General features: G+C 65.2%; 51 protein-coding genes (2 of these 51 only partly in view). 31 read left to right on the top strand and 20 right to left on the bottom strand.

Annotated elements, in window-relative coordinates:
- Positions 1-2,267 carry the 5' portion of an insulinase family protein gene (locus ACRYLT_RS03480; RefSeq protein WP_482662717.1) on the bottom strand. 667 nt of this gene lie to the left of the window's left edge, so the window shows 2,267 of its 2,934 coding nt (coding positions 1-2,267); it begins with the start codon at positions 2,265-2,267; its stop codon lies off the left edge, out of view.
- A gap of 301 nt (positions 2,268-2,568) precedes the next feature.
- On the opposite strand from ACRYLT_RS03480, the gene clpB reads away from it, so the two are divergent.
- Positions 2,569-5,166, top strand: a complete 2,598-nt coding sequence (clpB, locus tag ACRYLT_RS03485) for an ATP-dependent chaperone ClpB (RefSeq protein ID WP_482662718.1) — start codon at positions 2,569-2,571, stop codon at positions 5,164-5,166.
- A 91-nt stretch (positions 5,167-5,257) separates the two neighbouring features.
- Here clpB and ACRYLT_RS03490 read toward each other — a convergent pair whose 3' ends face one another.
- The gene (locus tag ACRYLT_RS03490; protein WP_482662719.1) at positions 5,258-8,197 is read right to left on the bottom strand and encodes a TonB-dependent receptor plug domain-containing protein; all 2,940 of its coding nucleotides are present in this window, start codon (positions 8,195-8,197) and stop codon (positions 5,258-5,260) included.
- Positions 8,198-8,310: 113 nt separating this feature from the next.
- Between ACRYLT_RS03490 and ACRYLT_RS03495 the strand changes: the two genes are divergently transcribed.
- The gene (locus ACRYLT_RS03495) at positions 8,311-10,188 is read left to right on the top strand and encodes a tetratricopeptide repeat protein (RefSeq protein WP_482662720.1); all 1,878 of its coding nucleotides are present in this window, start codon (positions 8,311-8,313) and stop codon (positions 10,186-10,188) included.
- The gene (locus ACRYLT_RS03500; RefSeq protein ID WP_482662721.1) at positions 10,185-11,099 is read left to right on the top strand and encodes a class I SAM-dependent methyltransferase; all 915 of its coding nucleotides are present in this window, start codon (positions 10,185-10,187) and stop codon (positions 11,097-11,099) included. The genes ACRYLT_RS03495 and ACRYLT_RS03500 overlap by 4 nt, the downstream gene beginning before the upstream one ends.
- A 118-nt stretch (positions 11,100-11,217) precedes the next feature.
- On the opposite strand, the gene ACRYLT_RS03505 is transcribed toward ACRYLT_RS03500, so the two are convergent.
- Entirely contained in the window at positions 11,218-14,346 is a 3,129-nt protein-coding gene (locus ACRYLT_RS03505; protein ID WP_482662722.1) for a TonB-dependent receptor domain-containing protein, read from the bottom strand.
- Positions 14,347-14,660: 314 nt separating this feature from the next.
- On the opposite strand from ACRYLT_RS03505, the gene ACRYLT_RS03510 reads away from it, so the two are divergent.
- A complete protein-coding gene (locus ACRYLT_RS03510) occupies positions 14,661-15,185 on the top strand; it encodes a hypothetical protein (protein WP_482662723.1) in 525 nt (174 codons plus the stop codon).
- 280 nt (positions 15,186-15,465) lie between these two features.
- Here ACRYLT_RS03510 and ACRYLT_RS03515 read toward each other — a convergent pair whose 3' ends face one another.
- Together ACRYLT_RS03515 and xseA are read right to left on the bottom strand one after the other, a co-directional pair.
- Positions 15,466-15,690, bottom strand: a complete 225-nt coding sequence (locus tag ACRYLT_RS03515; RefSeq protein WP_482662724.1) for a DUF2093 domain-containing protein — start codon at positions 15,688-15,690, stop codon at positions 15,466-15,468.
- A 14-nt stretch (positions 15,691-15,704) separates the two neighbouring features.
- Entirely contained in the window at positions 15,705-17,084 is a 1,380-nt protein-coding gene (xseA, locus tag ACRYLT_RS03520) for an exodeoxyribonuclease VII large subunit (RefSeq protein ID WP_482662725.1), read from the bottom strand.
- Between xseA and purD the strand changes: the two genes are divergently transcribed.
- The 4 genes from purD to ACRYLT_RS03540 all read left to right on the top strand — a co-directional run bounded on the left by purD (position 17,083) and on the right by ACRYLT_RS03540 (position 19,501).
- A complete protein-coding gene (gene purD, locus ACRYLT_RS03525) occupies positions 17,083-18,360 on the top strand; it encodes a phosphoribosylamine--glycine ligase (protein WP_482662726.1) in 1,278 nt (425 codons plus the stop codon). The two genes, xseA and purD, sit on opposite strands and share 2 nt — an antisense overlap.
- Positions 18,361-18,414: 54 nt before the next feature.
- Positions 18,415-18,723, top strand: a complete 309-nt coding sequence (locus ACRYLT_RS03530) for a hypothetical protein (RefSeq protein WP_482662727.1) — start codon at positions 18,415-18,417, stop codon at positions 18,721-18,723.
- 119 nt (positions 18,724-18,842) lie between these two features.
- Positions 18,843-18,980, top strand: a complete 138-nt coding sequence (locus tag ACRYLT_RS03535) for a hypothetical protein (protein ID WP_482662728.1) — start codon at positions 18,843-18,845, stop codon at positions 18,978-18,980.
- Positions 18,977-19,501 carry a hypothetical protein gene (locus ACRYLT_RS03540; RefSeq protein WP_482662729.1) on the top strand — a complete coding sequence of 175 codons (525 nt, stop codon included), beginning with the start codon at positions 18,977-18,979 and terminating at the stop codon, positions 19,499-19,501. The genes ACRYLT_RS03535 and ACRYLT_RS03540 overlap by 4 nt, the downstream gene beginning before the upstream one ends.
- Positions 19,502-19,504: 3 nt before the next feature.
- On the opposite strand, the gene ACRYLT_RS03545 is transcribed toward ACRYLT_RS03540, so the two are convergent.
- Complete coding sequence (locus ACRYLT_RS03545; protein ID WP_482662730.1) at positions 19,505-20,833, bottom strand: hemolysin family protein; 1,329 nt, start codon at positions 20,831-20,833, stop codon at positions 19,505-19,507.
- Between the two features lie 146 nt (positions 20,834-20,979).
- Here ACRYLT_RS03545 and ACRYLT_RS03550 point away from each other — a divergent pair, with 146 nt between their 5' ends.
- Positions 20,980-21,657: a YiaD family glycine zipper/OmpA-like lipoprotein gene (locus tag ACRYLT_RS03550; protein WP_482662731.1), complete on the top strand. Its 678-nt coding sequence runs from the start codon at positions 20,980-20,982 to the stop codon at positions 21,655-21,657.
- 10 nt (positions 21,658-21,667) lie between these two features.
- Here ACRYLT_RS03550 and ACRYLT_RS03555 read toward each other — a convergent pair whose 3' ends face one another.
- Together ACRYLT_RS03555 and ACRYLT_RS03560 are read right to left on the bottom strand one after the other, a co-directional pair.
- Positions 21,668-22,123: a nucleoside deaminase gene (locus ACRYLT_RS03555; protein WP_482662732.1), complete on the bottom strand. Its 456-nt coding sequence runs from the start codon at positions 22,121-22,123 to the stop codon at positions 21,668-21,670.
- Positions 22,124-22,158: 35 nt separating this feature from the next.
- Entirely contained in the window at positions 22,159-22,395 is a 237-nt protein-coding gene (locus tag ACRYLT_RS03560; RefSeq protein WP_482662733.1) for a hypothetical protein, read from the bottom strand.
- Between the two features lie 170 nt (positions 22,396-22,565).
- On the opposite strand from ACRYLT_RS03560, the gene rpmB reads away from it, so the two are divergent.
- Complete coding sequence (gene rpmB, locus ACRYLT_RS03565) at positions 22,566-22,862, top strand: 50S ribosomal protein L28 (RefSeq protein WP_482665387.1); 297 nt, start codon at positions 22,566-22,568, stop codon at positions 22,860-22,862.
- Here rpmB and ACRYLT_RS03570 read toward each other — a convergent pair.
- The 4 genes from ACRYLT_RS03570 to ACRYLT_RS03585 all read right to left on the bottom strand — a co-directional run bounded on the left by ACRYLT_RS03570 (position 22,859) and on the right by ACRYLT_RS03585 (position 27,510).
- Positions 22,859-23,863 (bottom strand): esterase-like activity of phytase family protein, encoded by a 1,005-nt coding sequence (locus tag ACRYLT_RS03570; protein WP_482662734.1) that lies wholly within the window; start codon positions 23,861-23,863, stop codon positions 22,859-22,861. The genes rpmB and ACRYLT_RS03570 overlap by 4 nt on opposite strands.
- A 197-nt stretch (positions 23,864-24,060) precedes the next feature.
- Positions 24,061-25,887 carry a cobaltochelatase subunit CobT gene (gene cobT, locus ACRYLT_RS03575; RefSeq protein ID WP_482662735.1) on the bottom strand — a complete coding sequence of 609 codons (1,827 nt, stop codon included), beginning with the start codon at positions 25,885-25,887 and terminating at the stop codon, positions 24,061-24,063.
- A 13-nt stretch (positions 25,888-25,900) separates the two neighbouring features.
- The gene (gene cobS, locus ACRYLT_RS03580) at positions 25,901-26,908 is read right to left on the bottom strand and encodes a cobaltochelatase subunit CobS (protein ID WP_482662736.1); all 1,008 of its coding nucleotides are present in this window, start codon (positions 26,906-26,908) and stop codon (positions 25,901-25,903) included.
- Between the two features lie 11 nt (positions 26,909-26,919).
- Positions 26,920-27,510 carry a J domain-containing protein gene (locus ACRYLT_RS03585; RefSeq protein ID WP_482662737.1) on the bottom strand — a complete coding sequence of 197 codons (591 nt, stop codon included), beginning with the start codon at positions 27,508-27,510 and terminating at the stop codon, positions 26,920-26,922.
- A gap of 41 nt (positions 27,511-27,551) precedes the next feature.
- Here ACRYLT_RS03585 and ACRYLT_RS03590 point away from each other — a divergent pair, with 41 nt between their 5' ends.
- Complete coding sequence (locus ACRYLT_RS03590; protein ID WP_482662738.1) at positions 27,552-27,839, top strand: BolA family protein; 288 nt, start codon at positions 27,552-27,554, stop codon at positions 27,837-27,839.
- A gap of 29 nt (positions 27,840-27,868) precedes the next feature.
- Here the strand turns inward: ACRYLT_RS03590 and ACRYLT_RS03595 are convergent, their stop codons facing one another.
- On the bottom strand, positions 27,869-28,435 hold the full coding sequence (locus ACRYLT_RS03595; protein WP_482662739.1) for an SOS response-associated peptidase: 567 nt from the start codon (positions 28,433-28,435) through the stop codon (positions 27,869-27,871).
- A gap of 145 nt (positions 28,436-28,580) precedes the next feature.
- On the opposite strand from ACRYLT_RS03595, the gene ACRYLT_RS03600 reads away from it, so the two are divergent.
- Complete coding sequence (locus tag ACRYLT_RS03600) at positions 28,581-29,414, top strand: TIGR00266 family protein (protein WP_482662740.1); 834 nt, start codon at positions 28,581-28,583, stop codon at positions 29,412-29,414.
- A 66-nt stretch (positions 29,415-29,480) separates the two neighbouring features.
- Here ACRYLT_RS03600 and ACRYLT_RS03605 read toward each other — a convergent pair whose 3' ends face one another.
- Entirely contained in the window at positions 29,481-30,572 is a 1,092-nt protein-coding gene (locus tag ACRYLT_RS03605; protein ID WP_482662741.1) for a DUF3667 domain-containing protein, read from the bottom strand.
- A gap of 88 nt (positions 30,573-30,660) precedes the next feature.
- Here ACRYLT_RS03605 and ACRYLT_RS03610 point away from each other — a divergent pair, with 88 nt between their 5' ends.
- The 9 genes from ACRYLT_RS03610 (at position 30,661) to ACRYLT_RS03650 (ending at position 37,679) form a co-directional block, all read left to right on the top strand.
- A complete protein-coding gene (locus tag ACRYLT_RS03610; RefSeq protein ID WP_482662742.1) occupies positions 30,661-31,341 on the top strand; it encodes a nicotinate-nucleotide adenylyltransferase in 681 nt (226 codons plus the stop codon).
- Positions 31,313-31,717, top strand: coding sequence for a ribosome silencing factor (rsfS, locus tag ACRYLT_RS03615; RefSeq protein ID WP_482662743.1), 405 nt, complete (start codon positions 31,313-31,315; stop codon positions 31,715-31,717). The genes ACRYLT_RS03610 and rsfS overlap by 29 nt, the downstream gene beginning before the upstream one ends.
- A 15-nt stretch (positions 31,718-31,732) precedes the next feature.
- Positions 31,733-32,155 (top strand): 23S rRNA (pseudouridine(1915)-N(3))-methyltransferase RlmH, encoded by a 423-nt coding sequence (locus ACRYLT_RS03620; RefSeq protein ID WP_482662744.1) that lies wholly within the window; start codon positions 31,733-31,735, stop codon positions 32,153-32,155.
- 2 nt (positions 32,156-32,157) lie between these two features.
- The gene (locus ACRYLT_RS03625) at positions 32,158-33,312 is read left to right on the top strand and encodes a murein hydrolase activator EnvC family protein (protein WP_482662745.1); all 1,155 of its coding nucleotides are present in this window, start codon (positions 32,158-32,160) and stop codon (positions 33,310-33,312) included.
- A 78-nt stretch (positions 33,313-33,390) separates the two neighbouring features.
- Positions 33,391-34,725, top strand: a complete 1,335-nt coding sequence (locus ACRYLT_RS03630; protein WP_482662746.1) for a S41 family peptidase — start codon at positions 33,391-33,393, stop codon at positions 34,723-34,725.
- Between the two features lie 5 nt (positions 34,726-34,730).
- On the top strand, positions 34,731-35,252 hold the full coding sequence (locus ACRYLT_RS03635) for a disulfide bond formation protein B (protein ID WP_482662747.1): 522 nt from the start codon (positions 34,731-34,733) through the stop codon (positions 35,250-35,252).
- Complete coding sequence (locus ACRYLT_RS03640; protein ID WP_482662748.1) at positions 35,216-35,797, top strand: demethoxyubiquinone hydroxylase family protein; 582 nt, start codon at positions 35,216-35,218, stop codon at positions 35,795-35,797. The genes ACRYLT_RS03635 and ACRYLT_RS03640 overlap by 37 nt, the downstream gene beginning before the upstream one ends.
- Positions 35,798-35,800: 3 nt before the next feature.
- Positions 35,801-36,307: a hypothetical protein gene (locus tag ACRYLT_RS03645; protein WP_482662749.1), complete on the top strand. Its 507-nt coding sequence runs from the start codon at positions 35,801-35,803 to the stop codon at positions 36,305-36,307.
- A 55-nt stretch (positions 36,308-36,362) separates the two neighbouring features.
- On the top strand, positions 36,363-37,679 hold the full coding sequence (locus tag ACRYLT_RS03650; RefSeq protein ID WP_482662750.1) for an APC family permease: 1,317 nt from the start codon (positions 36,363-36,365) through the stop codon (positions 37,677-37,679).
- Here ACRYLT_RS03650 and mnmA read toward each other — a convergent pair.
- Positions 37,607-38,716: a tRNA 2-thiouridine(34) synthase MnmA gene (mnmA, locus tag ACRYLT_RS03655; RefSeq protein ID WP_482662751.1), complete on the bottom strand. Its 1,110-nt coding sequence runs from the start codon at positions 38,714-38,716 to the stop codon at positions 37,607-37,609. The genes ACRYLT_RS03650 and mnmA overlap by 73 nt on opposite strands.
- A gap of 89 nt (positions 38,717-38,805) precedes the next feature.
- On the opposite strand from mnmA, the gene ACRYLT_RS03660 reads away from it, so the two are divergent.
- Positions 38,806-39,078 carry a hypothetical protein gene (locus ACRYLT_RS03660; RefSeq protein WP_482662752.1) on the top strand — a complete coding sequence of 91 codons (273 nt, stop codon included), beginning with the start codon at positions 38,806-38,808 and terminating at the stop codon, positions 39,076-39,078.
- Positions 39,079-39,216: 138 nt separating this feature from the next.
- Entirely contained in the window at positions 39,217-39,516 is a 300-nt protein-coding gene (gene sciP, locus ACRYLT_RS03665; protein WP_482662753.1) for a CtrA inhibitor SciP, read from the top strand.
- Between the two features lie 38 nt (positions 39,517-39,554).
- Here the strand turns inward: sciP and ACRYLT_RS03670 are convergent, their stop codons facing one another.
- Together ACRYLT_RS03670 and ACRYLT_RS03675 are read right to left on the bottom strand one after the other, a co-directional pair.
- The gene (locus tag ACRYLT_RS03670) at positions 39,555-40,265 is read right to left on the bottom strand and encodes an SIMPL domain-containing protein (protein WP_482662754.1); all 711 of its coding nucleotides are present in this window, start codon (positions 40,263-40,265) and stop codon (positions 39,555-39,557) included.
- Between the two features lie 92 nt (positions 40,266-40,357).
- Positions 40,358-40,630 carry a GlsB/YeaQ/YmgE family stress response membrane protein gene (locus tag ACRYLT_RS03675; RefSeq protein WP_482662755.1) on the bottom strand — a complete coding sequence of 91 codons (273 nt, stop codon included), beginning with the start codon at positions 40,628-40,630 and terminating at the stop codon, positions 40,358-40,360.
- Between the two features lie 204 nt (positions 40,631-40,834).
- Here ACRYLT_RS03675 and ACRYLT_RS03680 point away from each other — a divergent pair, with 204 nt between their 5' ends.
- The 7 genes from ACRYLT_RS03680 (at position 40,835) to ACRYLT_RS03710 (ending at position 49,663) form a co-directional block, all read left to right on the top strand.
- Positions 40,835-42,028: an efflux RND transporter periplasmic adaptor subunit gene (locus ACRYLT_RS03680; RefSeq protein WP_482665388.1), complete on the top strand. Its 1,194-nt coding sequence runs from the start codon at positions 40,835-40,837 to the stop codon at positions 42,026-42,028.
- Positions 42,029-42,059: 31 nt separating this feature from the next.
- Positions 42,060-45,137: an efflux RND transporter permease subunit gene (locus tag ACRYLT_RS03685; RefSeq protein WP_482662756.1), complete on the top strand. Its 3,078-nt coding sequence runs from the start codon at positions 42,060-42,062 to the stop codon at positions 45,135-45,137.
- 108 nt (positions 45,138-45,245) lie between these two features.
- The gene (locus ACRYLT_RS03690) at positions 45,246-46,448 is read left to right on the top strand and encodes a DUF445 domain-containing protein (RefSeq protein ID WP_482662757.1); all 1,203 of its coding nucleotides are present in this window, start codon (positions 45,246-45,248) and stop codon (positions 46,446-46,448) included.
- 109 nt (positions 46,449-46,557) lie between these two features.
- A complete protein-coding gene (locus tag ACRYLT_RS03695; RefSeq protein ID WP_482662758.1) occupies positions 46,558-47,478 on the top strand; it encodes an ATP-grasp domain-containing protein in 921 nt (306 codons plus the stop codon).
- Position 47,479: 1 nt separating this feature from the next.
- Positions 47,480-48,502 (top strand): LLM class flavin-dependent oxidoreductase, encoded by a 1,023-nt coding sequence (locus tag ACRYLT_RS03700; protein ID WP_482662759.1) that lies wholly within the window; start codon positions 47,480-47,482, stop codon positions 48,500-48,502.
- A 148-nt stretch (positions 48,503-48,650) separates the two neighbouring features.
- On the top strand, positions 48,651-48,995 hold the full coding sequence (locus ACRYLT_RS03705; RefSeq protein WP_482662760.1) for a DUF6481 family protein: 345 nt from the start codon (positions 48,651-48,653) through the stop codon (positions 48,993-48,995).
- Complete coding sequence (locus tag ACRYLT_RS03710) at positions 48,992-49,663, top strand: spermine/spermidine synthase domain-containing protein (protein WP_482662761.1); 672 nt, start codon at positions 48,992-48,994, stop codon at positions 49,661-49,663. The genes ACRYLT_RS03705 and ACRYLT_RS03710 overlap by 4 nt, the downstream gene beginning before the upstream one ends.
- 12 nt (positions 49,664-49,675) lie before the next feature.
- Here ACRYLT_RS03710 and ACRYLT_RS03715 read toward each other — a convergent pair whose 3' ends face one another.
- From ACRYLT_RS03715 to ACRYLT_RS03725, 3 genes are all read right to left on the bottom strand, one after another.
- A complete protein-coding gene (locus ACRYLT_RS03715; protein WP_482662762.1) occupies positions 49,676-51,544 on the bottom strand; it encodes an ABC-F family ATP-binding cassette domain-containing protein in 1,869 nt (622 codons plus the stop codon).
- A 313-nt stretch (positions 51,545-51,857) separates the two neighbouring features.
- Positions 51,858-53,633: an ATP-binding protein gene (locus tag ACRYLT_RS03720; protein ID WP_482662763.1), complete on the bottom strand. Its 1,776-nt coding sequence runs from the start codon at positions 53,631-53,633 to the stop codon at positions 51,858-51,860.
- A 3-nt stretch (positions 53,634-53,636) separates the two neighbouring features.
- On the bottom strand, positions 53,637-54,698 hold the full coding sequence (locus ACRYLT_RS03725) for an FIST signal transduction protein (protein WP_482662764.1): 1,062 nt from the start codon (positions 54,696-54,698) through the stop codon (positions 53,637-53,639).
- Between the two features lie 697 nt (positions 54,699-55,395).
- Here ACRYLT_RS03725 and ACRYLT_RS03730 point away from each other — a divergent pair.
- Positions 55,396-55,655: the 5' portion of a DUF6152 family protein gene (locus tag ACRYLT_RS03730; protein ID WP_482662765.1), read on the top strand. The gene runs 91 nt beyond the window's last position; the window shows 260 of its 351 coding nt (coding positions 1-260); its start codon is at positions 55,396-55,398; the stop codon falls past the right edge of the window.

A 55,655-nucleotide genomic window follows, 5' to 3' on the forward strand; every position in this document is an offset into this window, starting at 1 on the left:
GAAGGCGGAGTCCAGTTGCCGAAGCGAGCCTCGAGTTGCGGAACGAGCTCATTCAGAGGCAGGTCGCCGACTGCGAAGATCGTGGCATTGTCCGGGCGGATCCAGCTTTGATGAAACCGGATCAGCTCGTCGCGGGTGACCGCCCGGACAGCGGCCGGATCGCCACTGCCGGTGCCCGGCTTCCCATATGGGTGCTGGGCCCCATAGAGCACCAGCGGCAGCGCCCGAGCGGCGATCGCACCGGGCTGAGTCAGTTCCTGAGCAATGCTGGCAAGCTGCTGCTGACGCAGCCGCTCCACTTCCGCGGGGGCGAAAGCCGGGTTGCGGATGACGTCGGCGAGCAGATCGAGCGAGGCTCCAAGGTTCGGAGTCAGGGCCGTCAGAGTGACGGCGGTCCGGTCCAGCGAAGCCTGGGTACCGATTGCGGCACCGAGTCGCTCCTGCGCTTCCGCAAGCTGGATCGAATTGAGGCTCGTCGTCCCCTCTTCGAGCAGATTCAGCATGAGCTGCTGAGTTCCGAGGCGGTCCGCCGGATCGGCGGCTATCCCGGCGTCGAACTCGACTGCGACCCGGGTGACCGGGACGACGTTGCGACGCGCATAAACGACCTGGATTCCGTTCGACAGGCGCGCCCGCTCGACCTCCGGAAAGTCGAGATTGGGGGTCTGGCCAAGCGGCGGCATCGGCCGCTGGCCGCCCGCTCCACCTTCCGACTGCTGCGTATAGGGGAGCGGCGCGAGCGGCTGCTCGCCCGCTTCCGGGGTGCGGTAATAACGCGGCCGCTGGCTTGGCGCCGCCATGGCCAGAGTGGCCGAGCGGCTGCCGGTCACTCCCGGCGCCTCCTCATAGGCCGGGCGCTCGCCCGGTTCGACCTTGAGTGCATAAACGGGGCGGGTCAGCCAGCGCTGCATGGCCGAGCGCACCTGTTCGGGCGTGGTCGCCGCGAGCTGCTCGAGGCGGCGCCGATAGAAAGCGGGATCGTCCGCGTAGAGCATGCCTTCGGCCAGCGCGACGGCCTTTCCGCCGAAGCCGCCGACCTGCTCGAGCCCCTGAATCCGGCTCGAAAGCGTGCGCATCACGGTTCGCCGAACCTCATCCTCGGTCGGGCCGCTGCGGACGAATTCGTCGATGATCTCGTCAAGTCGACGGGAAACCGCGTCGGCGTCTTCCCCGGGCTTCACGTCGACGGTAACCTCGAAGATGCCCACCCGCTGAAATGGCTGCAGGTTTGCCGTGACCCTGACGGCGGTCTGGGCGCCGCGGACCAGCTCATTGTCGAGCCGCGAACTCGCCAGCCCGCCGAGCACCGCCGCACCGACCGACAAGGGGACGACATCCTCGTGGGTCAGGCCGGGAACGGCCCAGCTGCGATAAAGTCGAACATTGGCGACGCGATCCTGCATCACCTGGTCGACTCGACGCTCGAGGGTGGGGACATCGGCCTGCGCGGGCACGTTCTGCGGGCCCCTCGGGATCGGGCCGAAGTAGCGCTCGACCAGTGGACGCGCTTCGGCGGCATCGATGTCGCCGGCGAGGACCAGCACCGCATTGTTGGGACCGTAATTGTCGCGGAACCACTCCCGGACCGTGTCGAGAGTCGCGGCGGAAAGATCGGCCATCGAGCCGATCGTCGAATGCCGATAAGGGTGGCCTTCCGGAAAAAGCGCCTCGAGCTGCGCATATTCGACGAGCCCGAACGGCTGGTTGTCGCCCTGCCTCTTCTCGTTCTGAACGACCCCGATCTGGTTGGTCAGGTTTTCCTGGGTGACGGCGCCGAGAAGGTGGCCCATCCGGTCGCTCTCGAGGAAGAGCGCCCGCTCGAGCGCCGAGCGCGGAACGGTCTGGAAATAATTGGTCCGGTCGAACCAGGTGGTACCGTTGAGATCGGTCGCCCCCATGGCGCGGGTATATTCGAAATATTCGCCCGGCGCGTTTTCCGAACCATTGAACATGATGTGCTCGAAGAGATGGGCGAAACCCGTCCGACCCGGCGGCTCATCCTTCGACCCGACATTGTACCAGATGGACACCGCCACGACCGGCGCCTTGCGATCCTCGTGAACGACGACCCTGAGGCCATTGTCGAGGGTAAAGGTTTCGAACGGAACGTTCACCCGATCGAGCAGCTGCTGAGTCGCAGGGTCCAGAGCGGCGGCCGAGCTCGACATAGGCGCTTCGGAGGCGGCTGGAACTTGCGCTGTCGTGGTTGCGCAGCCGGCCAGCGTGAAACCGGCGGCAATGGCCAAGGCAGTGAGAATCCGGCGCATATCACCTCCCCGTTTCTTGTCGTCAGGAGTCATAGCGCGTGGAAGGCGCAAGGCAAGGCGGGCCCGAGCATGACTCGAGCGGAGGACGGGCAAGGGTCCGTCGATCGACGCCGCATGAGCTCGGGCGGCAATGCCGCGGTGCCGGTGGCTTGCAGGGCTCCATTTCCCCGCTTCGGCGTTGCAAGGCTGGTCGCAGCCGCTCGACCGCCGAAGCGGCAACAAACCGGGAGCACGGGCCAACCTCTTGTGTTGCACATCGGCAACACTACATTTCCGACGCAAACGATAGGGGCAGGAGAGTATGAACCTCGAGAAATTTACCGATCGCGCGCGTGGCTTCCTCCAGGCGGCCCAGACCGTCGCCTTGCGTCTCAACCATCAACGCATTGCGCCCGTCCATCTGCTCAAGGCCCTGCTCGAGGACGATCAGGGCATGGCTTCGGGCCTGATCGCCCGCGCGGGCGGCAGCGCCGAGGCGGCCCGCCGAGGGACCGATCAGGCGCTGGCCAGGATTCCGGCCGTTTCCGGAAGCGGCGCGAACACCCCGCCATCGCTGGATGGCGAGACGATCCGGATCCTCGATCAGGCGGAGCAGATCGCGCAGAAGGCCGGCGATTCCTATGTCACGGTCGAACGGCTGCTTCTCGCTCTGGTGCTCGCCACGAGCAGCGACGCCGGCAAGGCGCTCGCCGATGCGGGAGTGAAGGCCGAGGCCCTCAATGCAGCAATCAACGAGCTTCGAGGTGGCCGGACCGCGGACACTCAGACCGCCGAAGACCGCTATGATGCGCTCAAGAAGTTCGCGCGCGACCTGACCCAGGCGGCGCGCGACGGCAAGCTCGACCCGGTGATCGGCCGTGACGAGGAAATCCGCCGAACCGTTCAGATCCTTGCCCGCCGCACCAAGAACAATCCGGTCCTCATCGGCGATCCCGGAGTGGGCAAGACGGCCATCGCCGAAGGCCTCGCGCTCCGGATCGCCAATGGCGACGTGCCGGACAGCCTCAAGGACCGCCGGCTGATGGCGCTCGACATGGGCGCTCTGATCGCCGGAGCCAAATATCGCGGCGAGTTCGAGGAGCGGCTGAAGGGGGTGCTCGACGAGGTGAAGCAGGCCGAAGGCGACATCGTCCTGTTCATCGACGAGATGCATACCCTGATCGGCGCCGGCAAGAGCGAGGGGGCGATGGATGCCTCCAACCTGCTCAAGCCGGCGCTCGCCCGGGGCGAGCTGCACTGCATCGGCGCCACCACGCTGGACGAATATCGCAAGCATGTTGAGAAGGATCCGGCACTTCAGCGGCGGTTCCAGCCGGTCTTCATCGGCGAGCCCACCGTCGAAGACACGATCTCGATCCTTCGCGGCCTGAAGGAGAAATACGAGCTTCACCATGGCGTGCGGATCACCGATTCCGCGCTTGTCTCGGCGGCGACCCTGTCCAACCGCTACATCACCGACCGATTCCTGCCCGACAAGGCGATCGATCTCATGGACGAGGCGGCCTCGCGGATCCGGATGGAGGTGGAGAGCAAGCCGGAGGAGATCGAAACGCTCGATCGGCGGATCATCCAGCTGAAGATCGAGCGGGAGGCTCTGAAGAAGGAAAGCGACGTGGCTTCGAGGGAGCGCCTCACCGCCCTTGAAGAGGAGCTCGCCAATCTCGAGCAGCAGTCGTCCGAGCTCACTCAGCGCTGGCAGGCGGAAAAGGAGAAGATCCACGCCGAGGCGAAGATCAAGGAGCAGCTCGACCAGGCCCGGCTCCAGCTCGAGCAGGCGCAGCGCAGCGGCGACCTCGCCAAGGCGGGCGAGCTCTCCTACGGAGTCATTCCGACGCTGGAAAGGCAGCTTTCCGAAGCTCAGGCCGCCAGCGAACATGCCATGCTGCGCGAGGAAGTCACGAGCGAGGACATCGCCGCGGTCGTCTCGCGCTGGACCGGAATCCCGGTCGACAGGATGCTCGAAGGAGAGCGCGAGAAGCTGCTGGCGATGGAGGCCCAGCTCGGCAAGCGGGTGATCGGTCAGGAGCAGGCGGTCGACGCGGTCAGTCGCGCCATCCGCCGAGCGCGCGCCGGGCTGCAGGATCCGAACCGGCCGATGGGATCGTTCCTGTTTCTCGGCCCGACCGGGGTCGGCAAGACGGAGCTGACCAAGGCGCTGGCCGAATTCCTGTTCGACGACGCGCACGCCATGGTCCGGATCGACATGTCCGAATTCATGGAAAAGCACAGCGTCGCCCGGCTGATCGGCGCGCCTCCGGGCTATGTCGGCTATGAAGAAGGCGGCGTACTGACGGAATCGGTTCGTCGGCGCCCCTATCAGGTCGTTCTCTTCGACGAGGTCGAGAAGGCGCATAACGACGTCTTCAACGTCCTTCTGCAGGTGCTCGACGACGGACGACTTACCGACGGCCAGGGGCGGACGGTCGACTTCACCAACACGATCATCATCCTGACGTCGAATCTCGGCAGCCATTTCCTGTCCAGCCTTTCGGACGGTCAGAAGGTCGAGGACGTCGAGCCTCAGGTGATGGAGGTCGTCCGGGCCCATTTCCGGCCCGAATTCCTCAACCGGCTGGACGAGATCATCCTGTTCCACCGGCTCGCCCAGGAACATATGGGGCCGATCGTCGACATTCAGGTGGGCCGGGTCCAGGCGCTGCTGAAGGACCGCAAGATCCGGCTGGAGCTCACCGACGGCGCTCGAGCCTGGCTCGGCCGAGTCGGCTACGATCCCGTCTATGGCGCTCGGCCGTTGAAGCGCTCAGTGCAGAAGCACCTTCAGGACCCGCTCGCCGAAGCCATCCTTCGTGGCGAGATCCGCGATGGCCAGACCGTGCGGATCGACGAAGGCGACGGCGCGCTCGTGCTTGACGTCGCCGAGCAGCGCGCCGCCGCCTGAAGGTTCGCGAAAGCCGGGCGCAAAGAGAGGGGCGGAGCCGAAGCTCCGCCCCACAGTAGCGCTGCTAGGGGTAAATGCAGCGAATGGGATTCTAGAAGCGCACCTGAACGCCGGCGTGGAATCGACGGCCGAACGGATCGTAAATGTCCGCTGCTGTTTCGGTGCCGGTCGGCGACAGAACGAACGGGGTGCCTGGCAGGAACGGCGGCTTCGAGTCGAACAGATTGTCCACGCCGACGTAGAAGCTGTAGCGCCGGTCCGGCCCGACATCCCAGCGGATTTGCGCGTCGTGATAGAAGCGCCCATCGACATTGTTCAGCGGTTCGGCATCCGGATCCCCGACGAGGTCGATGTCGGCAGTACCGCCGCTCAGATAGTTGACCTGCCAACTCAGGCTGAACGGACCATTCTGATAAGTCGCGCGGGCGCTCGCCTTATGCTCCGGATAGTAGATGCTGTCCGCAAACTCCTGGACCGGCGCCGAAGGATTGGCCTGGCTCTTATAGTCGATCAGATAGGTATAGTTGACGTTCAGGTCGATCCGATCATCGCCAGCCAATCCGAGGCGGCGTCCGTAACGCAGCCCGAAGTCGATTCCGCGGGTGCGAAGCTCTGCAACGTTGATCAGCTGGGCGTCGACACGCGTGACGAAGCCGGTGGCTCCGCTGCGGAAGACATTGTCGCAGAAGACGGGATCCGAGGTCAGCAGGCACTGCTGAATCGACAGATTGCGGCTGATCGTGCTGATCGCATCGTCCACCCGGATGTCGAAATAGTCGGCCGTGAGGCTGAGGCCCCGAACGAAACGTGGCGTGAAGACCGCACCGATGGTTATCGTCTCGGCCTGCTCTTCGCGAAGGTCCGGGTTGCCGCCGACGAAGCCGTTGATCCCCTGGATATCCGCCAGCGTGTATTCGAACGCACCATTGGCCGCGATAGCCGCTGCGATGGCGGGGATGGCACGGCACGCAGCATCATACTGCCCGGTGCTCGTTGCCGTCACTCCGTCGCAGGGATCGTTGACACCCGCGAAAGTCTCCGAGGGCGCCGAGGCGAATTCGGAGATGTTCGGAGCACGATTCGCTCGTGCATAAACACCGCGCAGTCGAAGGCCGTCGAACGGTTCGAGCTCGGCTCCGACGTTCCAGCTCAGCACGCCTCCCACCTGTGGCTGGCTGTAGTCGGAGTAGCGGACGGCTCCAGTCACCCCGAAATAGTTGACGAAGGTGTCGCGCAGGATCGGAACGTTGAGCTCGCCATAGACCTCCCACACGTCGAACTCGCCGACTGTGTCCGGAATCTGATTGCCTGAATTGCCACCGGTGTTGGTAAGGATGTCGAGATCGTCGACACTCCTTTCCTTGCGATATTCCGCACCGATCGCAATCCCGACGCCCCCGGCAGGAAGCTGGAACAGGTTCGAGTTGGCCAGGCTGACCGAAACAACCTGCTGTTCATTGACGATATCCTCCGACTTGGGGACGACAGCCTGGACGTAGGCCGAGGCCTCTGGCGAAGCCGTGCCGAAGCCGAAGATGTTGATCGGAACGCAGCCTTCGGCGCGAGCCGCTTCGCTGCGGCAGATAATGCTGCCGTCGGCGAGCTGGATCGCGTCGAGCGCGTTGCGATAGCGATTATTGTCGATGTCCTCGGACGAGGTGAAGTCGTGCAGTCGCCCGTAAACGTAGCTCGCTTCCCAGTTCCAATCCTCGGCAATGGTGCCCCGAAGGCCCGCCGCGACTCGCCAGGTGTCGCGCTGATTCACGTTTGAACGATCGAAAACTTCATTCTGCCGGCGCCGGAAACCGATATAGGCGACATCGTTCGCCGGATCGGCGTCGCTGTTCCGGGCAGCAATGGCCGCCCGAACCACTGCTGGGATGAACGGATTGTCGATGCTGATGCCGATGCCCTGCTGCGGCGAGCCGTCATAGATGTCGGTGTAATCAAGGGCGAGCGGCTCGATCTGCGAGCTTGAACGCACATTGCTGTAGGTGACCTCTGCGAATGCGCGAACGTTCTCGCTGATGTCGTAACCGAAGATACCGGCAGCAAGGTAACGCTCGAGCGGAGTGGAAATCCGACGCACTGCGTTCCGGTTGTAGCCCGCACCTCCGCCAGCAATCACGCTGTTGCTGGTGTCGAACGAGAAGAGACTTCCACCTTGGAAGGCATCCTGACCTGCGCCGTTCGCGTCGAGCAGCTGGAAGCGGCCCTGTGGCGAATAGCTCGAATAGGCGGCGGGGCCGCAAATGTCGTAGAAGCAGTCTTCCCGAGAAATTTCACGGGCCGCAGAAAGGAGTCCCTCATCGCGGTCGTATGAGAAGTGTCCGATGAAGGATCCGCGGTCGTCGGCACCAAAGCTGGTGCCGGCGGTGATCGCCGCCAGGTAGCGCGCATTGTCGCCGCGCTCCGTAATGCCATACTGGGCCCGTGCCTGGATGCCGTCGAACCGATCCTTCAGAATGAAGTTGACGACGCCGGCAATGGCCTCCGATCCGTAAACGGCGGAGGCGCCCCCAGTGACGATCTCGACCCGCTCGATGAAGTCGGTCGGGATGTTGTTCAAGTCGACTGCCGACGTGCCGGCCAGGCCGGCAACGAAGCGACGTCCATTGACCAGGACCAGCGTCCGATTGGACGACAGGTTGCGCAGGTTGACCGTTGCTACGCCGTTGCCCGATGTCAGAAAGTTCGTGTTGGTTCGGGTGAAGCCGGTCCCGACCTGCGGAAGCTCATTCAATGTGTCCTGAATGTTGATCGCCGCGTCGCGCTGCAGATCCTCACTGCCGAGGACGGCAACCGGCACGATCGAGTTCAGCTCCTGGCGAGAAATGCGCGAGCCGGTCACGACGATTGCTTCGCCTTCAGGCGCAAGCGGCGGCTCAGTAGCCGGGGCCCCGTCCTGCGACGAAGCGGCGCCTTGCGCAGGGGCCGACGACTCCGACTGGGCCATTGCGGGCGCGGCCATTCCGGCCAGCCCGATGAGCAGGGTGGATGAAAGCAGACGAGTGCGAACAGGATTGAACATCAGGATGGCCTTCTCCGCTGAGGGCTACGCACGAATGACGAGGTCTGCGTCAGGTGCGCGACGCGGCTTGAGTAGAAGCGGCAATAAAGCTGCAACAATCTGGGAAAGTTACGGTGGCGCAACGTGCGGGTTTCCGCAGATCGGCGACGCCTGCCTTCCTTCGGCTCAACGACTGGACAGTGGAACTACTGCAAGGCATCAACGGCAGCGTGCCGACGGACGTCAACAGCCTCTTTGCCCGCGCCGAACAGGCTTTCCTCGGCCAGCGATTCGACGCAGCCCGGACCGACCTTGCTCAGGTACGGAAACTTGCCGGCGACCATCCAGCGGTTCTCCATCTTCTTGCATTAGTCGAGAAGAAGCTGGGAAACCTCGCCGGCTCCCGCCAGGCCTTTCTGCGGGCCACGGCACTGGCTCCTGGTGACGCTCAGTTGCTCGGCAACTATGCGAACCTGCTTGGCGAGATCGGCGAATGGGACGAGGCGCTTGAGCTCTACGGTCGTGCGCTCGCCATCAAGCCTTCATTCCGTGACGCTCGCTACAACCGTGCCATCCTGTTGCAGAAACTCGGCCGCCTGGAGGAGGCACTGACCGACCTGGACCAGCTTGTCGCAACCGCTTCAAACGACGCGCGCGTCCATTCGGCGCGTGGCAGCGTCCTGAAGAAGCTCGGCCGCTTGGCCGAAGCGGCTGAGGCGTTCGAAGCGGCATTGAGGAATGACCCAAACCGGAGAGTGGCGCTCCACGGTCGGGCTCGGATTGCCGTAGAACGGGGAGAGGAAGGCGCATCGGCCTTCTATGCCCGCGCTCTGGAGCAAGCGCCCGGAGAGCCCGACCTGATCTTGGGACTGGCCGAGGCATTGGAAGCCGAGGGGGATCCGCGCGGCATAAGGCTGATGGAAGACGCCGTAGTCCGGGATCCCTCCTGGGTCTCCGGGCACGAAGTGCTTGCGCGAATGCGTTCCGAAGCGGGGCAAGGCGAGGATTTCGCCGACCATTATGTCCGTTCGCTGGAACAGCGTCCATACGATCGAGCCCTTCATTATTCCTACTGGCAAACGCTCGCCCGTGCCGAAAGGCATTCTGATGCCCTTGCCGCTTTGAAGGGGGCCCGCGCCCTGCTCGGCGAGGATCGGCACATGCTTTTGATGGAGGCGATCTTCACCAGCGAGTCCGGCAATCCCCGAAGCGCGCTGGCGATCCTCGACCGGTTGGGCAACGAAGCAACATCCGATTCGGCGTTTGCCCGAGCGCGTATCTTGCTCCGGCTGGGGGATGCATCGAGTGCGGCTGAACGATTCGAGCAGGTAACGCGGATCGACCCTTCCTCGATCAATGGCTGGGCCCATCTCGACCTTGCGTGGCGTCTCGTCGGGGACGATCGGCACGACTGGCTATCCGGGCAGCCGGGCCTTTTCGGGGTTCGCGACATCGGCCTTGCGCCCGACGAGCTGGAGGAGACTGCCGACCTGTTGCGTCGCCTTCACATCACCCGGGCCCATCCGATCGGCCAGTCGCTTCGGGGGGGAACGCAGACCCGGGGGCGCCTTTTCTCCCGCACCGAGCGCCCGATCGCTCGGTTGCACGAGGCGTTGCTGACAGCGGTTCGCGATCATATGGCCGCTCTTCCTCCAGTCGACCCCGCGCATCCCTTGTTGCGACATCGCGATGAGCCGATGGCGATCGAGGGATCCTGGTCGGTGCGACTGACAAGCCAGGGCTTCCATGTGAACCATGTCCATCCAGAGGGGATATTGAGTTCGGCCTGCTACATCAGCCTCCCTCCGACGATCGGCTCCAGGGAGACGCGAGACGGTTGGCTCGAGCTCGGTCGCCCGCCGATCGAACTCGGACTGCCGCTCGAAGCGCTGGCGACGATCGAGCCGAAACCGGGTCGGCTGGCCCTCTTCCCGAGCTATCTCTTCCACGGCACTCGCCCATTCGCCGAGGGGGAACGGCTGACCGTGGCCTTCGATGTTGTCGCACAATGAGCGGAACACGAAGCGAAGCCGCTTGGTCGGATTTCTGGAAGACCGGCGGCGTTGGGCCAGAAAGCGGCTGCCTGCCCGAAGGTCTGGCAAAGATCGACGCCGCTCAGGCGCGGGTCTGGCAGGATATTGTCCGTGGCCTCCGGCCCGGCGCACGCGTCCTGGACCTTGCCACCGGAGACGGCGCCGTACTTGGCAAGATGTTGCGAGCGCGCAAGGACCTGGTGCTCATTGGCGTCGACAGCTCGGCGGCACTTCCTCCCGGTCCCAAGGGCGCGACGCTGAAATGCGGCGTGCCGATGGAGGATCTTCCCTTCGACGAAGGATCCTTCCATCTGGTGTCGAGCCAGTTCGGATTCGAATATGGCGACACCGAGCGGATCAGTGGCGAGGTTTGCCGCGTTCTGCGCCCCAGCGGGCAATGCTGCTTCATCATCCACCATGCAAATGGGCCGATCGTCGCCCACAATGCCGGGCGCGCCGAGGCGCTGCAGTGGGCTTCCGAAGCCAGCGGTCTCCTCGAGAAGGCTTCTGCCTTGGCCAAGGCCCGGCAGATGACGAGCCTACCGACGCCTCCGCTCTTCCGATCCGCACCGAGTGAAGCGCGATCGCGCTTCCCAGCCCAGAATGTGGCTGAAGAGTTTGCCACAGCGATCCTGCACACGCTCGAAATGGGGCGAAGCCGACCGCCGATCGAAACTCTGGAGGTTCTGGCGACGCTGAAGAGCAAAGCGGAGAATGAGATCGCCAGGATCCATGCGCTTCGCGCCGCAGCCCGCGACTCGGCTGGCATCGCTCTGCTGGAGAAGCAGCTTTCTTCCGCCGGGCTGGTTCTGGACCCGACGCGGGCGATCGCGGAGGAGGGATCCGATCGACCCTTTGCCTGGTTAGTGGCGGGTCGCAAGCCGGAATAGCGACGGCGGACTCAGGTCCAGCCGATACCCCTTGAACCCGCTCACCCCTTGAACCCGGTCATAGAGAAGGGGCGGCGAGCCTGTGGCCCACCGCCCCCATTTCTGCCTCGGTTCTGGCTTAGAAGCGCAGGTTTGCCGAGATGAAGAAGTCTCGCCCGAGCACGTCATAAGTGCCGGGATAGGTGTTCGACTGCTCCTGATTGTCACCGAGGACCGGCGGCTGCTTGTCGAACAGGTTGTTGACGCCCAGGTTCACGGTCAGGTTGTCATTGACGTTGAACGCGAAGGCCAAGTCGAAGAGGTCATAAGAGCCGATCTCTTCAACGATGAAGTCCGTGTCGTCATCGTCGTCACGAACCGAGTTGATGTGGCGCCAGCGCAAGGTGCTGGTGATTGGGCCGTCCGACCAGGTCAGTCGGGTAGACCATTTCCACTTCGCCGTGGGATCGCCGCAGTCCAAGCCGAAACGGCCAGCACATTCGTTGACGTCGTCGGGCAGATCGACGAGCGGAGTGAAGCTGTTCTCCCACTGGTAGTTGCCGAGGAAGAAGAAGCTCAGCCGCGATTCGCCGGCACCCGTCAGGCTCCATCCAACCGGCATGCTGTAGTCGACCTGGAAGTCGATGCCCTCCGTCGCGAACGACGCCAGGTTGGCATTGTTGGCCGTGACGATGAACGGAGGACCAGAGATGATACCCTGCGGATCGCGAGCGATCAGCTGACAGATGTTACTGTCCGCATCCTGGATCACGTTATAGCAGAGGTTCAGGATATTGTTGACCCCGCCGGCGGCAGCAGCGATCGCGTTGTCGATTTGGATGTCGTACCAGTCGACCGCGATGTTGAGCCGAGGGATAAAGCTCGGGCGCAACACCACGCCGGCCGTCCAAGTATCGCCGACTTCTTCCTCGAGATTCGGGTTTCCGCCGAACGAGCCCTGGATCTGGGCATTAGGCTGAAGGAAGGCCTGGCCGACGTTCGCCTGCGGCACACCGGTCGCGATGCAGAGATCCCTGATGGTCGCGTTGGTCGCGGCCGATGCGAGAGCGCAGGGATCGGTTGCGGGCGGGAAGCCAACCTGCTGTCCGCCGAAGAGCTCCTGAACGTTCGGGGCACGGACCGCGCGCTGATACTGACCGCGGAAGGTGATGTCCCGGATCGGCGCGAGCTCGGCCCCGGCCGCATAGGTCCAAACTCCGCCGACCGCGTCGAGCGAATAGTCCGAATAACGCGCCGCGCCGTTCAGCTCGAATCGGCTGATGAACCCGTCCTGGATGATCGGGATCCGAACCTCAGCGAACACTTCCTTCACGTCGTAACCGCCAGCGGTCGGTTGCCCGGCGTTGAAGCCGACGACGTCGCCAGACGAAAGCGCAGTGTCGGGGATGAACTCGCCCCGCATGCTGCGCCATTCGACACCGGCTGCGAATGCCACCGGATCATTAGCCCAACCGAAGGTGAACAAGGGGCCTGAGATGCTCGCTTGCGCCACTTGAAGCTGAGAAATGTCCTGGTTTTGCGCCAGGATCGAAATGCCATCGACGCAGGCAGCGCTCAGCTGATTCGCACCGAAGACGTTGCAGGTGCCGTTCCCCGCCAGCCGGGTGAAAGCCGAACGAGAAACGTTGCCGAGCTGCACCGAGGCATTCCGCGTCCGGGCAAACAAATAGTAGACGTCATAGGTCAGCGTGTCGGTGAGATCGCCCCTCAGTCCCGCGAGCACGCGGAAGGCGTTGCGATCGTCGGTGTTATTCCGCGGACCGATGCTGGTGGTGCGCGAGTTCACCTGCAGGCGAACCGCTGTACAGGTCGCGGGGTCAGCCAGCGCGGGGCCAGCGCCATCCGGATCGACACACCCGGTCGTCAAGGCCGGGAATGCCGAGGTTCCAGCATTGAATCCGGGGAAGGGGTTGGGCGCGTCGTCGACACCGTCGCCATTCACATCGCCGATCGAGTTGGCGAGGTTGATGGCCTGTTGCTGACGCGCCGCAATGGCGCGCAGCTGGGCTTCGTCCGCATCCGAGATGAACGGGTCGATCGCAGCGAGATTGAAGTCGACATTCTGAGTGATCGGCGTCGGCGCGAGCTCGTTGGCGACCCGATTGTTGATGAAGGTCACCTCGGTATAGGCATTGATGCCTTCCGCCACTTCGTACTCGGCATAGCCGCCGAGGAGCCAACGCTCCTGCGGAACCATCAAGTAGTTCGACGGCGCATAATTGTAGCTGTTCGCGCCGGTGTACGGCGTGCTTGTGCCAGGAGTGCCGAAGAAGGCGCCGGCACCAGGATAGTTCGTTCCTGCAGCGATCGTCTGGGTAACCGCGGCCTCGCCGGGATCGGTGATGTCACCGTCGCCGTTCAGGTCAAAAGCGGGCCGAACGGTGATCTGCGACGCAGCGACCAGACGCCCCTGCGGAACACCCGCGGAGCCGAGCGGCCCAAGGCCGGTTACAGGCTCGCCGAACTCAGCGCGCTGGCCGGTCTGAGTACCCACGTCACCGAGAGCGAAACGCGAGAAGTCGCGGTCGCCCTGCATGATCTGACCGCGCTTGTAATATTCGCCATAAGCCGAGACGTAGCCACGACCGTCCGCAAACTGGGTGCCGATAGCGATGAAGCTGTTGAAGCGCCGACCATCGCCCTCCTCGGTGATCGAGTATTGACCGCCCGCAATGACGCCATCGAGATCCGTCCGAAGGCGGAAGTTCACGACACCCGCGAGAGCGTCCGAGCCGTAGACGGCCGAGGCACCGCCGGTGACCACATCGACGCTGTCGATCAGGAATTGCGGGATCGAGTTGAGGTCGACGATCTGGTTCGTATCGAAGAAGATGTACCGACGGCCGTTGACCAGCACGAGGTTCCGCTGCGAGCCGAGACCGCGAAGGTTCAAAGTGGCGACACCGCCACCCGGATTGTTCGAGAAGGCGGTCGAACCCGGAATGACCTGAGGCAGCGTGTTGATCACCTGCTCGACGTTGACCGCGCCGGAAAGGGTGAACTCTTCGTCCTGAACCACAGCCAACGGGCTCGTCGAGGTCAGGTCGCGACGCGCAATGCGCGATCCCGTGACGACGATGGCTTCGCCACCCTGGTCCTGAGCATCCGGGGCGGTGTCCTGGACCGCCTGGACCGGCGGCGAGTCTCGAGTTTCATCCTGCGACTGCGCGTAGGCCGGAGTGGCGACCGCGGCCGCACCGACGAAAAGCGTCGAAGTGAGAAGGCGCTGACGAAGAGTCGTCTTCATTGTGATAAGTCCCCTAGCAAGCGACGGAAAGGATCCGCCCGATAGTTCCAGTCGAAACGCCGCCCGTTTTCCGGGTCAATCATTTCGACCGCAAACACACCAAAAACGGCCAGAGAGCCGCTTCCAGAATGCGTTTAGGCCACTGACGAAGGGCAAGGCAATCAGCCGGGCGGTCGATTGGGTCAGTTGTGCCGCGCCTGTAGCAAAAAGGTCACAGAAGGCGCGATCTGCGCCAGCCGCCAGGGGTTTGACGGAAGCGGCTTGCCACCATCGCCACCCGGCCGCTAAGCCTTGGAGAAAGCTCGGGAGCCGTCATGAAGAAGCGCTATCTCTTTCTCTTCGCTCTGGCCTTCGCAGCGCCCGCTGGCGCTCAAGACCGTGTCCCGCAGGAGCGCCCGGAGGCGCTGACCAGAGTGCTGAACTGTCGCACCCTTGCAGCCGCAGAGGACCGGCTCGCCTGCTATGATCGTGAAGTAACCGCGCTTCAACAGGCAGAAGAGTCACGTCAGCTCGTGGTGATGGACAGGCAGCAGGTTCGGCAAACTCGCCGCACTTTGTTCGGGCTGATGCTGCCGAATCTCGATCTTTTCGGCGATCACAACGAGGACGAGGAGGGCGTATCCGAAATTCAAAGCACGATTCGGAGCGCGGTCCAGAATGCGTATGGCAAGTGGATCCTGACGCTCGAGGACGGAGCGCGGTGGATCCAGCTCGATGGCCGAGACCTTGCTCGTGAACCTCGATCTGGGCACCCCATCCGGATTCGCCGGGCCGCCATGGGCTCTTATCTCGCGAACATCGACAACCAGATCGCAATCAGGGTAAGACGGGAGCGATAGGCAGAAAGCCGAGCTACCAACGTCAGGTTGCGATCGGCAGTCATGAGACAGAATCTGCACATGCGGCCGTGCTCCAGCCGCACCGAAGCAACCAGGTGAGCCGGCCAGGCCGCGCGAGAGCCGGTTGATGCCGCGCCTTCAGGGTGGATCGGCGATTGTGCCGATCACCTGTCCGGCGAGACTTTCTGCGCAAACCTTGTCAGGACGCACAGCAAAGCCGGTTCAACCTCTTCAACTGGCGACAAGCAAGCCGAGAGCACTGTCGTGTCCGGCGATGACCTCACCCCGCTCTAGAGCCAGTCTGGTCAGAAATCCCTTCCGCCGCGAGCGAGGCTTCGGCGGTCGCATAAGCCTCCTGCCGCTCCACGCTCCAATATCTCAGTTCCGTCAGCGGGATCGGCTGATGCGTCACGGCGCAGATCACATGGTCGCCGGGCGCGAGCATTCGGAACGTGCCGGGAAGAAAATGGATTCGCGCCAATCGGCCCTTGTTCGACATCAACATGGCCAGTCCTTTAGTCACAACAGCTTGGGCTGTTCAACCTTCCCGATCGACGGGCTCCGCCGACCAGGCGCGCCCGGATCGCCGACTGCGGCATCGAGGGTTCCATCCGCAAAGACGAGCCGGAGCAGCCTGGCTTGGCGCGCCGCTGCCGCCGAGATCAGCGTGTTCCCCGATCGATCTTCCACCCGCGCATAGCCGCGCTGCAGAGGCCGGTTCGGGTGGGCGAGTTCGGCGACCCGCCAAAGCGCCTGGAGACGCTCCACCCCCCGACGGTGCGCGGCCACGAGCAGACCCGGGCGAAGCGCTCCGCCGGCGTGGCCGAGTTCACCCCGGGCTCGATCCAGCCTTCCCTTCAGCGCCCTCGGCAGTCGCTCCGCCAGTTCATCAAGCCGCTGCTGCTGCGGAGCGAGAAGGCTTTCCCGCTCCGGCCAGTGGCGAAGGCAGTGATCCAGCTGCTCGCTCGCGCGCTCCAGCGAGCGGCGGGCGCAGCGCTCCGTTCGAGCTCCAAGTTCGCGCACGTGCGCTGCCAGCTCGCTGCGTACGGGGACGGCCAGTTCGGCGGCGGCGGTCGGGGTCGGCGCTCGAACGTCGGCGGCAAAGTCGCACAGCGACGTGTCCGTCTCGTGCCCCACCGCCGAGATGATCGGAATGGCGGACGCCGCCACGGCGCGGACCACGTCTTCCTCGTTGAACGCCCACAGATCCTCGATCGAGCCGCCGCCGCGAGCGACGACCAGCAGGTCCGGCCGGGGAACTGGCCCGTCGGGAGCCAGAGCGTTGAACCCGGAAATCGCGGCGGCGACCTTCGCAGCCGAGCCTTCGCCCTGGACCGGCACCGGCCAGAGCAGGACATGGCTGGGGAAGCGGTCCGCAAGCCGATGGAGGATGTCGCGGATCACCGCCCCGGTCGGCGAAGTGACCACGCCGATCACTTTTGGCGCGAATGGAAGCCTCTTCTTTCGCGCCGGGTCGAACAGGCCTTCGGCGGCAAGCTGCCTTCGCCTCTTGTCGAGCAGGGCCATCAGCGCGCCTTGTCCCGCCAGTTCCAGCCGTTCGACGACGATCTGATAGCGCGAACGGGCGGGGTAGGTGGTGAGCCGGCCCGTTGCCACGACTTCGATCCCATCTTCCGGAGCGAAGCGCAAAGCCGCCGCGCTGCCGCGCCAGATCACCGCGTCGATGCAAGCGGAATCGTCCTTGAGCGTGAAGTAGCAATGTCCCGACCCGTGCCGCTTGAATCCGGAAATCTCGCCGCGGACCCGAATATGGTCGAACGCGCCTTCGACGGTCCGCTTGAGCGCGGAAGAGAGTTCGGAGACGCTGAGGGCCGGCGCGTTGTCGCCCACGGCCTGGGTTGCTAACAGCCCGGCGTCGCTTGAAGGAAAATCACTCATGAATGTGCTGCTCATCGGTTCGGGCGGACGCGAACATGCGCTTGCCTGGAAAATCGCGCAATCGCCGCGGATGGGCAAGCTCTATGCCGCGCCGGGCAATCCCGGAATAGCGGAACAGGCGGAACTGGCACCGCTCAACCCGGGCGACCACCGAGCCATCATCGACTTCTGCCGCCGTCATGCGATCGGGCTTGTCGTGATCGGTCCCGAAGCACCGCTCGTCGACGGGCTGGCGGACAATTTGCGGGCGATGGGAATACTCGTCTTCGGACCGAACCGGATCCCCGCCCAGCTTGAAGGGTCGAAAGCCTTCACCAAGGAACTGTGCGCCCGCCACGGGATTCCCACGGCGCGATACGTTCGGGCTTCGGACCGGCTTGCCGCCGAAGCGGCGCTCGAGGATTTCGGTTTTCCGGCAGTGATCAAGGCTGACGGTCTCGCTTCCGGCAAGGGCGTGATCATCGCCGCCGATCGCGCGGAAGCCGAATCGGCCCTTTCCGCCATGTTCGACGGAAGTTTCGGCGCCGCCGGTGATTGCATCATCATCGAAGAATTCATGGAAGGCGAGGAAGTCAGCTTTTTCGCGCTGGTCGACGGCGAGACCGTGGTCGCGCTCGGCTCGGCGCAGGATCACAAGCGGGTCGGCGACGGCGATACCGGTCCGAATACCGGCGGGATGGGCGCCTATAGTCCAGCCTCGATCTTCACACCTGAGCTGGAGCGTCGGACTCTCGAGGAGATTGTCGGCCCGACGGCGCGAGCGCTGGCGCAGGCTGGGACACCTTATTCGGGCATTCTCTACGCTGGGCTGATGCTGACGGCGCAGGGGCCGAAGTTGGTGGAATATAACGCCCGCTTCGGCGATCCGGAATGCCAGGTGCTGATGATGCGCCTGGAAAGCGACCTGCTCGAACTCATGCTCGCGACGGCGCGGGGCGAACTTGCCGCGGCGGAGCCCCCTCGCCTCTCCTCGCAAGCGGCCTTGACGGTCGTGATGGCGGCGCGCGGCTACCCGGCGGCGCCCGAAAAGGGAGGCGAGATTTCGGGCCTGGCGGATTCCGAGCAGGAGGGCGTCAAGATCTTCCACGCGGGCACGGCTCGCGAACGGGACAGACTGGTCGCCGCGGGCGGGCGGGTCCTCAACGTCACCGCCGTCGGGAGCACGCTGCTGGAAGCTCAGCGGGCCGCCTATCGAGCGGTGGATTCGATCCATTTCCCTTCCGGATTCTGCCGGCGCGACATCGGATGGCGCGAAGCGGCTCGGCTCAAGGGCTGACGCGCGGCCCGCCAGCCGGTAAGGTGAGGCTCGAAAAGGAGTTGAAACGTCGAGATGCGGACCTCCTACAAGGCAGCCATCGGCCTGGTGGCCACTCTGATCGCGGGATGGATCAGTCACGGACCGCTCGGTCGCGGCGAAGCGTTCGTCGACAGGCTCCAGCGCAGTGCGGAAGCGCAGATCGCGCAAGCGGAACTCACCGGAGTTCAGGTCCGCTTTTCGCGCGATCCCCTTGCGAGACAGGCAATACTCTCCGGTCCTGCAAACGATTTCCAGAAGGAAGGCCAGGGACTTTTCCCGGGCATCAACGACCGGGTCGAGGCCATTCCGGGAGTTTCCGGAATCCGTTGGGAGGAAGAGTGACGTGCCGCTGCTGATCGAGACCGAACTGCTGGCGATTGGCGCCTATCTGATAGGTGTGGGGCTCGGCTGCTGGCTGTTCCGCCCCCGCCGCGAGACTTATCTCTAGGAGGCCGATGCCGATGATGGCCCTGCTTCAGTTCAACTATCCGGTGCTGCTCGCGGCCCTTCTGATCGGGATCGCCACCGGCGCCTGGATCGTTCGCGGCCGCGGACGATCATCCGAAACTTCCCGTCCGCCGGAGGAACGAACGCCATGAACTTCGACACCACCACCATTGCCGTGATCATCGCCGTCCTGGCGGTATTGGTGATCGCGTTCCTGGTCCTGCGCCCGCGCAAGCCGGCGCGGGTGGAGCGCAAGCCCGAGCAACCCTATGTCGCGAGCAAGGAGCGCCCCTATATGCGGGCACGCAGCGACGGGCCCGAAGGCAATGGAGTCGCCGACGAGGTCGCCGCAGCGACGACCGACGTTGCAGGCGAGGTACTGAGCGTCGATTCGCACCGCGAGCTTGCACGGGAGGCCGCTGCAAGTCAGCCGGACGATCTCACCCGATTGAAGGGGGTTGGCCCCAAATTCGTCGCCCGACTGCACGAACTGGGGATCACGCGTTACGATCAGCTGGCCGGCTTCAGCGAAAGCGAACTCGCCCATCTCGACGATCGGCTTGGCCCTTTCCGAGGGCGTCTCGCGCGGGACCGGATATCCGAGCAGGCCTCTTATCTGGCGCGCAACGATATCGAAGGCTTCGAAGAGAAGTTCGGCAAGCTCGGCAGCTAAGCTCTAGGCGCGGCGCTTCTGACTCATTTCGGACGCCAGCAGCTTGTCGATCTTCCGTCCGTCCATGTCGACGACTTCGAAGCGCCAGCCGTCGAAAGTGAACCGCTCGCCGATTTCCGGCAGATGCTTCAGCACCGAGAGCGCGAAGCCCGCCGCGGTGGCGTAGTCGCGATCTTCGGGCAGGCGAAGGCCGAGGCGGTCGGAGAGCAAGTCGGCGGAAACGGATCCTGATACCCACCAGCTGCCGTCGTCACGCTCGAAAAGCGGCGGGTCGGTGTCCAAGTCCTGATCGGAAGCGAATTCCCCGGCCAGAGCGATCAGCAGGTCGGCGGGAGTCACGATGCCTTCGAAATGGCCATATTCGTCGTGGACGAAGGCCATCGGCACCTCGGCTTCACGAAGCACGTTGAGGGCGTCCATCGCATCCATCTGGTCCGGAACGATCGGCGCGGGCCGCATCAGCTCGCGAAGGTTGAGCGGCTGGCCCTCGATCGAGGCCAGGACGATGTCGCGGGCCTGGACCACGCCGACCAGCTGGTCCACCGAGCCTTCGGCGACCGGGATCCGGCTGTGGGGGGTTTGGAGCAGGGCCTGGCGGATGGCCGACGCGTCCGCTTCGATGTCGATCCAGTCGACATCCGTTCGCGGAGTCATCACTTCGCGGGTCGGCCGATCCGCCAGCCTGACTACGCCGGAGATGATCGCCCGTTCGCTTTCTTCCAGAACGCCGGCAGTGGTGGCTTCGGCGACGACCAGGTGCAGGTCCTCCGCGGTGACATGGTCGGCCGATTCGCGTCTCAGCCCGAGCAATCGAAATATCAGAGCGCTGGTGCGATCGAGCAGCCACACGAACGGCGCGGTGGCCTTGGAAAGCCAGAACATCGGCGCCGCGACCACCAGCGCAATCGTCTCGGGCGCACGAAGGGCGAACTGCTTCGGCACGAGCTCGCCGATCACCAGCGACGCGTAGGTCGTCAGGATGATGACTGTTGTGAAGCCCGCCGTCTGGGCCGTCTCCGGCGCCAGACCGAAAAACATCAGCCGTTCCGCGACCGGACCGCCCAGGCTTGCGCCCGAATAGGCTCCCGCAAGGATGCCGATCAGCGTGATCCCGATCTGTACCGTCGATAGGAAGCGGCTGGGATCGGCGGCCAGGTCCAGCGCGGTTTGGGCGCCCCTGCGTCCCACCTTGGCCATGGCCTTGAGTCGGGGACGGCGCGACGAAACGATCGCCAGCTCCGACATGGCGAACAGGCCATTCAGCGCCACCAGCAGAAGGATGATGACGACGTCGAGCCAGGGAAAGGGCGTGGGAGGGAGCGGCGCAGGCATGGCGGCGCGCCTGCTCTAGCCGCTCTCCGCCACCCCGGACAACAGATTAGCGATACGCCGGTTCGGAGCGGAGCTGGAACAATCGCGGAGGAAGGGCGCTTGTCCAGTCGTTCCTGAATTGGAGCCCTCCGCAGAAAGGAATGCGTATGCCTGTGTCCAAGCGATTCACCCTGGCGGCCGCCATGGCCGTCCTTCTGTCGACGACCGCCGCCTGCGTCACCGACCCGGAAACGGGCGAGCGGCGCATCTCCAAGGCTGCGATCGGCGCCGGCGCCGGCGCCATTGGCGGCTATCTGCTCGGCGACCTGGTCGGGGGGCGGAGGGACCGCACCGAACGGATCGTCGGAACCGGGATCGGTGCGATCGCCGGCGGCGCCATTGGCGCCTATATGGATCGTCAGGAAAGAGAATTGCGTGAGCGCACCGCCGGAACCGGAGTCGAGGTCGAGCGACAGGGCAATGAACTGGTTCTTACCATGCCTTCGGGAATCACCTTCGCCTTCGATCGCTACGATATTCAGCCGCAGTTTCGACCGACTCTCGACGAGATCGCTCAGACTCTTACCACCTATCCCCAGACGATGATCGACATCTATGGTCATACCGACAGCACCGGGTCCGAGGCCTACAATCAGACCCTTTCGGAGAACCGGGCCCGGGCGGTGCACGACTATCTCGCCGGGCGCGGCGTCCAGCCGGTTCGGATGGCGACGCGCGGCTTCGGCGAAACCCAGCTGCTTCGCACTCCGGAACGAACCGAAGCCGATCGCCAGGCCAACCGCCGGGTGGAGATCCGGATCGTGCCGGTGGAGCAGCAAGGCTAGCTGACCAGGGCTAGGCGCGGCGTTCCCTGAAGAACGCCCGGAGCATGTCGCCGGCCTCGCTTTCGCCGATGCTGGAGTAGATTTCGGGCGAATGGTGACAAGTCGGCTGAGCGAAAAGCCGAGGACCGTGAAGGACGGCGCCGCCCTTGGGATCGGCGGCGCCGAAATAGAGGCGACTGAGCCGGGCCAGAGCAATGGCTCCGGCGCACATCGCGCAAGGCTCAAGCGTTACCCATAGGTCGCACCCGTCCAGCCGCGAATTTCCCAGCGCGGCGGCGGCCGAACGGATTGCGACCATCTCGGCATGCGCGGTGGGATCATGGCCGGCGCGCATCCGATTGCGGCCGACCGCAACGATCTCGGTTCCCCTGGTCACCACCGCGCCGACCGGCACTTCACCGTCCTTCATCGCGGCGAAAGCCTCGTCGAGCGCGCGACGCATCGGCTCGGGTAGCGGAAAGGTCATGGCTTTCGCTAACCCGAGCCGACCCAGGCTGGAAGCTATTGCGTGTTCGGCTGTTCGCCTTCGCCAAGCTGGTTCGGAACGTCGGAGCCGGCATCTTCGAGCCGAACCACCGGCAGCTCGACATTGGTCGTCGTGGTTCCGACCTCGACATCCCGGGTCTCGATCGACACGCTGCCGTCGCTGCCGCGATTGAGGTTGACGACTCCCGATCCCACCAGCGCAATGGCGATCACGATGAGCAAAGCGACAAGGAGCAGGAGCTTGCGCAGCATGGCGAATCCTCGATTCTAGGGCGATTGCCAGCTGCAACGACGGGACGGCGAAATGGTTGCCGAGGCGCAACGACCACCGCACTGAACAGCGGTTGACGAATCTCCTCATCGCCTCTATCTGCGCCGGGTTTTCCGGGAACCGCCGGTTCCCATTCCAGGAAGAGATTGAAATGTCGCGGATTTGCGAACTGACCGGCAAGGGCCGGCAGGTGGGACACAATGTTTCCCACGCCAACAACAAGACCAAGCGGACCTTTCTGCCCAATCTGCAGAACGTGACGCTGATCTCGGACGCGCTCGGTCGTCAGGTGAGGCTGCGTGTCTCAACGGCGGGCCTGCGTTCGGTGGAGCATGTCGGCGGGCTCGACAACTGGCTTGCGAAGACCAGCGACGAAAAGCTCAGCCTGAAGGCTCGCCGGCTGAAGCGTGAGATCGCGAAGAAGCAGACGGAAAGCGCAGCGGCTTAGTCTCGCTCCTGCAGCAGCTCGAACTCGAGCAGCAGGGTCCTCTGCATCCTCATGAAATTGTCGTCGGAGGCGATCCGGACGATCGTTCGGCCGCCTTCGCGAGTCGCGCTCAGCGCCTCCATATTGTCGACCGACAATGGAGACTCGAGCTCGGCAATGGCTTGTCCTTCCAAGGTCGCTCCGCCCGACAGTCCGCGCAAATCGGCGATGCTGAGCTTGGCCGACAGGCCGCCCAGCAAGGCCAGGCGCCGATGGAGTATCAGCAGTCGGCCATCGGGAAGCCGGGCCGCATCGGTGACTCGATAGCCGCTCGGCCGGCGATAGCGCAGCGGCATCGGTCGCGCCCCGGGCTGAGTCGGGTCGCCCGAGAAGAGCAAGGCTTCGCTCTGGTCGCCCTCGGTCGGCCCCTCGGCGAAGACGAGGAAGCGGCCGTCGTCGAGCCGGACGATCGCCTCGGCTCCGCTGTTGGATCGCCATCGCTTCATCGCCGAAGGACTGGCCACGGCTTCCAGGCGCCAGCCCGGCAGGCGGTAGCGGCCGATTCGATGGCTTCGTTCGAAGGCGATCCACGCCCGTGATCCCGCCACCACGAGAGCCTCGCTGTCCAGGCCCGATTTGGTCGGCCCGCCCGAGGACAAGCGAGGCAGTGGCCTGATCGACACCTCGGACATCTGCGCCCCGCTGGGAAGATCGAACTCGATGATGTCGCCGATATCGCTGATGGCGAGAACCCTGCCATTATCGACATGCATCGCGGAGATTCCGCCGAAACGGGCCAGCGAACTGGTCAGCTGCCAGCCGCGTAGGAAATGCAATCGGCCGATCCGCCGTTGCCGTGGGTCCTCGGGGTTCAAGAAAATCGGATCGGCATTCAGCCTTCCCTGAACCCTCTCCAGGGGAACGCCGGAATAGTGAGGCGGGACAAAGGTGGCGAGCGCCAGCAGAGCCATCGGCAGCAAGGCGATCCGCAGCTTCCGGTTCAGAATTCTCGCCGCTTTCATGAACGATCGCTGACGGCGGCATTCAGCACGGGCTTAAGCGAATCGTGCGAAAGGAAGGACATGCGGACGGCGCGCTGGCGTGCCCTCCGGCAGCCCTTGTCGGGGCTGCACAAAGCTTCCCTCGCGTAGCGTATCGAGGGCGGGGCCGGCCATCTCCCCAGGTGGCCGGCCCTTGTTCGTTCATGGCCAAACCGATCTCATGGCTTGTCGAACAGCTCGGCGAGCTGTCCGATCATCGTTCCGCCGAGCTGCTCCGCGTCCATGATCGTGACGGCGCGGCTGTAATAGCGGGTGACGTCGTGGCCGATCCCGATCGCGATCAGTTCGACCGGCGAGCGGGCCTCGATCCAGCCGATCACCTGCCGGAGATGGCGCTCCAGATAGGTTCCGCTGTTCACCGAAAGGGTGGAATCGTCGACGGGCGCGCCGTCGGAGATCACCATCAGGATCTTCCGCTCTTCGACTCGGGAAATCAGCCGGCCGTGCGCCCACAGCAGCGCCTCGCCGTCGATATTCTCCTTGAGCAGGCCCTCGCGCATCATCAGGCCGAGATTCCGTCGCGCATGCCGCCACGGTTCGTCGGCCTTCTTGTAGACGATGTGACGAAGATCGTTGAGGCGGCCCGGCTGCGGCGGCCGTCCCTCGGCGAGCCATTTCTCGCGGCTTTGGCCGCCCTTCCAGGCGCGGGTCGTGAATCCGAGTATCTCGACCTTCACGCCGCAACGCTCGAGGGTGCGGGCGAGGATGTCGGCCGAAATGGCGGCAATGGAAATCGGCCTTCCCCGCATCGACCCGGAATTGTCGAGCAGCAAGGTCACGACCGTGTCGCGAAACTCGGTATCCTTCTCGACCTTGTAGGAAAGCGAATACATCGGGTTGACGACGACTCGCGCGAGCCGTGCAACGTCGAGCAGCCCCTCCTCCTGGTCGAAGTCCCAGGACCGGGACTGCTGCGCCATCAACCGGCGCTGCAGCCGGTTGGCAAGCTTGGTCACTGCCCCCTGGAGATGGACGAGCTGCTGGTCGAGATAGGCGCGCAGGCGCCCAAGCTCTTCTTCATCGCACAGCTCCGCCGCTTCGACGACTTCGTCATACTGTTCGGTGAAGATCCGGTAATCGAACTGCGGTGGAAGGTCGGAAAGGGGGCGGTTCGGGCGAACCGGCATGACGCCTTCCTCGCCTTCCTCGCCCAGGCCTTCGGAAGCCTCCGACATCTCCTCTTCGGACCAGTCCCGGTCGGCCTGCTCGCCGCCTTCCTCCTGCTCGCCTCGGATTTCGGCTTCGCCGCGACCGCCGCTCTCCTCCGCCTGGTCTTCCTCGCCTTCATCGCCGCCCTCGGCCTGGTCGCCGCCCTCGCCTTCATCACCCTGCTCGGGATCCGCGGGCGAGTGCGGCTCGGCATCGACCAGTTCGAGATCCCTGAGCAGCTTGCCGACGAGGGAGGCGAATGCGGCCTGGTCATCCAGCGCCAGAGCGAGCGCGTCGAGATCGGTGCCCGCCTTCTGCTCGATCCACTCAGCGACCAGCCTCAACCCGCCTTCCGCTTCCGGTGGCGGTCGCTCCCCGGTCAGCCGCTCGCGCACCATCAGGCCGATGGCCGAGGCGAGCGGAACCTCGTCGCGGTTGCGCGCCCGGGTAAGCGGATCGGTCCGGAGACGAAGCTCGGTAAGTCGAGCGAGATTGTGCCGGACCCCGGCCATGCTTCGCGCTCCGAGCGCTTCGCAGCGCGCCTGCTCGGCGGCGTCGAAAACCGCTCGCGCAATCTCGTCGGCGGGTTGGCCGCGAGCGTGAAGACGCGGATTGTGATGCCGAAGCTTCAGCGCCGCCGAATCGGCGAAGCCCCGGGCCTCGGCCACTTCGCGGGCGGTGAGCGTTCGGGACGGCATCGGCGCCTTGATGGCCTTGCCCGATGCCGAAGGTGAGTCGCTGGTGAGGCTCACCTCCACCTCGGGATCACGCGCGATCGCGCGAGTCGCCCCGGCCAACGCCTGTCGAAAAGCTTCGATCGGATTGTCCTCGGCCATGGCGTGCAGCGCGTCAGTCCGCCTTGCCTACCACGCTTTCGGGAAGATCGCGGCCGAACACCCGCTGGTAATATTCCGCCACCAGCGGCCGCTCCGCCTCGTCGCAGCGATTGAGGAAGGAGACCCGGAAAGCGAAACCGACATCCCCCAGGATCAAGGCGTTCTCGGCCCAGCTGATCACCGTCCGCGGGCTCATAACGGTCGAGATGTCGCCGTTGATGAAGCCTTGGCGGGTCAGTTCGGCGACCCGGATCATCCTTTCGACCTCGGTCCGTCCGCCCTCATGATCATATTCCCCGGACTTGGCGAGGACGATCCGGGCCTCCGTCTCGGCCGGCAGATAGTTGAGCGTGACCACCATGTTCCAGCGGTCCATCTGCGCCTGGTTGATCTGCTGGGTGCCATGATAAAGGCCGGTCGTATCGCCGAGCCCGACCGTGTTGGTGGTCGCAAAGAGGCGGAAATAGGGATTGGGCCGGATCACCCGGTTCTGGTCGAGCAAGGTCAGCTTGCCCTCCGTTTCCAGAACGCGCTGGATGACGAACATCACGTCCGGACGGCCGGCATCATATTCGTCGAAGACGAGCGCGACCGGATGCTGCAGAGCCCAGGGCAGGAGTCCTTCGCGAAACTCGGTAACCTGCTGCCCATCGCGAAGAACGATGGCATCGCGCCCGACCAGATCGATTCGGCTGATATGGGCATCCAAGTTGATCCGGATCATCGGCCAGTTGAGCCGGGCCGCCACCTGCTCGATATGCGTGGACTTTCCGGTGCCGTGATAGCCCTGAACCATCACTCGGCGATTCTTCGCGAAGCCGGCGCAGATGGCGAGCGTCGTGTCCGGATCGAACACATAAGCGGGGTCGAGATCCGGGACTCGCTCATCGGCTTCGGAGAAGGCCGGCACCTCCATGTCGCTGTCGATGCCGAACAGGTCCCGGACCTTGAGGAGGCGGTCAGGCGCCGCCAGCGCGGTATCGGCGCGGCTTTCCGGATTGACGTTGGATAGATCTGCCATGAATGTCTCTCTTACGCGAAGGCCGGACGGCCCTTGAGGGCCGTATAAGCCTCGATCACCGCCTGCAATGCTTTCTCGTGGCTTCGGTCGCCGCCATTCTTGTCGGGATGATAGCGCCGGACGAGATCGAGATAGCGCTGCCGAAGCGCGCGCCGGTCGGCGTCGACTTCAAGCCCGAGGACTCGAAGCGCCTTTCGGTCTCCTTCGCTGAGTTCCCGTCCGTCCTTGCGCTGTTCCGGCCGACGTGGCCGGTAGCGGGCGCCGATCGCGTCGAGCGGATCGACGAAGTCGGCCCATCGAGGCGTCGGAGAGGCACCGGCGCTCGAGAAGGCCCGGGTTTCCCGTTCCCAGCCGCCATAGGGACCCTGCGACTCCGCAATCTCGTCAGGGCTCATCCCCTCGAAATAATTGTAGTCGGCATTGAACTCCCGGACATGGTCGAGGCACATCCATCGCCATTCGCCCGGCCCGTCGAAACTGGGACGACGAGATCCGGGCGCGCGAAATTCTCCGGCCGATTCGCAGCCGGGATGGGCACAAGGGCGCCCTTCCGCTTCGACCCGGCCGTGGAACCGGGTCTGCCTTTTGCCCGAACTCGCCACTCCCAACTCCCTTTGCCTTTCTCTTCCGCTATATAGGCGGCATGACGACTGCTTTCACCGGCCCCGTTGCCGCCGAGATCGAGAAACGCCTGCGCGAAACGCTCGCTCCCACCCGGCTTTCCGTCGTCAATGACAGCGCCCGGCATCGCGGCCATGCCGGCGACGACGGCAGCGGCGAAAGCCACTTCACCGTCGAGATCGAAGCCCCGGCCTTTGCCGGAATGAGTCGCCTCGCCCGGCAGCGGGCGGTGAATTCCGCCCTGGGGGATCTGCTTCGGGACAGGATTCATGCCCTGGCGATCCGGGCTCGCGCGCCCGGCGAGGACTGACCCGCCTTTCCGCTTCCCGCTTGCGACCGTCAGGCTTTTTGCACCGCCAGAGTTCCGGCCGGACTGGGGCGAAGGACCTCCTTGGCGGGGTAAGCCGGATCGAGCCAGTGGCTCCAGTCGCGGCTTGTGAGAACCACGACCTGCCGGTCGTGGTAGGGCGCGACATCGGGCCCGGGTGCGGTCGTCAGCATTGCAAAGGCTTCGCCGATGCCGGGCTGTTCCCGGATGATCCCGGCGATGGCGAACCAATCCTCCCCCGGGATCGTGAACAACCAGCGATCCTTGCGCTTCTGCTCCGGGTCGGCCGGCGCGGTGAACTCGTAGAAGCCGTCCGTCGGGATCAGACATCGGCCGGTGCGGAATTCCCGGCCTTCCGAGCGGAAGTTGTAAACCGGCTTGCCCTTGGAGCCGGGCCAGCTCCATCGGCGCTCGACCAGTTCGAGACCCTCCGTTCCGAGCCTGATGATGGGAGCGCGATCGGTGATCCTTACGTCGCGTGGCTGGAAGTTGGGAATGCCTTCGGGGAAGAGCAACGGCTCGCGAAACGCGGCTCGGATCGAATCGGGGGATTTCTCCAGGCGGTAAAGATTGCACATGGCCCAACCATAGCGGCGGCAAGCCGGCGAGGCACCCAGCCTGAGTGGACTCGCCGGCTTGAATCAGCCCGGCGCGCCGGAATGTCGCTCTGGACGCTTGCACTGCGAACGGTAAAAGCGAGGCACCACAATCGAGCGAGGGATCATGTCTACTTCTCCCTGGGGCACACCGCGCCATCACGCGCGGGAAGGCAATGACGATATCGACTTCGAGATCAGAGGTCAGGAGCTGCAGTTCGTCGAAGTCGAGCTGGACCCAGGAGAAAGCGCGATCGCGGAAGCCGGCGCGATGGTCTGGAAGGATTCCAGCATCGCCATGACGACCGTGTTCGGCGACGGCCGCGGCCAGGAAGGGGGCTTCATGGGCAAGCTGCTTTCCGCAGGCAAGCGACTGGTGACCGGCGAAAGCCTGTTCACCACCGTCTTCACCCACAACGGATCGGGCAAGGCACGAGTCGCCTTTGGCGCTCCGATCCCCGGTGCGATCATCCCGGTACGCCTCGCGGAAATTGGCGGCAGCCTGATCTGCCAGAAGGACAGCTTCCTCGCCGCCGCGAAGGGCGTCACGATCGGAATCCACTTCCAGCGCAAGGTTCTCACCGGTCTGTTCGGCGGCGAAGGCTTCATCATGCAGAAGCTCGAAGGCGACGGTTGGGTGTTCGTGCAGATGGGCGGCACCGTTATCGAACGCGACCTTCGCCCGGGCGAGGAACTTCACGTCGATACCGGCTGCATCGCCGCCTTCATGCCGACCGTCCAGTTCGACCTGGTGGGCGCCGGTGGAGTGAAGAGTGCCCTGTTCGGCGGAGAAGGCCTGTTCTTCGCCCGGCTGACCGGCCCGGGCAAGGTCTGGATCCAGTCGCTGCCCTTTGCGCGGCTTGCCGGCCGGATGCTCCAGGCCGCGATGCCGGCAGGCGGCGGCAATCGTGGCGAAGGATCGCTCCTGGGTCCGTTCGGCGAGCTGATCCAGGGCAACTGAGTCGATCCAAGGGCCGGGCTGCCGCTTCGTAACGGCGGCAGCAAACCCGCTTCCAGATCATCGGCTCTAGCCCAATGCGCCGATGCCGAGCAGAATCACGAAGAACAGGCTTGCGGTGACGAAACAGAAGTTCACCAGCAGGAAGGTGCGGAACAAAGCGCCGAAGCGTCCGAGCCCATAGGCCTGCTTGAGCTGGCGGTACATGTGAAGCGGCGGAATGAAGATTCCGGCGATCGCAATGGCGTTTTCATGGACTCCCGCGAACCCCAGGATCGTCAGGATGACCGCTAGCAGCGACATGAAGGCGAGCGAGTAAGTGACGAATACGGTGTGGTCGTAGAACCGAAAGCGGCGCGTCCAGAAAAAGAGCAACCACACGAACGGAACCGATATCGGGATCAGCAGCCACGAAAATTTGTAGCCGTTGGCCTGCAGCTTGTAGAGAGCGAGGCCGGGATTGTCGTTCAGCTTGCGCAATCCCTTGTCGAGACGCTCCCAGCCCGTCTTGATCCCGGTGTCGTTGTTCTGGCCGATCCCGAGCCGGCTCGTCTGGCTTCGGACCTGTTCGAATTCGGCGAGCTCACGTTCGGCTTCGGCAATTCGCGCGTCGATCTGGGCGACGGTCTGAGGTTGGCCGCGATGCCGCACGACCTCGCCTCGCTCCGCCTCGAGGCGATCTTCGCGCAACTCGGCGAGATCGCTCACCATTTCCGCGCGGGCCTGATCCATTCCCCGCTGGATCTGGGCGGCGGTGACGGTGTCGAGGCTGGAGAGCGACAGGCCGTAAATCTGCAGCACGGCAAACATCAGGAAGATCGAGAAAAGGAACATCCCCAGGGGAGACACGAACTTGGCGCGCTCGCCATGAACGTATCGGCGAGTCAGCTCCCCCGGGCGCCAGGCCAATAGCGGAAGTGTCCGCCAGAACTTGCCGTCCAGATGGAGGACTCCATGGATCAGGTCGTGACCTATGGCCGAAAGAGTGCGATGAACATGGCCCTTCTGGCCGCACATGCGGCAATAAGGGCCGGCAAGATCGGCCCCGCAGTTCAGGCACTTGCCTTCCGCTCCATGGGTCGATTCGCCTGCTGCCGGCTCGGCCACGCGAGCGAACATGCCCCCGGTCACCGCTTCGCCGACCCCTTCGATACCGCTCATCCTTGCCCCTCGCGGCCAATTTATGGCGCCGAACTCACGTTCCGTCGAGAGCGTTCGCGTCGCCGCCTGCCCATGCTATCGCGAGCGGATGACGCGTACTGGCCTGCTCGGCGGCTCCTTCAATCCGGCCCATGGCGGGCATCGGCGGCTCAGCCTCGGCGCGGCCCGCCGGCTGGAGCTCGAGGAAGTCTGGTGGCTGGTTTCGCCAGGCAATCCGCTGAAGGAAAGCGAGAGCATGGCTCCCTTGCCGGCCCGGCTCCGTTCGGCTCAGCGGGAGGCTCGCAAGGCGCCCATCCGTCCGACGATCATCGAAGAAGAAATGGGCACCCGCTATACGGTCGACACTCTCCGGGCGCTCATCCGTCGGTTCCCCCGGCGCCAGTTCATCTGGCTGATGGGCACCGACAATCTCACCCAGTTCCACCGCTGGCGCGAGTGGCGCAAGATTGCCGCCATCGTTCCGATTGCGGTCGTGACTCGGCCGGGTTATCATGGCGACGCCCTCAAGGCACCCGCCATGGGCTGGCTGCGGCGATTCGTCCGGCCCGCAGCCGATGCAAGGCATTGGACGAGGTGGAGATTGCCGTCGCTCGTGCTGCTCGAATTGCCGCCCGATCCGACTTCCGCCACTGCCGTTCGCGCCGCCGATCCGCGATGGCACGAACCTTTAACAAAATCGTTTCACCCACAGGCTATGCGCGATCCAGTGACGCACAAGCCTTTGTTCGGAAGGAGGCCGTTTGCCCGCAACCGCACCCGCTCCCCATGATGGCGGAGCCGACGCTAAGGCCGAGGCGCTGCATAGCCTCGTCCTCAGTTCCCTCGACGACGACAAGGCGCTCGACGTCGTTTCAATCCCGCTCGGCGGCAAGTCCAACATCGCCGACTATATGGTCATCGCCAGCGGCCGATCGACCCGTCAGGTGGCCTCGATGGCCCAGAAGCTCAGCGAGAAGATCAAGCAGGAGCTCGGACGCAACACGCGCGTCGAAGGCCTGCCCGTCGCCGACTGGGTGCTGATCGACGCCGACGACGTCATCGTCCACCTATTCCGGCCCGAGGTGCGAAGCTTCTACAATCTGGAAAGGATGTGGGCGTTCGAAAGCGGGTCGGAAGCGACTGCCGCTGCCGCGGCAAGCCGGTAACCGCCGAAGCTCGATTTGCTGCTTCACATCATCGCTCGCGGCAAGATCGGTCGCAGCCCCGAGGCCGAACTGGTCGAGCGCTACCTGAAACGCCTGGCCTGGCCGTGGAAGCTGTCGGAGATGCCCGACCAAGGCGGGCGGCTGCCCGAACGACCAGCCCAGGCCGTCACGATCCTTCTCGACGAAAAGGGCGAGCAGCTATCCTCGGTCGAGCTGGCGCGAAGGCTGGAGCGCTGGCGCGACGAGGGCAAGCGGGAAGCGCGCTTCCTCATCGGCGCTGCTGACGGATTCGGTGATGAGGAGCGAAGCTCGGCGGACCTTCTGCTGGCCTTCGGCCGAGCGACCTGGCCGCATCTCCTTGCGCGGGCGATGGTTGCCGAACAATTGTGGCGAGCCACGAGCATTCTTGCGAACCATCCCTATCATCGCGAAGGTTAGGCATGCGCGGCCTGCTGATCCTCTGCTCCCTTGCCTTGTGCACGATCGGCTTTGCCGCCGACGCTTCGCGGGGCGCCGATGCCGAAGCGCTGGCGAAGGCCAGACGCGAGGCCGAGCAGGCCAATGCGCGGGTGCGGCAGTTCGAACAGCGGGCCCGGCAGGCGACCGGGGCCGCGGCTCGTGCCCGGGCCGAAAGCGAGGCGCTGGTGGCGCGGATCGCCGCCGCGGAAGCCGAGCTGACAGAAGCCGAGCGACGGATCGCGCTGATCGAGAGAATGCGGGAGGCGCAGCGCGCGCGCGTCGCCGAGCGTGAACAGCCGCTGATCCGGTTGACCGCGGCGCTCCAGACGATGTCGCGCCGGCCGGCCGCTCTTGCTCTCGTCCAGCCCGGGTCGGTCGAAGAAACGCTTCGCTTGCGCTCCCTCCTCGCTTCGACCCTGCCCGAAATCAGGCGCCGAACCCAGGCGCTCAGGGCCGAGGTCGTGCGCAGTGATCGGCTTCGCGAGCAGTCGGACCGGGCTCGGCAGGCGCTGGCGGCTCGACGGCAGGAACTGCAGCAGCGCCGGGTCGAGCTCGCGCGATTCGAGGCGGCCCAGCTTGCCCGATCCGAACAGCTGGCTGGCCTTGCAATCGCCGAATCCGACCGCGCCCTGGCGCTGGACGAGGAAGCTCGGGCGCTTGCCCGGATCGTCGGAACGCGCCAATTCCAGTCCCGTCTGGAAGAAAGCCTCGCCTCGCTTCCCGGCCCATTGCCTCGCCCGCAAGGCGCCGAGGATGGTTCGCCGCAGCCGCGACTGGCCTACCGGCTTCCGGTTCAGGGTCGAGTGCTGACGGGGGTCGGGGAGATTTCCGATTCAGGCGTCCACGCGCGCGGCATCACCTTCGCAACCGAAGCCGAGACGCCGGTGATCTCGCCGGCTGCCGGACGCATTGCCTATGCTGCGCCTTTCCGAAGCTACGGCTATGTCGTCATCCTCGATCATGGTCGCGGCTGGTCCACCGTAGTCACGAATCTGCGATCACTGCAGGTCCAGCCCGGCCAGACGGTTCGGCCGGGCGAGGTCCTCGGCCGGACGGGGAGGAGTCAGTCCAACCCGACCGTCGAATTGAGGCGCAACGGCCAGCCCGTTCCCTTTGCGCAGCTCATCGCAAGGTGAGCCGTTAATCCGCCGTTGCTTTTCCCGGGCCTAGAATGGCGGTACAAGTCGCCTACATTGCGCTCCAGCAGGATATTCATGGCCAACAACCTATTCCGATCCGTCGCCCTCCTCGGCGCCGTCGCCTTCATCCCGGCGACGACGGCGAGCCTCGCCCAGGTCGATGTCGGCGCCTATCGCGAGCTCGACCAGCTGATGAGCGTGATGGAACGGGTGAAGGCGGAATATGTCGACCAGGTCGACGACGCGACTCTGATCCGCGGCGCGATCGACGGAATGCTTGCCAGCCTCGATCCGCATTCTTCCTATCTGGACGAGCGCGGCTTCCAGAGCCTGATGACGACCACCGACGGCAATTATGGCGGGCTCGGGCTGACGGTTTCGATGGAAGACGGAGCGGTCAAGGTCATTGCCGCCACCCGGGGCACGCCGGCCGACCGGGCCGGGATCAAGCCGGGCGACTTCATCACCCATATTGACGGGCGCTTCTTCTACGGCGGAACTCTCGACGAGGCGGTCGAAAAGATGCGCGGTCAGCCGGGCACCGACGTCCGGCTGACGATCATCCGCCCGGGCCGCGACCGGCCGTTCGACGTGAACATCACCCGAGCGATCATCGACATACCCGCGGTTCGTTCGGAGGTGCGCGACCGGGTCGGAATTCTCACCGTCACCACCTTCAACCGGAACACGACCGAGGCGACTCAGCGGGCCATGGCCGACATTGAGCGCCAGCTCGGTGGTCCGCCGCTCGGCTGGGTCCTCGACCTGCGATCCAATCCGGGCGGACTGCTCGATCAGGCGGTGGGTCTTTCCGATCTCTTCCTCGAGCGCGGCGAAGTGGTTTCGCAGCGTGGACGCCGCCGGACCGACATCGAGCGCTATTATGCGCGGCCCGGCGACGCGGCCCGCGGCGCTCCGGTCATCGTCCTCGTCGACGCGGGCAGCGCCTCGGCGGCCGAGATCGTCGCCGCGGCGCTCCAGGATCATCGCCGCGCCGTCGTCATGGGCGAACGCACGTTCGGCAAGGGCTCGGTTCAGACACTGCTTCCGCTCGGCCGCGGCAATACCGCCCTTCGGCTGACGACCGCGCGCTACTTCACCCCCTCGGGCCGGTCGGTCCAGGAAGGCGGAGTGACGCCCGACATCATCGTTCCGCAGCTTTCGGACCCGGATCATCGCTCGCGGACTCGCGTTCGCGAATCCGATCTTCGACGGCACCTTGTCAACGAGACCGGCGTGCGCGACGAACTGATCCAGGACGACGGACGTCCCGACCCCCGGTTCGCGGCAAGCGCCGAAGAGCTTAGCGAGCGAGGGATCGAGGATTATCAGCTTCACTACGCGCTTCAGACGATCGCCCGCCTCGGCCGGATCCAGACCGCTGGCGGCGGCAATCGCGGCAGTCGCTGACCGGCATGGCCGCAAGCCTTGCTTCGCAGCGCGGCGGCCCTTCGCCGCTTGAGCTTGGCCGACTCCTCAGCCTGATCGTTCCGGCGGGTTTGCTCGCCGGCGCCTATGGCTTCCAGCACCTTGGCGGGCTGGCGCCCTGCGAAATGTGCTATTGGCAGCGTTATGCCCACTGGGCCGCGCTCGCCTTCGCGATCGTGTCGCTGGCCGCCCGGTGGAGGCTCCCGGACCGCGGCCGAAGCTTCGTCTGGCTGGCCGCGCTGGCAATCCTGGTCAGCGGCGGAATCGGCGCCTATCATGCCGGTGTCGAAGCCGGAATCTTCGAGGGCTTCACTCAGTGCACCGCGACGGTGGGCGGGTCGGGTGAGGATGCGCTGGCGCGAATCCTGTCGGCGCCCCTCATTCGCTGCGACCAGGTCCAATGGGAGCTGCTCGGAATCTCGATGGCGGGATGGAATGCGATCCTTTCGATCGTTGCTGCGTTGGTGATCCTATGGCTCAGCCTGAAACCGTCTCGCATCCGGACCTGAGCGCCGAATCGCCGGGTTGGCGCCCGGGCGAAGAGCGGCCCGACGTCGAATCGATCGTGCGGGTCGACCAGGCCGGCGAATATGGCGCAACCCGTATCTATGCGGGGCAGCTCGCCGTCCTCGGCGACAGCCACCCGACTTCGCGGCTCATCGCCCGGATGGCCGCGCAGGAACAGCACCATCTGAAGCATTTCGACGAACTGCTCGTCGCTCGCGGAGTCCGGCCGACTCTCCTGCAGCCGGTCTGGAGCGTGGCGGGTCATGCCCTTGGCGCCGTCACGGCCTTGATCAGTCCGCAAGCGGCCATGGCCTGCACGGCCGCCGTGGAAGACGAAATCGACCAGCATTATTCCGAGCAGCTGCAGGCGCTGCGCAACGAAGATCCGCCTCTGTCGGCCACCATAGCGGAGTTTCAGGCGGACGAGCGCGAACATCGCGATCAGGCGCTCGAAGCCGGCGCGGAAGACAGTTTCGGCTACCCGATCTTATATTCCGCGATCCGGGCAGGCTGCCGAATCGCGATCGAGCTTTCGAAAAGGATCTGAACCATGCGCCACGTCATCCTGCTCTTCTCCGCCGCCCTGCTGGCCGGCCCGGTCTCGGCGCAGCAGCCCGGAGTGCCCGCTCCGGAAGCCGCCGCCGCCGCCCCCGCGCCGGGCGAGCCGCGAGTCAATCAGCTCATCGTCTATGGCAACGATCCCTGCCCGCAAGGCAGTGACGACGAGATCATCGTCTGCGCCCGACTGCCGGAGGACGATCGATTCCGAATTCCCCCGAATCTTCGCAACAGCGGCAATGATCCGGCGAGCCAGAGCTGGGCCAATCGCGCCATCGAACTGAGCTATGCCGGCCGCACCGGAGCGGAGAGCTGCTCGCCGGTCGGCGCCGGCGGCTTCACCGGCTGCTTCAATCAGCTCGTTCAGCAGGCTCGGGCGGAACGCGGCGGAAGCGGCGAGTGGAGCCGGATGATCCAGGAGGCGCGCGAGGAGAGGCTGCGCCGGATCGGAGAAGCGGAACTCGAAGAGGCGGAGGCCGAACGCAACCAGCCGGAATGATGGCTGCCAGCCTGAAGCGCTTGCCGGCAAGCGCCTGATCGCCCAACCTGGGGCGATGAGAAGGGACGAGGACAGGCCGCTGCGGCGGGACATCGGCTTTTTCGGGTCTGCTTTCCTTTCCTTCAACGGGATCGTGGGAGCCGGCATCTTCGCGCTGCCGGCTCTCCTTCACGTCCAGTTCGGGTCGTTCAGCCCCTGGCTGTTTCCCGCTTTCGGATTGCTGATCCTGCTGATCGCGATTCCCTTCGCCCGACTGGCGGCTCTTCACCCCCAGTCCGGGGGCCCGGTCGCCTACACCCTCGCCTTCGGTCCGCTCGTCTCGTTTCAGGCGGGCTGGCTTTATTATCTTGCCCGCACGGCTGCCCTGGCCGCAAACGCCAACGTCTTCGCGATCTATGCGGGCGCGCTGTGGGCCCCCTTGGGGGAGGGAACGGGGCGAGCCGCGACGATCCTGCTTCTGGTCGGCACGCTCACCTGGATCAACGTCATCGGGGTACGCCGCGCGATTCAGTTGCTGGACGCGCTCACCTTGCTGAAGGCGACGCCCCTGCTGGCGCTCGCACTCTGGGGACTGATCGAGACGGCGGGAGCCCTGCCGGCCCCCGGCGGGGTGCCGCAACTGGGCACGATCGAGGCCGCCGCGCTGATCATCCTTTACGCGTTCATCGGCTTCGAGAATTCGACGGTGCCAGCGGGGGAAACGAGCGATCCGCGGCGGACCATCCCGCGGGCCCTGATCGCCACCGTGGCCGCCACGGCCGGAATCTATTTCCTGATTCAGCTCGCTTATGTTGCAGTGATGCCGCCCGGGTCTGCCCCGGAGGCTCCGCTCGCCGCCTTCGCCGCGACACTCGTGGGTCCGGTCGGTGCGATCCTCATCACCGGAACGGTGCTCGCCTCCGTCGCAGGCAATGCGTCCAGCGCCATCACCTCGACGTCGCGGGTCACCTTCGCCCTGACCGAGCAGGGCTCGATGCCCCGCTGGTTCGGCCGAATCCACCATCGCTTCGATACGCCCGCCAATTCGGTGCTGTTCATGGGCACAGTGGTCGCCGCGCTCGCTTTGTCGGGAAGCTTCGTCTGGCTTGCCGTGCTGAGCACCCTCGCCCGGCTTGCGGTCTACGGCTTCAGCATCGCCGCACTGCACAAGGCGCCGGTTCGGCGTCTTTCCGCCTGGGCGATCACCGTGCCCGGGCTGCTGGTCTGCATCTGGGCCGCCAGCCAGTCCAACCTTCAGTCCTGGGCCGGACTGGTAGCGGCGATCCTGATCGGACTGATCCTCTACGCGCTTGCGAGGCGTCAGGCCGGCTCGAGTTCCGCAGAAACGGTTTCCTCGATCCAGCCGCCGCCAAGCACCCGGTCGCCGTCGTAGAGCACGGCCGCCTGGCCCGGGGCGACGCCATATTCCGGCCGCTCGAACTCCACGCGCTCGCCGTCGAAGCGAGCCGGCGCCGGCTTCGCCAGCGAGCGTACCTTGACGGTCAGCTGGTCACGCTGGCTTTCGCCGAGCCAGTTCACCCCGCTCAGCCGAGCCGAGCGCACCGCCAGCGCGCTCTTCGGCCCGACCACGACTCGGCGGCTCTGCGGCTCCAGCCGCAGGACGTAGAGCGGCTCCGGCTGTCCGCCGATCTCGAGCCCCCGGCGCTGCCCGATCGTGAAGTGGATCAAGCCCCGATGCTCGCCAAGGACTCGCCCGCTCCTGTCGACGATCTCGCCGCCCTGGATTGCCTCCGGCCGCACCTTTTCCACGATTCGGGCATAGTCCCCGTCGGGTACGAAGCAGATGTCCTGGCTGTCGGGCTTGTCGGCGACGGCAAGCGCAAGCTCCCTGGCCACGTCACGCACTTCCGACTTCGGCATCGAGCCGAGCGGAAAGCGAAGGAAGTCGAGCTGATCCCGGGTCGTCGCGAACAGGAAATAGCTCTGGTCGCGAGCCGGGTCGATGGCCCGGTGAAGCTGGGGACCGCTGGGCCCGACGACGCGTCGCACATAATGGCCGGTGGCGAGACAATCGGCGCCGAGGTCGCGAGCGAGGCTGAACAGGTCGGTGAACTTCACGCCCTGGTTGCAACTGATGCAGGGGATCGGCGTGCGGCCGTTCACATATTCATCGGCGAAGCGTTCGATCACGCTGTCGCGGAAGCGGCTTTCATAATCGAAGACATAGTGAGCGATGCCCAGCCGATCCGCCACGGCGCGCGCGTCGTAGATGTCGCGGCCGGCGCAGCAGCTCCTCGATCGGCCGATCGCCTCGCCATGATCATAGAGCTGCAAAGTCACTCCGATCACTTCCGCTCCGCTGCGCGCGGCAAGGGCGGCCACCACCGAGCTGTCGACGCCGCCGGACATGGCGACGACGATCCGTGCCCCCGCGAGCGGCCGGTCGAGCTGGAAGTCTGCAAGTGTCATCGAGCGCTAGATAGGAGGTGATCGACGCTTCGCCCACCCCGGGGGCGAGGCTTTACCGCCTCTTCACCCTCTTCCGCTAAGCCTCGCCCATGGACATGGCCTTTCTTCGCCGTGCGGAGCGGATGCTCGACGACCGCGAGCCCGCGCGGATCGATCATTCGGTCCTGCTTGCCACGCTCGCCGCCCAGCATTCGGCGGCGATGGTTCGGCTGCAGGCGTGCCGCTCCCAGGATCAAGGCTCGGGTCAGGACGAGCCTCTGGTGGAGTTGCTTCTCGCCGGCCCGGGCTGGCGGCGGGCGGCATCGGTGCAGCGCGGCTGTTTCAGCCGTGCCGAAGCGGGACGCGAGCTCAATGGCCTGTAAACCCTGCTCACCACGGCGTTTACCGTCGCATTTCAGCCTTCCTTCAAGGCTTGCTCGGTACACGGGGCCACGCCGAGGGGAGGCGGGCCGAAGCGCCGCCGATCGCCTGCCCGACGCGAGTGCAGTTTTGAGGTACGAATGATCGAGAACCAGAAAATCCGCCCCGCACAGGTGATCGGCCCGCTCGGCGAGCCGCTGACCATCGATTCGCTGCCGCCGCCGACGACCACGCGTTGGGTCGTCCGCCGCAAGGCGGAAGTCGTTTCGGCCGTGAATGGCGGGCTGCTTTCCGTCGACGAGGCCTGCGAGCGTTACGGGCTCACCCTCGAGGAATTTGCCGGCTGGCAGCGGGCGGTCGACCGTTCCGGAATGCCGGGGCTGCGAGTCACCCGGATTCAGCATTACCGATCGCTCTACGAGCGGCAGCAGAAATATTGATCGGCTGCCCGCGGCGGAGGTCCGCCGCGGGACGCGCCTCATTCGAGTTCGAAGCTTACCGTCAGATTGGTCGAGAGCGTCTGTTCTCCCGGAACGATCTGGGTCGATGCGCTCTGGGCCGCATCCATGGCCCGCATCATCACCGGCTGAGGCGGCATGTGCATCACGCCCGCTTCGCTGACCGACAGGATTCGCTTCACGCGCATGCCGAGCGAACGGGCATAGAGATCGGCCCGGGCGCGGGCGTTGCGCAGCGCGAGCTGCCTCGCCTCGTCCAGCCCCTCCTCCGGCCGTTCGATCATGAACATGGGGCCATCGATCTGGTTGGCCCCTGCGGCCACCAGGGCGTCGAGGATCCGGCCGGAATTGCGGATATCGCGGAAGCGCACGCTGACCTGGTTGTTGGCACGGTAGCCGATCAGCTCGGGGGTGCGGTTCTCGGCATGGCGCCAGTCGGGATGGAGATTGATCGAACTCGTCTGGATGTCCCTCTCCGCGACCCCGGCGCGCTGAAGCGCCGCGCGCAGACTCTCCATCTGCTGGGCATTCTGTCGAATCGCCTCGGTCGCGGTCGGCGCCTGGGTCATCACCCCGGCATTGATTCGGACGATGTCCGGAACCCGGTTGACCTCGCCCGTTGCAACGACGTCGAGGCGGGTTCCGGTGACCGGCGCCACCTGCGGCTGCTGCGCCGCCGCCGGCACCGCCGCCACGGTCAGCAACCCGGCCATCATCATCGATCGGATCATCTTTCACTCCCTTCCGTAGGTGGCCGATTGCAGCGGCCCGACCCGCGCATAACGCACCGGCGGCTGCACCGTTGCTGAACCGAAAGGAATGGTCAGCGCCGCCCGGAAATCAGTCGGAAAGCGAACAGGATCAGGATGGCACCGATAATGGCGGCGAGAAAGCCCGCGCCCTCGCCCGCTTCGTACCATCCCAGCTCCCGACCAAGAAATCCGGCCAGGACAGCCCCCGCTACGCCAAGCAAAATCGTCATCAAACAGCCGCTTGGTCCGCGGCCGGGTGTAATCAAACGGGCAATCGCCCCCGCAATCAGGCCGATAATTATCCAGCCGAGCCAGCCATAGTCGGCCATATATTCAGAAGGCATCGTTCCGCTCCTTGTCCAGGCCGCCCTCGGCCCCACATTCAGCCTTGGTAAAGGGACTCGACTGCTTGTAAAGCGCCGTTCCCGCGCGCCGATCGGGAAACTGGGCGCCGCTTATTTTGGCTTGTTCCAAGTGATATATTCATATAACACAGCCGTAAAGCTTACGGCGCGTGCCGTGCGGTGTGAGTGGGGACGATGAAAGCGATGAACTTCGAATCGACGAAATGGCGCCGCGAGGCCCTCGACGACGTGGTCGTGGACGAGCAGACTCTGATCGTCCGCCGGCGCCGCCGGCGCAACATCATCATTGCCGCAGTGGTCGCCCTGCTGGCCATCGTCCTTGCCGTCTTCCTGTTTGGCGGAAGCGGCGAGAAGGCCGTTCCTCCGCCGGGCACTCAGGGGCAATCTCTTCCGGCGGTGACGGTCATCGTTCCCGGACGCCAGGACATTCCGTCGACGATCTCGGCGACCGGCAACCTTGCGGCCCGCCGTGACCTTCCGGTCGGCGTTCCCGGCGAAGGCGGCCAGGTCGTTCGGGTTCTCGTCGAGCCGGGCCAGTGGGTCAGGGCCGGCCAGACTCTCGCCATCATCGATCGCCAGGTCCAGTCGCAGGAAGCGGCCCAGCTTGCCGCCCAGATCGAAGTCAATCGCGCCGATCTGCGGCTTGCCCAGCAGGAGCTGGATCGCGCTTTGTCGCTGGTCGACCGCGGCTTCGTCAGCCAGGCCGACGTCGATCGCAAGCGCGCGACCCGCGACGCCGCGGCCGCTCGCGTTCGAGTCGCGGAAGCCCAGCTGGCGGCGACTCGCGCCAGGATCGGCCGGCTCAACGTGACGGCGCCCGCCGCTGGCCTCGTCCTCGACCGCAATGTCGAGGCCGGACAGGTGGTCGGCGCAGGATCGGGCTGGCTGTTCCGGATCGCCCAGGCCGGCGAGATGGAAGTGCTGGCGCGGCTGCCGCAGACCGATCTGGCGCGTCTCAGCGTCGGCGTACCCGCCACCGTGACTCCGGTGGGTTCCGATGAAAGCTATCAGGGCCAGGTCTGGCAGATCTCGCCGGTCATCGATCCGCAGACCCGGCAGGGCGAAGCGCGAGTCCTGGTGCCCTACAATCGCGACCTGAGGCCGGGCGGTTTCGCCACCGTCGTCATTCGCGCCGGTTCGATGACCGCGCCGCTGCTGCCCGAATCGGCGGTCCTGACGGACGACGAGGGGCAGTATGTGATGATCGTCGGTCCCAACAATACGGTGCAGCGGCGCGCCGTCCGGATCGCGACGGTTACCGACCGCGGCGCCGTCATCGCCGAGGGCCTGACCGGGAACGAGCAGGTGGTCGAGTCGGCGGGCGCGTTCCTCAACCCCGGCGAGCGGGTTCGCCCCGAGCGGCGGGTACGGCGCTGATCCGCGGCGTCACGGAAGATAGGTTCTAGCCATGCGCAACATTTCAGCCTGGGCAATCCGCAATCCGGTGATCCCGATCGTCCTGTTCACCGCCTTGCTGGCGATGGGCGTGATCGCCTTCATGCGGATGGACGTGAACCTCAATCCGGACATCAGCGCGCCCGCGGCGACCGTGAATATCAGCCAGCCCGGCGCCGCTCCGCCCGAACTGGAGATCCAGATCACCCGCCGGGTCGAAGCGGCGGTCCGAGCCATCAACGGCGTCAACGAGATCAACTCGACGATCCGCGAAGGCAACAGCAACACGTTCATCAGCTTCGAGATCGGAACGCCGGAAGAGCGGGCCATTTCGGACGTCCGCGACGCGATCGCCCGGATCCGCGGCGACCTTCCCGAGGGAATCCTCGAGCCCCAGGTGAGCCGGGTCGACTTCGCGGACGAGCCGATCGGCTATTTCTCCGCCGAGAGCACGGCGATGACGGTGGAGCAGCTGAGCTGGTTCATCGACGACCGGCTCAGCCGCCGGCTGATGCAGATCGAGGGAGTCTCGATCGTCAGCCGGACCGGCGGAGTGACCCGTGAGATCCGGGTGGAGCTCGATCCGGCGCGGATGCAGGCCCAGGGCGTGACCGCTTCGCAGATCAATCAGCAGCTTCGCGCCAGCAACCTGAACGCTGCCGGCGGGCGCGCGGAGATTGCCGGATCCGAACAATCGGTCCGGGTGCTGGGAAGCGCGATCACCGCCCGGGACCTGGGCCAGACCCAGATCTCGCTGGGTGGCGGAAGAACGATCCGGCTCAATTCGGTCGCCAATGTTCGCGACCAGTGGGCGGAGCAGACCTCATACGGGATCCAGAACGGCCGGCAGGTCGTCAGCTTCATGGTCCAGAAGGCGAAGGGTTATTCCGACGTCACCGTCTACCACCGGGTGAAGGAAGCTCTGGAAGAGCTGGAGCGCGAAGATCCGCGAGTCCATTACGCCGAGCTGTTCACGCCGGTGAAGTATATCGAGATGCAGTACGAATCGTCGATGCGGATGCTCGTCGAGGGCGCTCTGCTCGCGGTTGTCGTCGTGTTCCTGTTCCTTCGCGACTGGCGAGCGACGATCATCTCCGCCATCGCCATTCCGCTGTCGGCCATCCCGGCCTTCTGGTTCATGGACCTGATGGGCTTCACCCTGAACATGGTGACCCTGCTCTCGCTGAGCCTGGTCGCGGGCGTTCTCGTCGACGACGCCATCGTCGAGATCGAAAATATCGTCCGCCACATGCGGATGGGCAAATCGGCCTATCAGGCGTCGATCGACGCTGCCGACGAGATCGGCCTTCCGGTCGTCGCGACCACTTTCTCGATCGTGGCCGTCTTCCTGCCGGTGTCCTTCATGAGCGGGATCATCGGCCAGTTCTTCATCAGCTTCGGGCTGACGATCGTCGTGACCGTGCTGATCAGTCTGGCGGTGGCGCGATTGATCACTCCGATGATCGCCGCCTATTTCCTCAAGGCGAAGGGCCATGCCTCGCACGGCGAGGGCTGGCTGATGGACCGCTATCTCGACATCCTGCGCTGGACCCTCCGCCACCGCTGGAAGACGATGGGCGTCGGCGCGCTCGCCTTCATCGCGACGATCGGCGCCTTCATCACCCTGCCCTTCACCTTCCAGCCGAATACCGACGACGATACCGTTCAGGTATCGGTGGAGATGCCGCCGGGAGTGACGCTCGACCAGACGCGCGTGGTCGTCGACCGGGCCACCGCGGTCGTTCGCCAGCAGCCGGACGTGGAATCCGCCTTTGCCTCGGTGAGGGCCGGCAACGCCACCGTCTATGTGTCGCTGAAGGACCGCAACGAGGGCCGCGAACGCACCAGCACCGAATTCACCCGGCAGGTCGCGCCGCTTCTCCAGAACATTCCCGATGCGCGAGTCTTCTTCCGAAACTCGCAGCGGGTCGGCGGTCGCGACGTTTCCGTCCTTCTCACCTCGTCCGATCCGCAGAAGCTCCAGCAGGCCGCCCTGGCGCTGGTCGAGGACATGCGTCAGCGCCCCGAACTGCGCGCACCGCGGATTGCCGGCGACCTGCGCCGCCCGGAAATCACCATCCGGCCGCGCCTGAACCTGATGGCCGACATGGGGATCACCACGGCGGCGATGAGTCAGGCGATCCGGGTCGCGACGATGGGCGAGATCGACCAGGCCAGCGCCCGCTTCTCCTTGTCCGACCGCCAGGTTCCGATCCGGGTGACGCTCGACGAAAGTTCGCGCCAGAACCTGTCGACGATCGAGAACATGCCCGTTCCGACCGCGTCGGGAACGACGGTTCCGCTCAAGGTCGTCGCCGACATCAGCTTCGGCGCCGGGCCTTCCATCATCCAGCGAATCAACCAGGAGCGGCGGGTGATGGTCGGCGCCGACCTTGCCCCGGGCGTGGTCGACTATGACGCCGTCGTGGACCAGTTGCCGACGCTCCAGAACCTGCCCGAGGGCGTCGAGCGGGCCCGGTCCGGCCAGCAGCGGGAGGAAGCGAAGCTCGTTTCCGAGTTCATGACCGCGCTCGTTTCCGGTACCTTCCTGGTCTTCGCGGTTCTGGTGCTGCTCTACAAGCGGCTGATGGCGCCCTTCGTGAACATGGGCTCGCTCCTGCTGGCTCCGCTCGGCGGCGCCATCGCGCTCCATATTTCCGGCCATGCCGTTTCGATGCCCGTCTTCATCGGCATCCTCATGCTCTTCGGGATCGTCGCCAAGAACTCGATCCTGCTGCTCGACTTCACGATCGAGGAAATGGCCAAGGGCGTGCCGAAGAACGAGGCGATCATGGACGCCGGGCACAAGCGCGCCCAGCCGATCGTGATGACGACGATGGCGATGGTGGCGGGAATGGTGCCGACGGCCCTGTCGCTGGAAGGCGATGCGAGCTGGCGGGCGCCAATGGCGGTGGTCGTGATCGGCGGCCTGCTCCTGTCGACGCTGCTGACCCTGGTCCTCGTGCCGGCCACGTTCAGCCTGGCCGACAGCTTCGAGAAGTGGCTCGCGCCCAAATTCCGCCGGGTGATTACCTATCGCGGGCCGCAGGACCATGGTCCCGCGCACCCGGCGCCGCAGCCAGCCGAGTGAGTTCAATCGGCGGCGGGTTTGAACCAAGCCCGCCGCCGTCTATTTTCCCTCCGCATGAGCGGACCGCTTAACTATCGCTTCAGCCCGGCCCAGCGGGGCGCGCGGGGCATGCGGGCCCTCGCCACCGCCATGCTCGCGGGCATGGCGGCGCTGTTCATCGCCACCACCGGCCTTCTCGACCAGCATCCCGCCTGGGGCTTTGTCCGGGCCTTCGCGGAAGCGGCGATGGTGGGCGGAATCGCGGACTGGTTCGCCGTGACCGCCTTGTTCCGCCATCCGCTTGGCTTGCCGATACCCCACACGGCGATCATTCCGCGCAACAAGGACCGGATCGGCGACACTCTGGCCGTCTTTCTTCGCGAAAACTTCCTCACCCCCTCCGTCGTCGCCCGGCGGATGCGCCAGGTAGACGTCGCCGGAGCCGTCGGTCGGTTCCTGGCCCAGCCTCCCGCGGAAGGGCGGCTTCGCCAGGGCGCTTCCCGTCTCCTTGCCGACATCCTCGAGGCGCTGGACGATGAGCAGCTCGGCGGAATGGTCAGAAATGCCGTCGCCGCCCGGATGAAGGCGATCGACGTCGCGCCCTTGCTGGGCCAGACGCTCGAAGCCGCGATGACCGAGGATCGGCACGTGCCGATGGTCGACGCCATCGTCACCTGGGCCGGCCGGACGCTCGACGCCAACGAGGACCTGATCCGCAACATGGTCCACCAGCGCGCCGGCTGGATCCTCCGCCTGGCCGGACTGGACGAGAAGCTGGCGGAGGCGATCATCGACGGCCTCAGGCGGCTGACGATCGACATGGCGGTGGATCCCGACCACCCGCTTCGCGCCAAGGCCGAGGAAGGCCTCGCCCGGCTGGCGGCGAATCTGCAGGCCGATGCCGAGACCCGGGCGAAAGTCGAGGCCTGGAAGAACGAGATGATCGAGAACAAGGCCGTGACCGACTGGCTGGGCGGGATCTGGGAAAATAGCCGGGCAGGACTGCTGAAGGCCGCGCGCGATCCCGACGCGGCGATGGCCGGCAAGTTCGGCGAGGCCCTTCGGCAACTCGGCGACACGTTGCAGAAGGAACCGCAGCTCAGGAAGGCGATCAACCAGTTCGCAAGGCGGGCGGCGGGCGGAATCGTCGCTTCCTATGGCGATGGAATCGTCAAGCTCGTCTCGGAGACCGTCCGCGCCTGGGATGCGCGCACCGTCACCGACAGGCTGGAATCGGCGGTCGGGCGCGACCTGCAATATATCCGGATCAACGGCACGCTCGTCGGCGGCCTTGTCGGCCTGACCATCCACACGGTCGAACATTTCGTCTGACGCGGCTGCGGCGCAAGGATCTTGCTGGCCGGTTGGCTGCCGGGCATGTTTCTTGCGAAGAATCGCCTGTTGGTTGTCTGGTCCGAACCGCAACGTATCTGAGGCGCCCATGAGCGCCGATCTCGCCATTCTCTTCGAACATCCCAGCTGGTTCCGACCGCTTTTCGAGGCGCTGGAGCGCCGCGGCATCTCCTTCGAAGCCGTGCGGCTGTCGGACCACAGCTTCGATCCCGAATCGAAGACGGTTCCGGCGCCGCTCGTCCTCAGCCGGGTGGCCATGTCCAGCTTCCTGCGCGAGGCCGAACATGGGATCTTCTATGCCGGGGCCCTGCTCGACCATTGGGCGCAAAACGGTGCGACCGTGCTCAATGGGGCGGAGGTGATCGCGCTCGATTCCTCCAAGGCACGGCAGCTCTCGCTGATCTCCCGGCTGGGCTATGCAATTCCGAAGACGCGGGTGGTGCACCGGGCCGCGGATCTGCTGCCGGCTTGCGAGGGTCTGACCTATCCCCTGCTGGTGAAGGCGAATATCGGCGGCTCCGGCGCCGGTATCGTGCGCTATTCCAGCGAGTCGGAGCTGGCCCGGTCCGTCGCCGACGGAACCATTCCGGAAAGTCCCGACAAGGTCCTGCTTCTTCAGGACTATGTTCCGGCGCGCGGCGGAACGATCGTCCGGATCGAGACCCTGGCCGGCAAATATCTTTATGCCATCGAAGTCGAAAGCGGCGGCGATTCGTTCGATCTCTGCCCCGCCGACGCCTGCATCGCCCAGCCGGGCCGAGCGGCCATCCGGATGACCGCGATCGAGCCGCCCGCCGGGATCATCGAAGCGGCGGAGCGGATCGCCCAGGCTGCCGGCCTCGACGTCGGCGGAGTCGAACTGATGATCGACGATCGCGACGGCACGCCCCGTTTCTACGACATCAATGCCCTTTCGAACTTCGTCGCCGATCCATTGGCCGTGCTCGGCTGGGACCCGCACGAGCGGCTGGTCGACCACCTGCAAACCCTGATCCCGGGAAACAACTAGAATGCGCTACGGTTACTGGGCCCCCGTCTTCGGCGGCTGGCTCCGCAATGTGAAAGACGAGGGAATGGAGGCGAGCTGGGACTATCTCTCCCGCCTCGTCCGTCGGTCGGAGGAGATCGGCTACGACCTCACCCTGATCGCCGAGCTCAACATGAACGACATCAAGGGCGTCGAGGCGCCGGCGCTCGATGCCTGGTCGACGGCGGCCGCACTGGCTGCCGTCACCCGATCGATCGAACTGATGGTCGCGGTTCGCCCGAACTTCCACCACCCGGCGCTCTTCGCCAAGCAATCCTCCAATATCGACCGGATCAGCAACGGCCGACTGGCGCTCAACGTCGTTTCGTCGTGGTGGGCTGCGGAAGCCCAGCAATATGGGCTCCAGTTCGACCAGCATGACGATCGCTACGCCCGTACGTCCGAATGGCTGAAGGTCGTCGACGGCCTCTGGACGGAGCCCCGCTTCAGCTTCGAAGGGCAATTCTACCGCACCGATTCGGCGGTCAACGAACCGAAGCCGAGCCGCAAGCCGGTCATCTATGCCGGCGGCGAGTCCGAAGCGGCCAAGACGATGATCACCCAGCAGTGCGACGCCTATGTGATGCACGGCGACTCGGTGGACGTGATCCGGGGCAAGATCGCCGACATGCGGGAGCGTCGCGAACGCGCGGGCAAGCCGCCGATGATTTTCGGCATGGCCGCCTATGCGATCGTCCGCGACAGCGAGGCCGAGGCGCAGTCGGAAGTGGACCGGATCACCGACATGGGCGGCACTCCGCCGCCCGGCTTTGCCAATTTCGACCAGTGGCTTTCCGGCACCCAGCTGGAGCGCGAACTGAAGATCCAGGAATATAGCGTCAGCAATCGCGGCCTCCGGCCCCGCCTGATCGGAACGCCCGAGCAGATCCGGGAGAAGATCGCCGCCTATGAGGAAGCTGGTCTCGACCTTCTGCTCCTCCAGATGAGCCCACAGGCGGAGGAGATGGAGCGTTTCTCCGCCCAGGTGATCCGTCCCGAGGCCTGAAACGCCCTGGACCGACCGAACGGATCGGGCCGCACAGGATCGGATCGATATCTGCGCCGGGCGGGATCGCCAGATGCGGGGGCGGAGTTGTCGTCTATGGGGGGCGCTTCGGTCGTCGAGTCGACGACCCTGATGCAATGGAGTTCAGATGGCCGGCTTCAAGAGCCCCGATTTCAACGAGCGCATCGCGGCCGCCCGGGCTGCGAAGCAGGACGCGCTCGAAAAGCTGCGCAACAAGCCCGCGCCCGACCCCGGAGTGATCGCCGAACGGCAAGCGGTCCGGGCCGCGCGCGACGCTGCCGCCGCCGACCGGCGCGCGGCCCGGCAGAAGGCTGCCGAAGAGGCCAAGGCGGCCAAGGCGGCCGCCGGGGTGCCGGCTCAGCAGAAGAGCGATCCTGAGGCCCCAGCGGAACGTCCGCAGGCCAGCGAAGCCGAACGGAAGGCCGCACGCGACGCGCGCTATGCGGCCCGGAAGGCCCGGAAGAAGAAGTGAAGCCACGGGAGCTGATCGGAGTCGCCGAAGTGCCGGGCGGGCCACCGCTCCGGTTGGTCCGCCACGCCGACGACTTCATCATCATGCTGGAGCGCAACGAGCTGATGAGCAGCCGGATGAGCGGATCCGAAACCGCCCTCGGCGCCCTCGCCTGTCAGCGGCTTCGCGATCCGGCCGGCGCCCGGATCCTGATCGGCGGCTATGGGATGGGCTTCACCCTTCGTGCCGTGCTGCAGGCGCTCGGCCCCGCCGGGCGCGTCGTGGTGGCGGAACTCGTCCCCGAAATCCTCGAATGGGCACGCGGGCCGATGGCCGCGCTGACCGGGGACTGCCTCGACGACCCGCGAGTCGAGATCAGGATCGACGACGTCGCCAGGCTGATCGAAGCCGGCAAGAGCGACTTCGACGCGATCCTGCTCGATGTCGACAATGGTCCCGACGGGCTGACCCGGGAGGGCAATGATGCCCTTTATTCCGCGCTCGGCCTGGAGCGCGCCCGTGCCGCCCTGAGGCCGCGGGGAATCCTTGCTGTCTGGTCGGCCGGCGCCGACCCGGCTTTCACGAAACGCTTGAAGCAGGCGGGCTTCGCGGTGGACGAGGTCCGGATCCGGGCCCGGGAGAACGGCAAGGGCCCGATGCACACGATCTGGTTCGCCACGCGCGCCTGAGCCGAACGGCGGCTAGGCCGCGATCCCCTCCAGCGCCTCGCTGGCTTCGAGCCAGGCCTGCTCGGCCCTGCCGATCTGCCGTTCGATGTCCGCCCGACGTTTCATGAGGTCCGTCATCGTCAGCTTCGACAGCTCCGAGTCCGCGGCCGAGGGATCGAACATCGCCCGTTCGATCTCGGCGCGAAGGCGGGTCAGGCGAGCAACCTCCGCCTCAGACTCCTTCGCCCGCTTGCGCAGATTCGCCCCCTTCTCGCGAGCCTCGGCGGCAAGCCGACGCGCTTCCTTCTTGTTGACCTTGTCGCTCTTGCCGGGTGCCTTGTCGTCGCCGGCGAGCACCAGTCGGATATAGTCGTCGATGCTGCCGTCATATTCCCGGGCGGTGCCGTCATGGACCAGCACCAGGCGGTCCGCCGTCGTTTCGAGCATGTGGCGGTCGTGGCTGACGATCACCACCGCGCCGGTATAGGCGTTGAGGGCCTGGATCAGAGCCTCGCGCGCGTCGACGTCCAGATGGTTGGTCGGCTCGTCGAGGATCAGCAGATGCGGCGCCTGGCGCGTGATCAGCGCCAGCGCCAGCCGGGCGCGCTCGCCACCGGAAAGCTTGCCGACCTTGGTGGTGGCCTTGTCTCCGGAAAAGCCGAAGCGGCCGAGCTGGGCGCGAACGGCGGCCGGCTTCTCGTCCCGCATCAGCCGGGTCATATGTTCCAGCGGGGTATCGTCGCTGCTCAGTTCCTCGACCTGATACTGGGTGAAATAGCCGACCCGCATCCTGGAGGTCGCCGCCATCTCGCCTTCCATGGGCTTGAGCTGCGCCGCGAGCAGGCGGGCGAGCGTGGTCTTGCCGTTGCCGTTGCGGCCGAGCAGGGCGACCCGGTCCTGCGGGTCCAGCCGGAGGTTGAGCCGGGTGAGGATCGGCCGGTCGCCATAGCCGACGCTCGCCATGTCGAGGGTGATCAGCGGCGGACGCAGTTCGTCCGGCTTCGGGAAATCGAACGAAAGGGACGGATCGTCGATCACGGCGGCGATCGGCTGCATTCGCGCCAGCGCCTTCACCCGCGACTGCGCCTGCTTCGCGGTCGAAGCGCGGGCACTGTTGCGGGCGACATAATCCTGAAGCTTGGCGCGCTCGGCGAGCTGCTTCTCGCGGGCTGCCGCCTGCTGCGCCTGGCGCTCCGCGCGCTGCCGTTCGAAGGCGTCGTAGCCGCCTGGATAGAGCGTCAGCTTGCCCCTTTCGAGGTGAAGGATGTGATCGACGACATTGTTCAGGAAGTCGCGTTCGTGGCTGACGATCAGGATCGTCGCCGGATAGGCTTTGAGGAAGTCCTCGAGCCAGAGCACCGCCTCGAGATCGAGGTGGTTTGACGGCTCGTCGAGGAGCAGAAGATCGGGCTCGGAGAAGAGCAGGGAGGCCAAGGCGACCCGCATCCGCCAGCCGCCGGAGAAGCTTTCGAGCTCGCGATGCTGCATCTCCTCGTCGAAGCCGAGCCCGACCAGGATCCGCGCCGCCCGGGATGGCGCCGAATGGGCGTCGATCGCGTTCAGCCGCTCGTGGATCTCGCCCAGCCGGTCGGGATCGTGGCTGTGCTCGGCCTCCGCGAGCAAGGCGGTGCGTTCGGTGTCGGCGGCGAGCACCGTTTCGAACGGGGTCGCGGTGCCGCTCGGCGCTTCCTGGGCGATATAGCCGAGACGGGCGGAACGCGGCATTTCGACGCTGCCGAGGTCGGGATCGAGCATCCCGGCGATGACGCGCACGAGCGTCGATTTGCCGGCGCCGTTGCGGCCGATCAGCCCGATCCGCCCACGCGGCGGCAAGGCCGCGCTGGCGCCGTCAAGGATCGTTCGCCCGCCAAGGCGGACCGTGATGTCCCTCAGATTCAGCATGCGGGCCTGTAACAGGATCGGGTCGCCAGCCCAAGGGGCGGCTCGTAAGGGCCGAAGGACCGACCTGGTTGCATCCACTTCGCGCCCGAAGCAGCCATTCAAAGGTCGGCATCAATCTTTCGAAAGCGGCCGCTGGAAGCCTCTGAGCCCGACGAGAGCAGGCCGGGCAGATCATCCATCCCCGGCCGTGTCAAGCAGGTGACCGCCTTGCCTGAAGCAGCAGGGAGGATTTGCCGGGTCAGACTCATTTTCCTGCCGCCCCTCCTCCAGACCTGAAACTTGCGGGATCGGCCGCTTTCGGCTGCGCTCGCCGCTAGCGATCGAGAATCTGGCGCACCTTCGCCGCGAGGGCGGCGAAGGTGAACGGCTTGCTGATAAGGTCCACGCCCTGATCCAGCCGCCCGTTGTGTACGATGGCGTTGCGCGTGTAGCCGGTCGTGAAGAGCACCTTGAGGTCGGGGCGGACCCGCAACGCCTGATCGGCAAGTTGACGTCCATTCAGCCCCGGCAGGACGACATCGGTGAACAGCAGCTGCACATCCTGCCGCGTCTTCAGCAGTTCCAGCGCCTGGTCGCCCTCGGGCGCTTCAAGCACCTGATAGCCGAGCTCGCGCAGAACCGAGGTCGAATATTCGCGCAGTCCATCATGGTCCTCGACGACCAGGATGGTCTCGGACCCGCCGTCCGCGGCAATCTCGAGCTGCGGCCGTGAAGCCTCGGCGTTCGGATCGACTTCTCGAGGGAGATAGAGCTTGATGGCGGTGCCCGCTCCCGGCTCGCTGTAGATCCGTATATGTCCTCCCGACTGCCTGACGAAACCATAGACCTGGCTCAATCCCAGCCCGGTACCCTTGCCGATCCCCTTGGTCGTGAAGAACGGCTCGAAGACGCGATCCAGCGTCTGCCGGTCCATGCCATGACCGGTGTCCGTGACCGCAAGCATCACATATTGACCGGGTGGCACCGGCTCGGTGAGTGCCGTGACATACTTCTCGTCCAGCCACACGTTCGCGGTCTCGATCGTCAGCTTTCCGCCATCCGGCATTGCGTCACGCGCATTGATGGCGACGTTCACCAGCGCGCTTTCGAGCTCGGCGGGGTCCGCCTTCGCCAGCCACAGCCCGGGCGTGGAGACCGTCTCCAGCGCGATCCTCTCGCCCAATGTTCTCCGCAGCAGATCGGTGAGGCCGATTGCCAGCTTGTTGATGTCGATCGCTTCCGGCTTCAGCGGTTGACGACGGGCGAAGGCGAGCAGCCTTGAGGTGAGGGTCGAAGCCCGCTCGGCACTCTGAAACGCCATGCTCTGCAGGCGGCGAAGGTGGTTGATGTCCAGCTCTTTTGCGGGATCATCCAGCTGACGCCGGATGCTGTCGAGGCTGCCCATGATCACCGTGAGCAGGTTGTTGAAGTCATGTGCCACTCCGCCGGTCAGCTGCCCGATCGCTTCCATTTTCTGGGCCTGGCGGAGCGCCTGCTCGACCTCCATCCTTTCCGTTATTTCGTCCGCGACCCGCTGCTCCAGAGTCTCATTGAGCCGGGTGAGCTCGCGGTTAAGATGATCGGCTCGGGAGAGAGCGGCGGATAGCTCGATCGCCTTGTTGCCAATCTCCGCTCGCGCACGATCCAGGGCGCCGGCCAGAGTCTTGGCACGCTCTGTGGCCTCGCGCGCGGCGCGGACGAGGCCGCTGCTCGCCAACTGCGCCGCCTCCGCTTGCAGCAGCGCCGGCAGCAAGGGGGCATCGGCGAAACGCTCGATCGGCAGCCGGCACCCTCCGCCAATCAGCAGAAAGACGACTGGGCCATAGGCGAAGCACTGCGCCGGCTTGAGCGTGTCCTGATCGGGAAAGGGGAGCTGCAACGTGCACGGGGTGCCGGGAGCCGGGCGCTCCTTCAGAAAGGCACGCCACAACGGCCCGCCGGGTAGTGTTTGCGGGAATCCGGGTGCGACTGTCAGTGCGCCGATCTCCGGATCGTGCACAAAGACGAGGAAGGCTTCGGCCCCATGCTCGCACGCAATGCGCTTCGCCTCCTGGGCACGTGTGTCCGGCCTTGCGAGCCGGCTGGCAAGATCATTGATGTCGAACAGCACCGATCAATCCGCGAACACGCACACGACCGCAGTGCAATTGTGAAATCCTTCGAACTGCCCTTCAGCCCGGGCAATCTGCCCGTGGGTGTTGCAGCCCGCGAGCGCAGCGTCCCCGATCCGGCTCGTGACCGCATCGACTTCAGCTTTGAAATGATCGCCGCATCTCAGCCGCGTGGCGACGCAGTCGAAGAACAACGCGGCCTTTGGCCGGTTGGGACCGATTTTAGCGAGCGCCGCATCGGTGGCGCGTTCAGCCGCCTCGGCCGCCGACTCGTGTGGGCTCTTCATGATGCGAACGAGGCTGCCGGTGGGAATTTCCGCAGCACAGTGAACCGAGCCGTCCTTGTTGACAGCGAGGGGTACACGCAGCCGATAACCGCTGCCTGTGTCGATGCCTATGATATTCTGCAGAAAGAACGGAATGGGTGCGGCACGGTCGATATGCTCGCCCTTGGCCCGGGCATGTTCCTCGAAGGCCTCCACTGCCGGCAGTCCGTTCAAGCTGATGAGCTTCAGACCGGTCGCTTCGGTGACCCGGTAGGGTTCGGATGCCGGTTCCCAGCCATGACTGACGCCGATTCCCAGCGGCTTGTGCGACAGGATCTCCAGAGCGATCGCGGCATTCGAAAGCACCTGTGTTCCACAAAAGACTGTGGTGCGCTCGAAGCTGGCATTGTCGCCGGCGCCGCCACCGAAGAACTGATACTCGCCCGCGGTTTCGATCGTGAGGGCATCGGTCAGTGCATCGGCATAGCCTGCCAAGGCATCGGTAAGGATCAAAGCGGATCGGTGAGGATAGGAGTGATCTCCACAGCCTGCGAACCCCCGAACGATCTCTTTAGCCGCCGCGGCGGGATCCTGCCGCAAGCTATGGCCGATCTGCGCGGTGAATTTCGACTCCTCGTCATGGATCGCAAGGGCGGTGGCCAGCCCCACTCCTACCGTGTCGTTCGTGAACTCTCCGGCGGACGACGCTCCGACAATGATTGCGGAAGGCGCTCCGTCTCGAAGGGCCTGAAGCAAAAGCTGGTGATCGTAAGTAGGCGCTGCGAAGACGATGATCACGTGCGGGGGCAGCGGGAGCGCAGCATTTATCTGCTCCGCAAGGGCGGCGCCTGCTGCCGCGCTGTCCATCTGCGCCGTCGAAACTGCGACCGTTTCCATGGACCTCACCTCTGACGCCCCCCGTCTGAAGCATTAACGGGTGGCTTAGGCTGGTCAACGTCCGAACCTGTCAATGCCTGTTGGCCACTGTTGCGGCTTCTGCGGCGGATTTCGGGGCATAGAGCGCGCGCGCCCACAGGGCAGTCGATCCCCAGCTGGCTGATTGCTAGGCGTCGGCTTGGCGCCAGACGCCAGCCGAGGGGCGGACGTGAGGCGGGAGAGAGGCGCCGAGGTCCGACCGATCCCTGTTGAAAAACCCGCGGTGAAATCAAAATCCGAGCCCTCAAGAGAGGCGCCCTGGCGAGCTTTGAAAAATCGGGGCCGGAAATCAAAGAGCCGCAAGTCGGGCGACCCATGCCGGGGCGCGGCGGCATCCTCACTCTCCGGATGCAGCCCTCGCGAGTGTTGCCGAGATAACACAGTCGACGTTACAAGTCAATTTGGCCCGCCCTTCTCGACCGTCCTGCGCCGTGCGAGGTACAACCTCCTCCCGTCCGGTCGGTCTGCGGCTGTACCAGGGCCGAAACAGCTGGAGCGTTTGCTGTCTGCAAGGCTATGAGGTCGGAGCCCGCTCGCGCGGTCATCGAGGGAGGACATCATGAAAATGCCTGTCGCACTCGCCGTCCTGTTCGCCGTTACGCCGGTCGCCGCCGTCCATGCCCATCATGGCTGGAGTTCCTATGACGAGACGCGGCCGATCACCCTGACCGGTTCGCTCCGCAACGTGTCCTGGAGCAATCCGCACGGCACCGCGCAGATGACGTGGCAGGGCAAGCAGTGGGATGTCGTTCTTGCTCCGGTCCGGCGCATGGAAGCGCGCGGCCTTTCGGCCGACATGATCTCGAACGGCCAGACCGT

This window comes from Sphingosinicella sp. SM1-17, assembly GCF_056821765.1.

Bases quoted from the DNA above. Each gene is read 5' to 3' on its own strand.
- ACRYLT_RS03625 (WP_482662745.1), top strand. From the start codon at position 32,158: ATGCGCGGCCTGCTGATCCTCTGCTCCCTTGCCTTGTGCACGATCGGC.
- clpB (WP_482662718.1), top strand. From the start codon at position 2,569: ATGAACCTCGAGAAATTTACCGATCGCGCGCGTGGCTTCCTCCAGGCG.
- ACRYLT_RS03490 (WP_482662719.1), bottom strand. From the start codon at position 8,197: ATGTTCAATCCTGTTCGCACTCGTCTGCTTTCATCCACCCTGCTCATC.
- ACRYLT_RS03715 (WP_482662762.1), bottom strand. From the start codon at position 51,544: ATGCTGAATCTGAGGGACATCACGGTCCGCCTTGGCGGGCGAACGATC.
- ACRYLT_RS03500 (WP_482662721.1), top strand. From the start codon at position 10,185: ATGAGCGGAACACGAAGCGAAGCCGCTTGGTCGGATTTCTGGAAGACC.
- xseA (WP_482662725.1), bottom strand. From the start codon at position 17,084: ATGAGTGATTTTCCTTCAAGCGACGCCGGGCTGTTAGCAACCCAGGCC.
- ACRYLT_RS03545 (WP_482662730.1), bottom strand. From the start codon at position 20,833: ATGCCTGCGCCGCTCCCTCCCACGCCCTTTCCCTGGCTCGACGTCGTC.
- rpmB (WP_482665387.1), top strand. From the start codon at position 22,566: ATGTCGCGGATTTGCGAACTGACCGGCAAGGGCCGGCAGGTGGGACAC.
- ACRYLT_RS03635 (WP_482662747.1), top strand. From the start codon at position 34,731: ATGGCCGCAAGCCTTGCTTCGCAGCGCGGCGGCCCTTCGCCGCTTGAG.
- ACRYLT_RS03510 (WP_482662723.1), top strand. From the start codon at position 14,661: ATGAAGAAGCGCTATCTCTTTCTCTTCGCTCTGGCCTTCGCAGCGCCC.
- ACRYLT_RS03700 (WP_482662759.1), top strand. From the start codon at position 47,480: ATGCGCTACGGTTACTGGGCCCCCGTCTTCGGCGGCTGGCTCCGCAAT.
- cobT (WP_482662735.1), bottom strand. From the start codon at position 25,887: ATGGCCGAGGACAATCCGATCGAAGCTTTTCGACAGGCGTTGGCCGGG.
- ACRYLT_RS03605 (WP_482662741.1), bottom strand. From the start codon at position 30,572: ATGAGCGGTATCGAAGGGGTCGGCGAAGCGGTGACCGGGGGCATGTTC.
- purD (WP_482662726.1), top strand. From the start codon at position 17,083: ATGAATGTGCTGCTCATCGGTTCGGGCGGACGCGAACATGCGCTTGCC.
- ACRYLT_RS03630 (WP_482662746.1), top strand. From the start codon at position 33,391: ATGGCCAACAACCTATTCCGATCCGTCGCCCTCCTCGGCGCCGTCGCC.
- ACRYLT_RS03675 (WP_482662755.1), bottom strand. From the start codon at position 40,630: ATGCCTTCTGAATATATGGCCGACTATGGCTGGCTCGGCTGGATAATT.
- ACRYLT_RS03650 (WP_482662750.1), top strand. From the start codon at position 36,363: ATGAGAAGGGACGAGGACAGGCCGCTGCGGCGGGACATCGGCTTTTTC.
- sciP (WP_482662753.1), top strand. From the start codon at position 39,217: ATGATCGAGAACCAGAAAATCCGCCCCGCACAGGTGATCGGCCCGCTC.
- ACRYLT_RS03530 (WP_482662727.1), top strand. From the start codon at position 18,415: ATGCGGACCTCCTACAAGGCAGCCATCGGCCTGGTGGCCACTCTGATC.
- ACRYLT_RS03570 (WP_482662734.1), bottom strand. From the start codon at position 23,863: ATGAAAGCGGCGAGAATTCTGAACCGGAAGCTGCGGATCGCCTTGCTG.
- ACRYLT_RS03640 (WP_482662748.1), top strand. From the start codon at position 35,216: ATGGCTCAGCCTGAAACCGTCTCGCATCCGGACCTGAGCGCCGAATCG.
- cobS (WP_482662736.1), bottom strand. From the start codon at position 26,908: ATGGCAGATCTATCCAACGTCAATCCGGAAAGCCGCGCCGATACCGCG.
- ACRYLT_RS03555 (WP_482662732.1), bottom strand. From the start codon at position 22,123: ATGACCTTTCCGCTACCCGAGCCGATGCGTCGCGCGCTCGACGAGGCT.
- ACRYLT_RS03690 (WP_482662757.1), top strand. From the start codon at position 45,246: ATGCGGGCCCTCGCCACCGCCATGCTCGCGGGCATGGCGGCGCTGTTC.
- ACRYLT_RS03595 (WP_482662739.1), bottom strand. From the start codon at position 28,435: ATGTGCAATCTTTACCGCCTGGAGAAATCCCCCGATTCGATCCGAGCC.
- ACRYLT_RS03645 (WP_482662749.1), top strand. From the start codon at position 35,801: ATGCGCCACGTCATCCTGCTCTTCTCCGCCGCCCTGCTGGCCGGCCCG.
- ACRYLT_RS03560 (WP_482662733.1), bottom strand. From the start codon at position 22,395: ATGCTGCGCAAGCTCCTGCTCCTTGTCGCTTTGCTCATCGTGATCGCC.
- ACRYLT_RS03600 (WP_482662740.1), top strand. From the start codon at position 28,581: ATGTCTACTTCTCCCTGGGGCACACCGCGCCATCACGCGCGGGAAGGC.
- ACRYLT_RS03515 (WP_482662724.1), bottom strand. From the start codon at position 15,690: ATGTTGATGTCGAACAAGGGCCGATTGGCGCGAATCCATTTTCTTCCC.
- ACRYLT_RS03695 (WP_482662758.1), top strand. From the start codon at position 46,558: ATGAGCGCCGATCTCGCCATTCTCTTCGAACATCCCAGCTGGTTCCGA.
- ACRYLT_RS03680 (WP_482665388.1), top strand. From the start codon at position 40,835: ATGAACTTCGAATCGACGAAATGGCGCCGCGAGGCCCTCGACGACGTG.
- ACRYLT_RS03660 (WP_482662752.1), top strand. From the start codon at position 38,806: ATGGACATGGCCTTTCTTCGCCGTGCGGAGCGGATGCTCGACGACCGC.
- ACRYLT_RS03535 (WP_482662728.1), top strand. From the start codon at position 18,843: ATGATGGCCCTGCTTCAGTTCAACTATCCGGTGCTGCTCGCGGCCCTT.
- ACRYLT_RS03670 (WP_482662754.1), bottom strand. From the start codon at position 40,265: ATGATCCGATCGATGATGATGGCCGGGTTGCTGACCGTGGCGGCGGTG.
- ACRYLT_RS03540 (WP_482662729.1), top strand. From the start codon at position 18,977: ATGAACTTCGACACCACCACCATTGCCGTGATCATCGCCGTCCTGGCG.
- ACRYLT_RS03705 (WP_482662760.1), top strand. From the start codon at position 48,651: ATGGCCGGCTTCAAGAGCCCCGATTTCAACGAGCGCATCGCGGCCGCC.
- ACRYLT_RS03685 (WP_482662756.1), top strand. From the start codon at position 42,060: ATGCGCAACATTTCAGCCTGGGCAATCCGCAATCCGGTGATCCCGATC.
- ACRYLT_RS03610 (WP_482662742.1), top strand. From the start codon at position 30,661: ATGACGCGTACTGGCCTGCTCGGCGGCTCCTTCAATCCGGCCCATGGC.
- ACRYLT_RS03550 (WP_482662731.1), top strand. From the start codon at position 20,980: ATGCCTGTGTCCAAGCGATTCACCCTGGCGGCCGCCATGGCCGTCCTT.
- ACRYLT_RS03505 (WP_482662722.1), bottom strand. From the start codon at position 14,346: ATGAAGACGACTCTTCGTCAGCGCCTTCTCACTTCGACGCTTTTCGTC.
- mnmA (WP_482662751.1), bottom strand. From the start codon at position 38,716: ATGACACTTGCAGACTTCCAGCTCGACCGGCCGCTCGCGGGGGCACGG.
- ACRYLT_RS03590 (WP_482662738.1), top strand. From the start codon at position 27,552: ATGACGACTGCTTTCACCGGCCCCGTTGCCGCCGAGATCGAGAAACGC.